Below are 54,773 nucleotides of genomic sequence, written 5' to 3' on the forward strand. Positions count from 1 at the left end.
GGCTAGGTACCGTTCCGCCGTCGACTCGGAGGGTGCGGACGCGGGTGTGTCCGTGGACATCTGTGGATCACCACCTTCGCAGGCGTGGGGGATTTCCGCGCACGTTAGGAGCGCGGAACCCACCGCGAAAGACCCGGACGGGTCCCGGTCACCCGGTGCGCCCAACGGCACCCCCGCTGCGCCCAGTGACCCAGATCACTCCGCTAACCGGTCCACCCGCGCGCGCCGATCTTCGTCGATCTTGGGCTTGTGGTGCCAGGAAATGCCAAGTCCAAGATCGACGCGATCGCCGCGTGGGAGTGGTGCGGCCTAGTCGGTCAGGTTGTGGTAGCGGCCTCGGTAGTGCAGCAGGGGAGGGGTGTCCTCGGTCAGGTCGACCGTCTCGATGGTGGCCTCCACCAGCAGGCCCCAGCCGTACTCCCGAGCGGCGTCGAGTCGGCAGCCGGCCCACCCGCCCGCGTCCGCCGGCACCGGCCCGTAGGGCGTCTCGGACCAGGTGTCGATGGCGAACAGGCCGCCGGGCGACGGGAACAGGCCGGCGAAGCGGTCCGCGAGCTGCCGGTGGCGCGGGCCCAGCGGGGCGACCGCGAACCGCCCGGCGTCCTCGACCGCCGCCCACAGCTCCGACTCCGGGTCGACCAGGCCGAGCAGCCGGTCCGGCTCCCCCTCCGCGACAAGCGTCGAGGAGACCGTCAGCCCGGCCGGCCCGGGCGCGGTCCAGAGCGTCACCGGGGCGGCCAGCCGGCCGCGCAACCGGCGTACCGGCGAGCGCTGCCCGGCCGGCACCGCGAACGGATCGGTCTGATGGATCTCAGCACCCGGCTCATGATTCACGTGAAACATTGTGCCGCCCCGGGCCCGCGCCCAGTCGAGAAAGCGCCCGTGCAGGTCAGTGGCGCCGCTGAGCTGCTCGTTCGCCTCGGCCAGCAGCCCGCCTAGATGAAACAGCAACGCCGTCCGGTCGCCCCGGAACTCGCGCAGCAGCCCGAGCCGGGCCGGTCCGCACGGCCAGGGCGCTCCGCACGTGCGGCACCGCCACGCCGGCCGCATCGGCAGGTGTGCCCGTCCAGATCCGATCTTGGACGATTCCAGCCCCACCTCCGGCGCTTTCCTTCCATGATCTCCATGACGTCGTCGCACTCGCTCCTCCTTGCGAGAGGGTCGCCCCGCCGGGATGGCCGGGGCGACCCGTCGCAGGACCGGTCGCCGGGTCATCGCCTCCACCGGCCGGGCCGCGTACCTCCACCCTGGACGCGGCCGGACCGGCGGGGGAGGATGCCAGGGGCTACTACGGAGTGCGTTCGCGTACTTACCGAAGAGGTGAGGATGGACATCGAGGTGTGGATCCGGGCGCTGAAGGCCGCCCGCGCCGGGGCCGAGGTGTCGCAGGAGGCGTTGGCGGCCACGATCCGGTGGAGCCCGTCGACGATCGCCGCCATCGAGACGGGCCGTCGCCGGCCCACCATGGAGTTCGCCGTCGCCGCCGACCAGGCGCTGCGCACCGGCGGCCTCCTGGCGAACCTGCTGTCGGCGGGCGAGGCGAACAGTGGGCCAGGTTGGTTCGAACCCTGGCCCGGCCATGAGGAGCGGGCGGTCCGGCTGTGCTATTTCGAGCTGTGTCTGATCCCCGGTCCGTTGCAGACCGAGGAATATGCGCGGGCGGTCGTTTCTGCCGGTGGCGTGTACCGGAGTGATCGGGTGGAGGAGTTGGTGAGTCGTCGACTGGAGCGGCAGCGACTGCTGCACCGGGAAGATCCGCCCGACTGTGTCTTCCTCATCGACGAGAGCGCGCTGCGGAGACCCGTCGGAGGGCCGGCAGCCATGGATCGACAGCTCGGCCGGCTACTTGAAGTGGTCGAATTGCCGCACGTCCGCCTCCATGTTCTGCCGGTCGAGGTCGGCGCGCACGTGTCGATGGGAGGTGGCTTCGTGCTTGCTGAAATGCCCGATGGTGATCGCCTGCTCTGTCTCGACAACGCCGCTCGTGGCCAGATCGCGGACTATCCGGAATGGATAGCCCTGGTACAGCGCAAGTGGGAGCATCTGCTCGGTGAGGCACTCAGCGAGCGAGCCTCCGTCGAACTGGTCAACAAGCTGAAGGTAACGCCATGAAGGATGCCGCGCCCCGCTGGCGCAAGTCGACGTGGTCCGCGAACGAGGGCAACTGCGTCGAGGTGGCGGGCAACCTGTCCGGGGTGGTGCTGGTACGGGACAGCAAGGACCCCTCCGGCCCGATCCTCACCTTCGCGCCGGCCGCTTGGCGCTCGCTCGTCGCGTCGCTGCACCGGGTGCCGCTCGACTGACGGGCCTACGCTGCGGAGCATGGCTCTCGTACCTCCGCAGAAGCTCGCCCAGGAGCGCATCGTCAGCGCGGACGCCGTCCTCGGCGGTCAGGTGGACCTGCGTGCCTACCCCTATCGGCACCTGATGATCATCGCTCGGCACAAGTGGGGCAGCAGTGGTTTCCCGCCGCTCATGGAGGCCGTCGAGCACCTCTCGAACTACGGCTGGGAGCTGGTGAACGTGCTCAGCGTGGGCGAGGGCCATCACGTCTACGCCGCGATGCGCCGCACCGCGTGACGCCCGCTTCCGCCGGCGTGTCGCCGCCGGAAGAGAGCCCACTTCTCAGTGGCATGACCCACAGTCATAGTCATGACTCCCAGTCATAGCGCAGAGAAGTAGCATCTCGCCGAGCGCCGAGCTAGGTGGAGAGAGTACGGCGGGCGGCGGCCAGCACCTCCGGGTCGGCGCAGCCGGCCGCGTACCCCGCGATCCGGCGGCGGATGTCCCGCCCGAGCAGCCACGTGCCGACCCGTTCCGCCACCGGGCGTAGGAACGCCGGGCGGCACCGGAAGTTGTAGCGCCAGGTGGCCACCGTGGTGCCCGGCTCCGGGCCGGGCGCGAAGCGCCACCCGCCGCCGAACCGCTCGAAGAACCACGGCCCGCGGACCATCTTCATGCCCACGTTCGTCGGCGGCGACCAGGAGACGTACTCGCTGACCATGGTCAGGCCGTGCCGGGAGCGGGTGAAGGTGCGCACGCCCCGCCCGGGCCGGGTCGCGCCGTCGGTGAAGTGCTGCTCCCGGACGAACGGGTCCCACCTGTAGCGCACCGGGGCGACGGTCTGGGAGACGGCGAACGCCACCTCCGGCGGAACCCCGACGGTGACGACCGCCTCGACGACCGGCATCAGCGCCTCGGGGTGACCGTGGCCAGCAGCTCCGGCTGCCGGCGGTCCAGCGCGTCCCCGGCCAGATACGCGCCGAGCAGCGCCGCGCCCGCCCCGTAGGCCAGGCCGACGGGCGGCGCCAGCCAGAGCCAGACGTCGCCGAGCAGGGCCGCGGCCACCACGAACGGCACCGCCGCCACCGCCGAGGCGATCATGGAGAGCAGCGTGAGCAGGCTCTTCGCGATCCCCGCGCCGGTGTTCATGGCGAACGGGTTGCTGGTCTCCGGCAACGAGTAGGCACCCAGCACCGAGATGAACCCGTTGATCGCCAGCCCGCAACCGTACGCGGCGAACAGCCCACCGACCATCACCCCGAGCCACTCGGGCCGCCCGAGCACGGTCGCCAGCACGACCGCGACCACCAGCAGGATCGGCACCACGTAGAGCGAGAACGCCGCCATCCGCGCGCGCAGCTCCACCCGCCCGGGCACGGCGGCGACCACGTTGGCGGCGTACGCGCTGCCGTCGAAGCCGAACTGGTTGGCCAGCGTCACCGAGGCGAGCACCCCGACGAAGACCATGGAGATGCTGACCAGCACCGGGGACGAGTTGGCGCTGGTCTCGCCGAACGCCGCCCCGCCCTCGGTGCTGAACGAGACCCCGCCGAGGTTCACCATCACCGGCACGAACACGCCAACCACCGCGACCGTGATCAGGTTGGCCCGGCGCCGGGCGTCCCGCCACCAGTAGCGGCACTCCCGGGCCACCAGCGCGCCGAACCGGTCCCGCCGGACCCAGCCGACCGCGCGGGGAAAGAGCTGCGCGACAGCCCCGCCGACCGCGCCGCGCGGGGCCTTCGCCGGCCCGGCGCTCACCGCGCCGACCATCGCCGACTCCAGCGACCGCGACCACCACAGCAGGAGTACGCCGAGCGTGGCGACGGCGATCAGCAGCTTCAGCACCGCCGCGCCGGTCCGGCCCTGCGCCACGTCGATCCCGGCGGTCCACGGCGCGCCGAACGGCGTCCAGCCGACCACCCGGGCCACCCCGGTCAGCCGGTCCCAGTCGGCGTTGCGCACCGCGGCGAGCACGAGCAACTGCAACGGCCCGAGCAGGGCGGCCAGCACCGCGAGCAGCACGGCGGCCAGGTCGCGTACCCGGCGGGACCGCAACATGGTGGCGAACGCGCTGGTCACCGCGCGGGCCCCGGCCACGCAGACCAGCACCCCGGCGACCACCCCGAGCGCGCCGACCAGCGCGGCCGGCCATCCGCCCAGCGCGGCGGACGTGACCACCAGCCCGGTCACGGTGAGCGCCGTGGCCACCGCCGGGACGCTCACCAGGGCGGCGGCGAGCAGGCCGGTGACCAGGGTACGGCGGGCAAGCGGCAGCAGCGCGAACCGGGCCGGGTCCAGCGTCTCGTCCACGCCGAAGAAGACCAGCGGCAGCAGCAGCCAGCCGAGCGTCAGCACACCACCGCCGAGCGCGGCGGTCATCAGCGCGTACCGGGGCTCGCCGGCCATGCCGGGCGCGGCCAGCGCCAGGAATCCGCCCGCGGCGAACCAGAGCCCGAACAGCACGCCCACCACGAACAGCGCGATCCGCCATCCCTGGCCGCGGAAGTTGTTGCCGAGCACCCGCAGCTTCAGCCGGACGAAGTGGCGGGGCGAGACGGCCCGCGTCGGCCGCTCGGCGGCGGTCACCGGGACAGCCACGACAGCTCCTCGCCGGTCGCGGTCCGGCCGCCGACGACCTCGACGAACACGTCCTCCAGCGACCGGTCGCCGCGCACCTCGGCCAGCGTGCCCACCCGCTTGATCGTGCCGTCGGCCAAGATCGCCACGTGCGAGCAGAGCCGCTCGACCACCTCCATCACGTGGCTGGAGAAGACCACCGTGCCGCCGCCGGTCACGTAGCGGTGCAGGATGTCCCGGATCAGCGCCGCCGAGACCGGGTCGACCGCCTCGAACGGCTCGTCGAGCACCAACAGGCGCGGTCCGTGCAGCAGCGCGCAGGCCAGACCGATCTTCTTCTTCATGCCGGCCGAGTAGTCGACCACCAGGGTGCGGCCCGCGTCGCTGAGCGCCAGCACGTCGAGCAGCTCCGCCGCCCGCTGGTCGACCACCGCCGGGTCCATGCCGCGCAACAGACCGTGGTACGCCAGCAGCTCCGCCCCGCTCAGCCGGTCGAAGAGGCGTACCCCGTCCGGCATCACGCCGAGCAGGCGCTTCGCGCGTACCGGATCGGCCCAGACGTCGTACCCGAGGACCCGGGCCTCACCGGCGTCGGGCCGCAACAGGCCGACGGCCATGGAGAGGGTCGTGGTCTTGCCGGCCCCGTTCGGGCCGAGCAGGCCGTAGAACGAGCCGGTCGGCACGGCCAGGTCGACGCCCGCCACCGCGACCTTGGTGTCGAAGCGCTTGGCCAGGCCACGCAGGGACAGGGCCGGGTGCTGATCGGTCATGCTCCGACGGTAGCCCGCCCCGGCCAGCGCCCGCTCCGGCCGGAGGACGATCTTCCCGTCATACCTGAGAGGTATGCCGACCGTCTGCAACCGGGAGCTCCGCTGGGCCCGACGGCTTCACGATGCGTGCCGACGGCGACTGGTCGCTCGAATTCATCAGCCAGTTCTGCGTCAACGAGTCACCGTCGCTCGACGTCAGGCAGGTGGCCAGCCGTTCCGTGGCGTTCGACTCGCCCTCCGACTGGCTGGTCGAACGGGTCACCCGGCACTCCGGCACCTCTGCGGCCACCGTCATGCAGCGGGTCCGCCAGTTGGTCACCGGATGTGAGCCGATGGCGTCCGGCGACTCCCTGTCGATCGTGGCTGAGTCGCTCGGCGGTGACGACGCCGTCCTGGTGGGCAGCGAGATCGGCGGAACGCCGAGCCGGTGGATCTTCGTCCGGCAGGGCGATCTCGTGGCGCAGATGCGACTCGACCACCAGACCACACCGGCCGAGGCCCGTGGGACCGTCAGTTCGGTGGCGAGCCGGCTCTGCGCCGGCACCGACGCCTGCTGAGGTTCGGGGTTGTTAACAGGGGCCCCTTCCTCTACCGGATGCGTTAAGAAGGGGCCCCTCCTTACAGGCGGAGCGACTCGGGGGTGTGCAGGCGGAGCATGGTGGTGCCGACGTCGCGGGGCAGGCGACGGCGGCTGGCCATGGAGACCAGCACCATCACGGTGAACGCCAGCGGCACCGTCCACGCGGCCGGCTGGGTGGTGAGCGTCGCCGGCCAGCCGGTCAGCGGCGGCCCGAGCACCGTGAGCAGCACCGCGCCGATCGCCGCGCTGCCGCCGACCAGCACCCCGGCGGCGGCGCCCAGGTCGGTCAGACCGCGCCACCAGATGCCGAGCACCAGCAGCGGGCAGAAGCTGGACGCGGCGACCGCGAACGCCAGCCCGACCACCTGGGAGACGTCCAGCCCGGAGACGTTCAGCGCGAGCATCGCCGGCACCGCGCCGGCGATCACCGTGGCGAGCCGGAAGCCGCGTACCGAGCCGCGGCCCAGCACGTCCGTCGAGATCACCCCGGCCACGCTGGTGAGCAGGCCGGACGAGGTGGACAGGAACGCCGCGAACGCCCCGGCGGCGACCAGCGCGGCGAGCAGCCGGCCGGTCGTGCCGTCGCCCAGGGCCGCGCCGGGCAGCAGCACCACCACCGCGTCGGTCTGACCGGTGACCAGCAGTTGCGGGGTGTAGATCCGGCCCAGCACACCGTAGATCGTGGGCAGCAGGTAGAAGACGCCGACCAGGGCCAGCACGACAAGTGTGGTGCGCCGGGCGGCGGCGCCGTCCGGGTTGGTGTAGAAGCGCACCAGCACGTGCGGCAACCCCATGGTGCCCAGGAACGTGGCCAGGATCAGCGAGTATGTCGCGAACAGGCTGCGGTCGTCGTCGCCGGCGGTGTCCGGCAGCAGCCAGTCGGTGGCGCCGATCGCCGCGCCGGACACCTCCGGCACCGGGTCCCCGGCGGCGAAGTCGAGGCGGTCGCCGGGGCGTACCTCCCGGATGTCGCCGTCGGGCAGGGTGAGCGTCGCCCGGTGCTCGACCACGACGGTGGTGGCGGTCCGGAACGCCGGCCCGTCGGGCGGCGTCACCGCCGGGCGGGCGTCGGCCTGCCACTGCAACGCCAGGAAGATCGCGGGTACGGCGAGCGCGGTGAGCTTGAGCCAGTATTGGAACGCCTGCACGAACGTGATCGCCCGCATCCCGCCCAGCGCCACGTTGGCGGTCACCACGACGGCCACCAGCAGCGCCCCGACCGGGTAGGGCGAGCCGGTCAGCGTGGCCAGGGTCAGCCCGGCGCCCTGCAACTGCGGCACCAGGTAGAGCCAGCCGATGAAGATCACGAAGGCGGTGGCGAGCGTGCGCAGCCGGCGCGAGCCGAGCCGGACCTCGCAGAAGTCGGGCAGGGTGAACGCGCCGGAGCGGCGCAGCGGGGCGGCCACGAACAGCAGCAGCGCCAGGTAGCCGGCGGCGAAGCCGACCGGGTACCAGAGCACGTCCACGCCGTACTTGAGGATCAGCCCCGCCACGCCGAGGAAACTCGCCGCCGACAGGTATTCCCCGCCGATCGCGGCGGCGTTCCAGGTCGGGCTGACCGCGCGGGACGCGACCAGGAAGTCGGAGGTGGTGCGGGCCAGCCGCAGCCCGTAGAAGCCGATGCCGACGGTGACCAGGGTGACCGCGACGATGGCCGGGACCACGTAGCCGTTGCTCATCAGCGTTCCGGCCGCTGGACCAGGTCGACGAAGTCCTGCTCGTTGCGTTCCGCGAGCCGCACGTACGCCCAGCCGACGACGATCAGGAACGGGAAGGCCGCCACCCCGAGCAGCAGCCACGGCAGGTTGACCCCGAACACGGTGACCCGACCGACGGTGGGCGCGATGGCGAACAGCCACGGCAGGCCGCCCAGCCCGATCAGCACGAGCAGGCTCAGCCGCAGGGCGAGCGAGAGTTGGGCGCGCACCAGGCCCTGCACCAGGGTCTCGCCGACGCGGGTCTGCTGGGTCAACTCGGAGCGGGTGCGGTCGGCCCGGTTGCCGGTGCGGGAGACCTCGGCCAGCACGATCCGGGTCCGCTGCCGGGGCGGGCCGGGGACCGGTGCGGGCCGCCCCGCGGGCTGCTGTTCCTCGGCTGCGGTCATCCCCGGCAGTCTCGCCTGCTCGACGCGAATGTCAAGGGCGAACCGGGAGGGCTGTGCACAACTTGTGGATAACCTGCTGTGCCTGTGGACAACCCGGTGGATGAGCGCGGACGCGCGGCCGGGCCGTCAGTCGAGGCCGACCCGCACCGGGTGCGCGGTGGCCGAGCCGAGCCAGGTGTGCGGGTTGCCGAACCAGCACCACCCGAGCTTCGGCGCGCCCTGGCTGATCCAGAGCGCCGGCACGCGCTTGTCGCCGCAGCGGGAGCCGACCAGCGAGAAGCACCTGTTGCTGGCCAGCGCCGGCGGGTGCAGCGTGACGAAGGCCAGACCCTCGTCGATGGTGAGCGGCAGCCGGTCCCGCGCGGTCATGTCCTCCAGCGCGGCCGACGGTGGCACGTTGCGGTACTCCTCGCCGCGGTCCACGTCGAACAGCAGGTACGCCGGCCCGGCGGGCACCTCCAGTTCCTTGATCGGATGGAAGGTGGGCAGGTCGGCGGCGGGGAAGTTGCGGTCGAGGACGCCGGGTTTGCGCTTGCCGGCGAGCGTGGTGAGCGCGATCCGCTCACCGACGGGCACCAGCTCCCGCGTGGTCACCAGCAGGAACGGCACCCGGGCGTCGGTGGGCCCGGGCCGACCGACGGCCCCGGTGACCGCCGCTTCGCGCAGTGGGGCGACCCGGGCGCGGAACTCCGCCTCGGGCAGGCCGGCGAGGGCGGGGTAGCCGAGTGTCACCAGGCGGTCGAGCTGTCGGTCGAATTCGGCGGCGGCCTCGAACTGGTCGTCGGGCATGTGGTCCTCCACCCTGTCGTACGGCTTCCCGTACATTGTACGTCAGGGTTGGCGACTCCAGTCCTGCTTGGCGGCGCGCACCAGCTTGTCCTTCAACTCCCGGGTGTGCCGGCGACTCACCGGCAGCTCCGTCCCGTCGATCACCACCACGTAACCGGAGTTGACCAGCCGCAGCTCCGCGATCAGCCGCAACTGCACCAGATAGGAGCGGTGCACCCGGACGAAACCGGCGTCCGCCCACCGCTCGGCGAGCGTGGCCAGCGACACCCGCACCAGGTGCGACCCCTCCGCGGTGTGCAGCCGGGCGTAGTCACCCTGCGCCTCCACCCACCGCACCGCCGAGCGGGGCAGCATCCGGGTGGTGCCGGCCAACTCGATCGGGATGGTGGGATCCTCCTCCGCTCGGGCCAGCGCGGCCGGATGCGAGGGCACCACCCGGGACCCCATCACCCGGCGCAGCGACTCCGCCAGCCGCTCGGCGCGGACCGGCTTGCGCACGTAGTCCGTGGCGCCCAGGTCGAACGCGTCCACCGCGCCGTCGTCGTACGCGGTGACGAAGACGATCGCCGGTGGCCGGGCGAACCGGCGCAGCACCCGAGCCAACTCCATGCCGTCCAACCCGGGCATCCGGATGTCGAGGAACACCACGTCCACGTCGTCGTCGCGGAGCACCCGCAGCGCCTCGGTGGCGTCGCCGGCCGTGTGCAGCCGGGCCACCCGGGGATCGGCGCGCAGGTGGAAGGCCAGCTCGTCGAGGGCCGGCGGCTCGTCGTCCACCGCCAACACCCGCAGGAAACCGGCGCCGGTGACGGTCATGAGGAAACCCGGACGCCGGGGTGGAACTTCGGCACCCGCATGCTCACCTTCGTACCCGAGCCCAGGCCGGTCTCGACGACCAGGCCGAACCGGTCCCCGAACGCCGACCGCAACCGCTCGTCGACGTTGGAGAGACCGACGTGCTGGCCCGGGTCGTCGGTCGGATCGCTGCCGCCGCCGGACACCTCCGCGATGCCCGCCGTCAGCGTGGTCGGATCCATCCCCACTCCGTCGTCCTCCACCGTGATGTGACACTCCGCGCCCGCGTCCCGGGCCTCGATGCTCACCATGCCGGTGCCCGGCTTGCGCGACAACCCGTGCCGGACCGCGTTCTCGACCAACGGCTGGAGGCAGAGGAACGGCAGCGTCACCGGCAGCACCTCCGGGGCGATCTGGAGGCGCACCTGAAGTCGCTCACCGAACCGGGCCCGCTCGATGGTCAGGTAACGGTCGATCGACCGCAGTTCCTCGGCCAACGTGGTGAACTCGCCGTGCGCCCGGAACGAGTAGCGGGTGAACTCGGCGAACTCCAGGATCAGCTCACGGGCCCGCTCCGGGTCGGTGCGCACGAACGAACCGATCGCGGTGAGCGCGTTGTAGATGAAGTGCGGGCTGATCTGCGCGCGAAGCGCGCGCACCTCGGCCCGGGCCAGCCGCTCCCGCGACGAGTCCAGCTCGGCCAGGGCGAGCTGGTCGCCCGCCCAGTGCGCGGTCTCCAGCGTCGCCTGCACCAGGCCCGGCGCCGGCCGCTCGTCGGCCACCGCCACCAGCGCGCCGACCACCCGGCCCTCGGCGCTCAACGGCGCCACCACCGCGCCGCGCACCGGGCAGTCGACCAGGTCGCAGTGCAGCTCCGACTCGTGCAGCACGGTCGAGCGCCCGCTGTCGACCACCCGCCGGGCCGCCGCGACCAACTGGTCGCCGTGGTGCGCGCCGCCGCCGTCGACGGCCAGCAGCACGTCCCGGTCCGTCAGGGCCAGCCCGGCCGCGCCCACCAGGGCCCGCAGATGGCGTACGGCCTTCGCCGCGTCCGCCGCGCTCAGCCCGGCCCGCAGCGGCTCGGCGGCCAGCCCGGCGGTGTGCAGCACCTCGTAGGTGGCCCGCTGGGTCGCGGTGGCGATGCCGCGGCGGGCCCGCAACCGCAGCACCGCCCAGAGCGCCGCGGCCAGCGCGGTGACGAGCGAGACGACGGCGAGGACGGCGGAGAGGTTGCCCACCCCGGGAACGCTAGTACGCGCCCTTGCGTGCCAGCACCACCCCGACGGTCCGCCACAGGATGCTCAGGTCGTACGCCAGCGACCAGTTGTCCACGTAGTAGAGGTCGAGCCGGACCGCCTCGTCCCACGACAGGTCGGAACGGCCGGAGACCTGCCACAGCCCGGTCATGCCCGGACGCACCAGCAGCCGGCGCCGGACGTCGCCCAGGAAGTCGCCGTCGTCGGCGGGCAGCGGGCGCGGGCCGACGAGCGACATCTCGCCCCAGAGCACGTTGATCAACTGGGGTAGCTCGTCCAGCGACGACGCCCGCAGGAAGCGGCCCACCGGGAAGACCCGGGGGTCCTGCTTCATCTTGAACAGCATGCCGTCGGTCTCGTTCCGGTCGACCAGACCGGCCAGCCGCTCCTCGGCGTCGACGTACATGGTGCGGAACTTCCAGACCCGGAAGGTGCGCCCCTCGTGCCCGACCCGGGGCTGGCGGAAGAACACCGGACCGGGGTCGGAGATGCGGATGGCGAGCGCGACGGCCAGGAAGAGCGGGGCGAGCAGCAGCAGCCCCAACCCGGACGCGACCCGGTCCAGCAGGCTCTTGAGCAGCAGCGCCGGGCCGGAGAGCGTCGGCTCCTCGACGTGCAGCAGCGGCAGGCCCTCGATCGGGCGGATGTGCACCCGCGGGCCGGCGATGTCGGTGAGCTGCGGCGCGACCACCAGGTCGACGCCGGAGCCCTCCAACTGCCAGGCCAGCCGCCGCAGCTCGCCCGGTTCGGCGCTGGCCGAGCCGCAGACCGCGATGGTGTCCCCGCCGACCTCACGCACCAGGGCCAGCACGTCCCGGCCCGCGTACACCGGGACCGGGGTCTCCAGGCCGCGGGCGGCGGCATAGCCGTCGGTGAGGTGGATGGCCACCGGCACCAGCCCGACGCCCGGGTGGCGGGTGACCGTGGTGAAGACCTCCAGGCACTCCGGCAGCGTGCCGACGAGCACCATCCGGTGCCCGGCCTGACCGGCGCGGCGGCGCAGCGTGTGCAGGCCGGCCCGGGCGATCATCCGGCCGAGCAGGATCAGCAGCAGGGCGCCGAGCAGCGCGAACCCGACGGTCCACCGGGACAGCGACGTCACCGTGGCGAAGGCCAGGAACGAGACGGTGGCGGCGACCGCCACACCGGAGCGGATCACCCGCTTGTACTCGTCCGGCCCGAGGCCCAGGTAGCGCCGGTCGTACGTGCGGTTGCCCCACAGGATGAGCACCCAGCCGAGCGGCAGCAGCAGGAACGCCACCGTGTAGAACCACGCCTGCGGCGAGTTCTTGAAGCCGGAGTCCGCCTGCTCGAAGATCTGCACGGCCAGGAAGCTGGCCAGGGCCGCCGCGCCGAAGTCGAGCAGCAGCAGCAGCGCGATGTAGGGGCGGTGCCAACGGGAGACCCGACGCCGGGCGCGCGCCCACCCCGACCGGGGTACGCCGTTGTGCGACGGCGGAGTCGGCGGCTGGATCTCAAAGCTGTCGACGTGCCGCACGCTCTTGCTCCGGCCTGTGTCGGTTACCGGGCGCTGGAGGCTTGCCGTCACCTCAACCCATGTCCTCCCGCATGACCCGTTCCCTCACTCGCCGTGAGGACCCGGGTCGCTCACCGTTCCAGTCTCCCACGCGCTCGGGTGAGATCTGGCCGGCTCCCAGTCAGTTGTGAAGCCGGGGACCGAGCCACTATACCGATGGATGACCGCTCGGGTAGAGCCGCCGAGTGGGACCTTCCGCCATCCCCGGTCGATTCCGCTCAGTAACCGCCCGGTGCGATTACTCACCGTACGAGGCGGGACAACCTTCGGTCAGCCAACGGCTTGCCGCCGGTCTGACAGGTCGGGCAGTACTGGAGGCTCGAATCGGCGAACGACACCTCCCGCACCGTGTCGCCGCACACCGGACAGGGCAGGCCCTTCCGGGCGTGCACCTTGAGGCCCGAGCGCTTCTCACCCTTCAGCTCCGCGGCCCGCTGCCCCATCGACCGCCGCACCGCGTCGCCGAGCACCGTGCGGGTCGCCGCGTGCAGGCCGGCGAGCTGCTCGTCGGTGAGCCGGTCGGTGATCGCGAACGGGGACAGCCGCGCCGCGTGCAGGATCTCGTCCGAGTACGCGTTGCCCACGCCGGCCAGCACCGACTGGTCGGTCAGCACGCCCTTGACCTGGCCCCGGCGGCTGCGTAGCCGCTCGGCGAACGTGGGCAGGTCGGCCGCCAGCGCGTCCGGGCCCAGCTTCGCCACGCCCGGCACCTGGGCCGGGTCGGTGACCAGATAGGCGGCCAGCTTCTTCTGCGTGCCGGCCTCGGTCAGGTCGAACCCGGAGCCGTCGTCGAGGCGCACCCGCACCGCGATCGGGCCCTTGCCCGGCCGCAACGGGGTCACGGACGGGAACGCCTCCCGGTAGTGCAGCCAGCCCGCCCGGGCCAGGTGGACCACCAGGTGCAGGTCGTCGCCGAACCGGACGTCGAGGAACTTTCCGTGTCGGCCCGCGCCGGTGACCGTGCGGCCGGCCACCGCGCTCGGCGGCGGGTCGTACGTCTTCAGCGCGTTGATCGAGGCCACCTCGAACCGCTCGACCCGCCGGCCGACCGCCCGCTCGCGCAGGTAACCGGCGAGCGCTTCCACCTCCGGTAGTTCAGGCACGGGACAACGGTAGCCTTTCCACCCGTGAGAATCGTGGTGGCGCACAACCGGTACCGGGAAGCTCAGCCGTCCGGTGAGAACACCATCGTCGACGCGGAGATCGCCCAGCTCACCGCCGCCGGTGTGCAGGTGCTGCCGTTCCTGCGCAGCTCCGACGAGATCCCCGCGATGTCCAAGCCGGCCAAGGCGCTGCTGCCGATCTCGCCGATCTGGGCCCCGAAGGCCCAGCACGACCTCGACCGCCTGCTCACCGAGCACCGGCCGGACGCGCTGCACCTGCACAACCCGTACCCCCTGCTCTCGCCCTGGGTGGTGCGGACCGCGCACCGGCGCGGTGTGCCGGTGGTGCAGACGGTGCACAACTACCGGCAGGTGTGCTCCTCCGGCCTCTACTTCCGCGACGGCGTGATCTGCCAGGACTGCCGCGGTCGCAAGCTGGGCGTGCCGGCGATCGTGCACCGGTGCTACCGCGACTCGCGGGCGCAGAGCGCGCTGATGGCCACCACGCTCGCCGTGCACCGGCCCACCTGGCGGTCGGTGGACCGCTACATCGCGCTGACCACGGCGGTCGCCGACCACCTGCGCGACTACGGCATCCCGGACGACCGGATCGTGGTCAAGCCGAACGCGGTGCCCGACCCGGGCATGCCGGTGCCGCCGGGCAACGGCTTCCTGTTCATGGGCCGGCTCAGCCCGGAGAAAGGGCTGGAGCTGCTGCTCTCGGCGTGGCGGCGGCACCCGGTGGGCGCGCTCGGCCCGCTGCGGATCGCCGGCGACGGCGAGCTGCGACCGCTGGCCGAGGCCGCCGCCGCCGAGCGGCCCGACGTGCGCTACCTGGGCCAGCTCGACCGCCCGGGGGTACGCGCCGCGCTGGCCGACAGCGCCGTGGTGCTGGCCACGTCGACCTGGCACGACGTGCTGCCCACCGTGATCATCGAGGCGCTGGCCGCCGGCCGGCCGGTGCTCGGCACCGCCCTGGGCGGCATCCCGTATCTGGTCGGCGCGGACTCCCCGCGCGAGCCCGCCGGCACCGGCCCGGCCGAGGTGGCGACCGCCGCGCCCGGTGCGGGGCGGGTCCCGCTGCCGACGGGGGTGCGGCGCGGCGAGGCCGGCTGGGTGGTGGCGCCGGAGGTCGACGCGCTGGCCGCCGCGCTGCCGCTGGCCTCGGCGGAGGCGCACGCGCTGTCCGGGACGGCCCGCAGCCGCTACGAGCGCACCTTCCACCCCGACGTCATCACCAAGCGCTTGATCGACATCTACGCCTCCCTCACCTGACCCGGCACCGGCCTCTGCTCGACGGGCTGTCCCCGATCGGTGGGTCAGCGCTCCTCAGACGCCCATGACGTTCCACTCACGCTCCAACCGGCCCAAGAGTGGAACACCATGGGTGCCTCTGCGCGCTTTTGACACCCATTTCGAGCCACTCGTGTCGCATTCGGCCCGCGAGTGGAACGCGGTGGGTGTTGGCCGTCCGGGTCGCGCTGGCGTCGACGTATCAGCTCCAGCATCGGCAGCGTCACCTGCTGCCGCCATTCGTCGACGGCCACCTCGTCGAGTAGCCACTGTTCAAGGCCGCTGCCTCTCGAACCGACTGTGGCGCGAAGCGCCCCGGCCTCCTCGTGGAAGCCGGGACAGGCTCGATCAGAGGCCGAGGATCTGCCGGATGCGCTCTTCGACGTGGCGCAGCTCGGCGGGTGCCAGCCGGCCGAGTCGTCGGCGCAGGCGACGTTTGTCGACGGTGTGCAGGCCGGTGCAGTTGATGTACGACTGGTCATACTTGGTCAAGCCGGCTTCGCGTCCGACCGGTACGTGGGTGACCGGCGGCCCGGCGGTGCCGGTCACCAGCGCAACCGTGACCGACGACAGGGGCGGGGCGATGCGGTTGACGGGCAGCACGAGCGCGGGATGTGGCCCGATCGGCTGGGGCATCGCACACACCCACACCTCACCGCGCATGGCGGTGTCGACATTTTCCACTGAGCGTCGTCCGCCGCACGGAGTTCGTCCTCGGTAACGGGAACCCAACCGCCTCTGCAGAAAGCGTTGACCGGGGCCCCCGCCTCACAGCGCGGCGCGGGCGGAGAACGCGATGCTGGCGAGCAGGAAGCCGCCGTTGACGACCGTGAACGCCACCATCAGCCAGAACGCCAGCGCGGGCGCGAACACCAGCACCAGACCGGCCACGAAGATCACCGCGCCGTAGTCGCGGACCAGCTTCACCAGGCGCACCGGCAGCGACGTCGAGGTGACCATGCTGGCCGCGTTCGGGCCGGCCTGCATCACCGACGTCACCAGGTTGACCATCCAGGTGCCGGCGAAGACCGCCACCAGCCAGACCGGCGTGGCCGGGCGCTGCGCCACCGCCACCGCGCCGATCGCGGTCACCAACGCGATCTGGGCGGCCACGTCGCAGAGCACGTCGATCCGGGCGCCGGCCGCGCTGCCCTGGCCGGTCACCCGGGCGAGCTGCCCGTCGGCGCAGTCCAGCGCGTACGCGACCTGCCAGCCGACCAGCGCGACCAAACCGACCACCCAGGCCGGCACGGTGCCGGCGGCCACGTCGTCGGCGAGCGCGACAACGGTCACCGAGGCGGCCAGCCCCAGCACCAGGTTGGCCAGCGTCAACGCGGTCGGGCGCAACCCCAGCCGCTGGGCGACGAGCGCGAACGCCGCCCCGATCCACTGGCTGATCGACTCGCTGAACAGTCCGCCGCCCCGGTTGACCCGGTGGAAGTCGGCAACTGTGGGACGGGGCTCAGCCACAATGGTCGCGGAGTGCACCGGCGTAGTCTGCCAGCCGCTCCCGGGTCTCGGAAGCGGACATCGCCAGGTGTTCGAGGATGGTGTAGCGGTCCGGCCGGGTGGCCGGCGCGAACTGCACCGCCTCGACGAACTGGTGGTCGGTCAGCTCCACCTCCGCCGGCAGCCGGGGCAGCCCGTGCCGGGCCAGGCAGGCGGACATCTCGACGAACCGGCGCTCGTCGCCGCGCAGGAACGTGCAGAACAACGCGCCCAGCCCGGCCAACTCGCCGTGCGAGGCGGTGCCGGGGAAGAGCGCGTCGACCGCGTGCATGATCTCGTGGCAGCCGCCGCTTGACGGGCGGCTGGTGCCGCAGACCGCCATTGCCAGGCCGCTGGAGATCAACGCCTCGGCCAGCACCGTGACGAACGCGTCGTCGGCCATGTCGCCCGGATGGTTGAGCACCGCCTCCGCGCCGGCCCGGGCCAGCGACGCGGCCAGCCCGTCGACCGGCTCGCCGCGCACCCGCCGGGCCAGCTCCCAGTCCGCCAGCGCGCTGACGTTGCTGACCACGTCCCCGACGCCGGCGCGATTGTGCCGCTCCGGGCCGGCCTCCACGAAGTCCAGGTCGACGACCACCGCGATCGGGATGTGCACCCCGTAGGAGCCCTTCAGGCCCTCGGTGATCAGGCTCGCCACCGGCGACGCGATGCCGTCGTTGGCGAGCGCGGTCGCCACCGAGACCATCGGCAGCCCGCGCCGGGTCGCCGCGTACTTGGCCACGTCGATCGTCTTGCCGCCGCCGATGCCGACCACCGCGTCGTACGACCGGGCGCGCAGCTTGCCGCCCAGCTCGTCGGCCGCGTCCAGGGTGCCCCCGGCCACCGTGAACACGTCCGCCGAGCGCAGCGACGGCCGGATCAGCTCGGCGATCTTCTCACCCTGCCCCGGCCCGACCACCACCGCCACGTCGCCGCCGGCCGAGATCCGGCCGTCGGAGAGGATCGACGCCAGGTCCGCCACCGCGCCCCGCCGCACGTCGATGTGCAACGGGGTGAGGACGCTGCGGGCTAGTAGCGGCACGCGATCTCCCGCGCCCGGGCCAGGTCCTCGTGGTTGTCGACCTCGACCCAGGAGACGTCGCCGATCGGCGCCGCCCGCACCTCGCCGCCACGGTCGGCGAACTCCTGGTAGCCGTCCTCGTAGTAGAGGTTCGGGTCGCGCCGCCAGGTCGCCTCCAGCGCGTCGGCGAGCGCGTCGGCCACCTGCGGCTCGATCAGCGTCGCGCCGATGTACTCGCCGTACGCCTCGCCCGGGTCCATCAGCTTGGTGATCCGGGTGAGCTGGCCGGCGGCGTCGAAGGTGGTCTTCATCTCCTCCTCGGCCAGCGGCTTGAGCGTGTCGACGGCCAGCAGGATGCCCGGGCCGCGCTCGGCCAGCAGCGTCTTCTCCACGCTCACCGGGTGCACGGTGTCACCGTTGACCAGCAGCACGCCCCGGGAGAAGTGCTCCCGGGCCAGCCAGAGCGAGTAGGCGTTGTTCCACTCCTCCGCCTTGTCGTTGTCGACGAGCGTGATCGTGACGCCGTACTTCTCCGCCAGCTCGGCCTGCCGCTGCCGGACCGCGTCGGCGGCGTAGCCGACCACGATCACCACCTCGGTCAGCCCTACCTCGGCGAGGTTGCGCAGCGCGATGTTGAGGATGGTGATCTCCCCGTCGACCGGCACCAGGGCCTTGGGCAGGGTGTCCGTGTACGGCCGCAGCCGGCGCCCCGCACCCGCGGCGAGCACCATCCCGATCATGCCGACACGCTCCTCTTCTCGACCGGTTCCACCGGGCGAGGATATCGTCGGCGGCCCGGCGGCCGTGGTGCAGCCCGTGATCGCCCTACAGCCCGATCGACCGCAGCGCGGCGAAGCCGTCCACCACGATCCGCCGGATCAACCCGTCGTTCACGTCCCGGTGCTCGTCCAGCAGGGCGAGGTCCCGCTCGGCCAGCCAGCGGAACTCGGTGTGCTCGGCCGGCGCCAGCTTCGGCCGGCTCAGGTCGCCGTCCACCCGGACCAGGAAGTCGGTCTCCACCCGCGCCAGCCCGTCGTCGCCGGTGTAGCGGTATTCGCCGACCAGGCCGAGCACGTGCGACACGGTCCAGCCGGTCTCCTCGGTGACCTCGCGGCGCAGCGTGTCGTCGATCTCCTCACCCGGCTCGACGTGGCCGCCGGCGATGTCCCAGCAGTTGGGGAAGAGACGCCGCTCGGCGGAGCGGCGCTGGACGAAGATGCGGCCGTCGTCGTCGACGATCAGCGCGCCGGCACAGCGGAGGGGCTCGGTGGGCACCCTCCGACAGTAGTCAGCCGCGCCGTTTCCGGCGATGCCCGTTCTTGTCCCGGTACGCATGGATGGCCCACCATGTCCGTACCCAGTCGCCGTCCCACAGGAGTGATGTGTGATGCAGGTACGGGAAGCGATGTCCAGTGAGATTCTCGTGGTCGGCCCGGAGCACACGCTCCGCCAGGCGGCCCGGATGATGTCGGCCCGCGGTGTCGGGTCGGCGGTCGTGATCGACCCGGACTCCGAAGGGGTCGGGATCATGACCGAACGCGACGTGCTGAAGGCTATCGGCGCCGGGCTCGACCCGGACGTCGAACGCACCGGCGCACACCTGACCTGGGACGTCGTCTACGCCGGCCCGGACTGGACGGTGGAGGAGGCGGCCGCGGCGATGGCCCGGGGCGGATTCCGCCACCTGGTCGTGCTCGACGGCCGGGAGGTGGCCGGGGTGATCTCGGTACGGGACCTGATGCGGGTCTGGGCCCGGGAACACGCCCCGACCCGGACGTGAGAAGGGCGATGGCCCGGCCGATACCGGCCGGGCCATCGTCGTGCGGTGTGTCTCGGTCGCGCCGCCCCGGTCAGGGGCCGACGAAGACCGCGGTGCCGCGCCAGTCCACGTCGTCGACGCCGGGGCCGCTGCGCAGCGTGGCGGAGCCGGTCGGCGCGCCGTCGGACCAGTCCATCGAGGACAGGTCGCCGGTGCTCCGGGAAACGACGTAGAGCTTGTCGCCGTCGAGGAGCAGACCGCCCGCGTCGGCGAAACCGGTGGTGCCGGCGACCGTGGCGCGCTCCGCGCCGACGGTGCCGGTGTCCGGCGCGAACCCACGCCAGAACAGCGCGCTCTGGCCGGCCAGCGTGTAGTAGAGCCGCCCGCTCTTGTAGACCATCGCGGTCACGTTGGGCAGCTCGGCGGAGAAGTTGACGGTCATGCCCGCGTACGTCGACCCCTCCGGCGCGGAGCCGGTGACGACCTTGTCCCACTTCGGGTCGTGGTACGGGTCCACCTTCTTGGCGGTGCCGAACTCGGTGCCGTCGAACGAGCGCTTGTAGAGGTCGCCGCCGACGCCGTAGAACAGGTCACCGCCGACCCAGAAGGCGCCCTTGACCTCCGACCAGCGGGTGTCGTCCGGGTTGGGCACCGACATCGCGTTGCCGACGCCGGTCGCGCCGTCGTACGACCGCTTGGTGACGCTGTCGACGGTGGTGGCCGGCGGCACCGGCGGCAGCTTGACGATCTCGATGGCCTGGATCAGCGGATTCTCCACGACCCGGCCGAAGTCGATGTCGACGTTGCCGTCGCTGGTCACCGCGAACGCCCGCATGGTGCCCTTGTTGGTGGCGCCGGTCGCGGCCACCGGGTCGAAGTTGCTCAGCTTCTGCACACCGTCGACGCTGACGTTGAACTTGCGCTTGCCGGCGGTGGCGGTGCCGGGGTAACGGTTGGCCAGGTAGAGCCGCACCTGGACCGGCGTGCCCGCCGGGACCGGGAAGTCCCACTGCATGTCCGGGTCGGGCGACTGGTCCCACCGCTCGCTGCGGAACAGCATCGCCGGGGTGCCGGCCGGGACGGTGGCGTCGGCCGCCGCCTCCGTCGGGTAGGTATTGACCGTGTTGCCGGCATTGTGGTAGGAGATCGGCGCGGTGAGAGTGTCGGCCGCCCAGGCCGGGCCGCTCGGCGCCGCCAGTTCCTCGCCGCCGGCGTTGACCCGGTAGAGCACGTCCGACGCGTCCGGCGTCGGCGCGGTCTTGACGATCTCGATGCCCTGGATCAGCGGGTTCTCCAGGACCCGGCCGAAGTCGACGTCGACCACGCCGTCGCTGACCACGGAGAAGGACTGCATGGTGCCGCGGTCGGTGCCGCCGGCGGCGACCACCGGGTCGAAGTCGTTCATCTTGAGCACGCCGTCGATGCTCACGTCGAGCTTCCGCTTGCCTGCCGTCGCGGTGCCGGCGTACCGGTTGGCCAGGTAGAGCCGGACGTTCACCCGGGTGCCGGCCGCGATGGGGATGTCCCACTGCATGTCGGGCGCGGTCGCCTGGTCCCACCGCTCGGTGTTGAACAGGGTGGCCGGGGTGCTGGTCGGCACCGTGGCGTCGAACGTCGCGTTGGTCGGGTACGACTTCGCGCTGTTGCCGCCGTTGTGGTGCGGGCTGGGCGTCGCGTCGGTGTCGGCCGCCCAGTCCGGACCGCCGTCGGTCGCCGGGATGGCCGGGCCGCCCGCGTTGACCCGGTAGAGCACCTCGGTCTGCGCCGCGCGGCCGGCCTGGTAGACGTCGCCGGGCAGGCCCTTGGTGCTGGTCGAGTGCGGCGTGCTGCCCCCGTCCAGCGGGAAGAAGGCGAGCCGCTTACGCTGGTAGTCGAAGTCGCCGATGTATTCCTGGTCGCTGCCCAGCCAGAGCCCCTGCGGGGTCACCAGCATCTCGGTGACGCCGTAACCGCGCGGGTGGCGGCCCGGGTTCCAGGCCAGCGGCAGGCCACTGGCCGGGTCGAGGGCCGCGATGCTGGCCCGCGGCACCGCGCCCGGGCCGGCCTTGTCCCGCGCCAGCGGGTTGTTGGACCAGCGGAAGTGGCCGCCGACGTAGATGGCCTTCTCGCTGATGCCGACCGAGAGGAAGGTGTCGCCGCCGCTGAAGTTGGTCCAGGTCGGCTTCTGGCCGGCACCGGTCGCGTCGGTCTCCCAGCGGGACGCCGAGTCGCAGAGCGTGCCCGGGTAGGACGCGCCGGTGGTGACCACCACGAAGTACTTGCCGTCCGGGGAGAACTGGGCGTCGCGCACCCACGAGTCGAAGGCGCTGTACTTGCAGGCGCCGGAGTAGCCGTCGGTGTTCCAGTCGGCGACGGTGGCCGAACTGGCACCCAGGTTGATCCGCACGATCTGGTCGTGGACGGCGCCGTCGGCCTTCTTGAAGTTGCCGATGACCACCAGGTGCTTGCCGTCGGGAGAGACGGTGAACTTCTCGACCCCGATACCGGCCGACGCGCCGCCGTTGGTCGAGGTCCAGTTGTGGTGCTCGGTGAGCGCCACGGTCAGGTAGTCGTCCACCGCGCCGGTGGTCGGGTTCAGCGAGGCGAGCCCGTTGCGGTCGGTGGTCGCGGTGACCGTGCTGAAGATGCCGCCCACCAGCAGGTGGTCGCCGACAAGCGCGATGTCGCTGACCGTGCCGTTGAACGCCGGGCCCTTGAACCCGTCGACCGGGGTGCCGTCGGCGACGTTCAGCAGGGCCAGCTTGCGGAAGTTCTTGTCGCCGACCTTGTTGAACGTGCCGGCGACGTAGACCGTGCCCGGAGTCGGGCCGGCGATCACGGCGGTGACGTCACCGTCGAGCACCGGCGCGAACGCATTGTCGATCTTGCCGGTCGCCTTGTCGAAGGCGAGCACGCCCCGGCGGTCGACCGGAGTGGGCGAGGAACCGCGGTTCTGCGCGTTGGTGAACGAACCGCCGACGATCACCTTGCTGCCGGCGTCGTGGATGGCCACGACGTTGCCGTCGTTGATGTTCGGCGTCTTGTCCGAAGGCACCTCGCCGACCAGCGTGCTGTGGTCGGGCGCGACAGTGGCCGCCGGTGCGGCGAATGCCGGCACCGGGGTGAACAGGGCGGCGATGCCGAGCACGGCGGCGCCGAAGGCGGACACCGAGCGGTGTCTCAGGAACGAGGAAGGCACAGGCTGCTCCGGGGGGAACGTCGGAGGCGCTGCGGTCGTGGCCGGTGGCGACACGAGGTGAGGCCGCACGCGGCCGACCGCAGACGTGAGGAAGACACTTTCTCGCATCCGACGGTCGCGCGTCCACCCGGGAACGACCTTTTCACCGAGGAAGCGGCCCGGGCCGCACGAAAAGACGAGGGAAGATCACCGATTGCGTGCGGACGGTGGCGCAGAGGAAGAGGTGAGGTCCGGCATCGGCGGGTGGAAGTACGGATCGGTGGCCATCTCGCGGAAGACCGCCTGGCTCTCCGGGTCGTTGCCGAACGTGCTGTCGTACAACGGCTTCTCGGTCTGCCGGGCGGCGAAGTAGATCGCGGCCTTGATCTGCGGGTGCTTCTTGAGGTAGGGACCGACCTCGCGCATCCACTCGGCCCGCTGGCCCGGACGGCCGTCCTGGGTCAGCCCGAACTCGCCGATCACCACCGGCCGCGGGTGCTTCTTGGCGAACGCCATGAAGCGGTCCATCCGGTCGGTGAAGCTGTTCCACTCCGGGCTGGGATAGACGTCCGCGCAGAGCCAATCGACCTGGTCGTCACCCGGGTAGTAGTCGGCGGCCCGCCGCTCGGGCTCGGCGAACCCGTCCGCGTGCGGGCACCACACCCAGGCCGCGTTCGTGACGCCGACCTCGGTGAAGATGCCGCGCACGTGTTTCCAGGCGGCGACGTAGTCCGCCGGGGAATGCATGCTGGCGGCGAGGTTCGGCCGGTCCATCTCCCACCGGTAGCGCAGCAGCACCGGCACGCCGAACTCCTTGACGTCCTGCGCGCGCTGCCGGATCAGCGTGTCGTAGACACCGCTGACCGTCGACCGGGTGTCCGTGCCCTGCCAGGAGATCATCTGGAGTTTGCCCTGGGCCTGGAACGCCCGCTCGGTGCCGCCCGGGAACGGCTCGTTCCACTCGTGGAACATGTGCGCGATGGCGAGCTGGCCGCCGGCCGCCTCGTTGAAGTCGTTCCACGCCGTCGCTCGGCCGGAGGCGTTGTGGAAATCCGGCTTCACCCAGGCACCGACCCAGGCGCCCCGCTCCGGCAGCTCCGGCCCGCGCCCGGTGGTCCGGACCGCCCCCTTGCGAGGCGTCACCGTCGGCGGAGGCGGCACCGCCGACGCCGTCTCGTCGGGCCCGCCGGCCGGTCCGCTGTCGCACGCCGCCACCCCCGGTGCCAGGCAGGCCAGAGCGAGAACAGCCGCCATCGTCCGTCGTAACCGTCGTCCCACCGCTACCTTCTCCCCAGGATGGTCGCCGGCTCACGGTCGTCGGCCCGACGGCCCCGCGTCAGCGGAACGGCCCGCCGGGCCGGGCGGGCGACCCCTGGAACTCTACCCGTGGAGGCTCGCTCACGGGTGGTAGCCGAGTTCGTTCAGCAGCGGCCCGGCCTGGGCCAGCACGTCGCCCAGGTCCTTTTCGGTCAGTCGCTGCCGCCACCGCCCCACCGAGTCGGGCCGGGCCTTCGCGAACCGGTCGTGCAGCGCCTGCCGTCCGGCCGGGTCGCGGACCTCCAGGAAGTCCGCCACGACCTCGGCCGCCTCGGCCGGGCGGCTGACCACGTCCTCGTAACGCAGGTGCCGGACCCGGTCCGCGGGCAGCTCGGCGAGCTGGGCCAGCGCGCTGCCGGTGAAGCGCCGCCACATCCAGGCCGACCGACCCAGGTCGGAGGCGCGGGTGAACTCCTCGCGCCGGTCCGGCTCCACCCAGAACCGGGGAGCGGCACCCCACGGCGTGCCGCCCCGGCCGCTGCGGCCGGTGCCGGTCGAGGCGGCGTTGAGCCAGGGCTGCTCGGCGTGTGACACGGCCACGTCCCGGCCGTCCCGGTAGACGTGCAGGAAGACCGCGTCGGGGAACACCTCGGTCAGGAACGGCACGATGAAGCAGTTCTCCGGGTCCTTCTCGGCGAACCGCAGCCCGCCGTGACCGGAGGCGGCGAGCAGCGCACCGTAGTAGCCGCGGAAGTAGCGGGCCGCGCGCTGCGGGGTCCAGCTTCCCTCGTAGACGCAGCGGGCGACGGCCTTGGTCAACCGGGGCTCGAAATGGTACGACACGTCCGGCAACGCCCCCACGCAGCTGCCCAGGAACGTGGTGCCGGACCGGGGCGCGCCGAGGATGAAAATCGGTCGCTCCACCTTCAGGGTGAGCTTCCGGTTGCCGGCCTCCACCGGCCGTTCCAGTTCCCGGCGTTCCTTGCGGTCCGCCAGCAGTCCGACCGCGGCCAGCTTCGCGGCCTTGACCGCGGACAGGCCGGAGTGCGGGGTGAGGGGGGAGTCGCTGGTCATCACAGGTCCCATCGGTACACAGGAGCGGGTCAGGACTGGGCGGCCGGGTCCGCCCCGGCCCGGTTGCGGCCACCGCGCAGCGACCGCAGCGCGTCGAGGTGCAGGGTGCGCCGCCAGCGCCAGGCCCCGGCGAGGTACGCCGCCGCGCCGCCGACCGTCACCAGCGCGAGCACCGGCAGCGCCGCGTCGAGCAGGGTGGCCACCCCGAGCGGCAGGCCGAGCGCGACGATCGCCAGCGCCATCGCGGCCCGGGTGCCGGCGCCGAACGGGTGCAGGCGCATCGACCACCAGAGTTGGGTCAGCGGCACCAGGTTGGTGACCAGGATGGCGAGGGTCCAGGCCAGGGCCGCGCCGAGGATGCCGTAGCGCGGGATGAGCAGCAGGTTGGCGACCACGTTGACCACCGTGCCGACCATCGCGTTGTAGAACGTCCAGGCGGTGCGCCCGGCCATGTTGAGCACCATGTCCACCATGCCGCACCCGGTGGCCACCAACATGATCAGCGCGAGCAGGACCACGACCCGGCGCCCGTCGCCGTAGCCGGAGCCGAACAGCGACAACATCGGGGCGGCGAACGCCGCGAAGATGAGGTAGGCCGGCCAGGAGAGCAGCACCAACCAGCCGGTCGCCGCCTGATAGAGCCGCCGGGCCTCGGCCCGGTCGTCACGGGCGAAGGCGGCGGCCAGCCGGTGCTGCACCGAGCTGGAGAGCGCGACGCTGGAGAGCTGCCCCAGCGCCAGGAACCGGGTCGCCGCCGTGTAGATCGCCGCGTCCGCCGGCCCGCGCAACGCGGCGAGCAGCACGATGTCCAGCCGCTGCACCACGATCGCGGCGACGCTGCTGACCGCGCGCGGCCCGGTGAACCGCCAGAACGGCGCCACCAGCTCGCCGGCCGGCACCGGCCGGGTCACCTGCCGGCCCGCCCGGCCGACCAGCCGGCCCAGCCAGAGCAGCGCGACCACCGCGGCCAGCAGATAGGGCACCACCCAGGCCAGCGGCAGCGCGACGGCGGCGGAGAGCCCCAACCAGGCGGCCACCGCCACGGCCAGGAACTGCACCAGGGTGCGACCGAGCCGCTCCACGGTCAGCAGCGGACGCATCTGGCCGAAGCCGCGGCAGGCGGCGAGCGCGTAGTCGTTCAACGCCGCCAGCGGCACGAACGCCAACAGGACGCGCAACGCGGTCACCGCGTCCGGCCCGGCCTCCGGCATGGTCGCCCGGGCCAGCGCCGGGGCGGCCAACCAACCGGCCACGCCGAGCAGGACACCGACCGCCAGCACCGGCAGCAGACCGACCAGGATCGTGCCACGGATCTGGTCCCGCCGGTCGAGCGTGCGCTGCCGGCTGACGAAGTAGACGGTGCCCACGTCGGTGCCGAGCCGGGCCGCCGACGCGGCGATCATGAACGCGCTGGTGGCGGCGAAGAACATGCCGGCCTCCCGGACCGACCAACCCCGCGCGATGACGATGTTGAGACCGAAGCCGGCCACCGCGGCCAGGCCCACCCCGACCAGGTTCGCGAAGCCCTGCCGGGCCGCGCCACCCAGCCCCGCGCCGGGGCCGGCGGCCGGCGCGGCCGGCAGGGCGGTGGCCCCGGCGTCCGCCCGGGTCACCGCCGCCACGACGGCACGCGTCCCCACCACGTGGCCAGCCGCTCGTCGTACGGGGCGAAGTGGTCCTCCAGCCGGGCCCGCAGCTCGGCCGACATCGGCGAACGGGACCGCGAGTTGTGCTTGCCGAAGGCGATGTCCGCCCAGCGGGGCAGCTCCAGGAAGTCGCAGACCGCGTCGAACGACGGCCGCGGGTCGGCGAAGAAGTCATCGCTGTCGATGACGTGCAGCCGGTCCCGCCCGACCAGCGACTCCAGCCGCTCCACCTGCTCGATGTAGCGTCCGCGCGCCAGGTAGGCGTTGTGCTGGAGGTGCTCGCTGGCGTACGACGGGTCGGCGGTCATCCGCTCCCGCTCGCCGGCGGTCCGCTGCTCCTCAAGCGCCAGCGCCCGCTCGAAGTCCGCCTCGGTCTCGTAGCCGCGGGCCAGCTCGTGCGAGTGCGCCGAGTAGGCCCGCTCCACCGGGTCACGCAACAGCACCAGCAGCTTCACCGACGGCAGGTCCTCGGCGATCCGCTGGCCGGCCAGCGGGTGGAACATGTAGTAGGGGCTCGACTCGCCGGTGATCCCGCGCACGCCGAGCTGCGCCTTCACCGCCTCCGCCTTGCCGTTTGTGGGGAAGTGTCCGAGATACCAGCTCATCCCCCGGTGGTAGTCCACGTCGAAGTAGTGCACGCCCTTGTGGTAGGCCGGCGGCAGCACCCCGGGGTGCTGCGAGAGCGTCTTGAACAGCGAGGTGGTGCCGCAGCGCTGCGCCCCCACGATCAGGAATCCCGGCACCATCCGGGAACCGGCGGTCAACCGACCGACCGTCCGGCTCACCGACTTCACCGCGCGGAGCGCCTGCTCCCTGGCCACCGTCACGTCCCCACTCCTCACTCTCACCCGGCCCGACGGGCCAGGTGCTCCTCGACGGCGGGCAGCAGCCAGGTGTCGACGTGCCCCAGTCGCGCACCCGCCTCCGCCTGCCGGTCCCGCAGATAACGGGCCGCCAGTTCCACCAGGTAGAGCACTGCCACCAGGTCGGCGCCCCCGCCGACGGAGTCGAACGGCGCGAGCGTCCGGTCCGCGCCGGCGATCAACGCCCGGGCGGCCTCGACCGGCTCCACCCCGTCGTGGCTCATCGCGCCCTGCACCGCGAGGTGCAGCGCGTCGTAGCCGGCCGGCACGTCCGATTCGAACCGCTCCCAGTCCCAGACCAGCACCCGGCCGTCGGCCAGCACCGCGCTGTTGCCGCCGTTCCAGTCCCCGTGCCAGGCCCCGAACGCCACCACCGGGTCGGCGTCCGCGACCGACTTCAGCACCGCGCGCAGCCGTCCGGCCTCCGGCCGGTCGCCCAGCTCGTCCACCGCGCGGGTGAGCCGGGCCGCGTGCCTGCTGCCCGCCCACGACCCCCGCCGTACGCCGAGACAGCCGGCGACCGTCACCATGGCGGCCCGCTCGGCCTTGGCCGCGACGGCCGGGGCGGCCCGGGGCAGCCGCACCGGAAGCGCCTCCTGCACCAGCAACGCGTGCCCGTGCCAGTCGCCGTGGTGGCGTACCCCGGCCAGGACGACCGGGCCGAGCGGCACGCCGGCGAGGCGGCGCAGCGCGGCGGCCTCGGCGTCGACCAGGGCGCGGGTCAGCGGGTCGACGCCGAGCTTCGCGTAGCCCAGGGCCCGGCCGTCCGGCGCGAGCAGTTGCAGCACCGGCTTGCGGTTGGCCCGCGCCGGCCCGATGTGCAGGCTGACCAGCGCCGGTTCGCCCAGCACCTCGGTCAGGTGGGCGTCCAGCCCACCGCCGTCGACCACCAGCCGGTCGCGGAACACCAGCGGCCCCAGCCCGAACCGGAACGCGGTGGCCAACCCCTGCCGGACCAGCTTGGCCTTGCGGCCGACCGCCTCGGTGGAGTGCCGGACGGCGCCGGCCGCGGCCCGGCCGGGGCCGGTGGGCACCAGCAGCCGGGGTCGGGCGGCCGACGGCACCACGACCCAGCCGGCGCCACCCCGGCGCAGGGCGGGCGCGGCCGGCTCGGGCCAGATCAGGCCGGCCAGCTCAGCGAGGTAGGCGGAGCGGCCGTCGCCGTCCGGGGGCACGCGGAACACCATCAGCGGTCACCGGCTGCTTCCAGTCGGGCCCGTAGCCCGGCGATCGTGCCCACCGGTGGCGCCGGCGCGAGCGCCCGGCGCACCCGGTCGTTGCGGGCCAGCAGGGCGATCGAGATCAGGGCGTAGGCGAGGGTGGCTTCCAGCGCTCCGTAGGTGAACTGGAAGAAGAGCATCAGGATGATGACGAGCGAGCCGGCGATCCCGATCGCGCTGTGGTCGCGTCGGTAGCGCCAGAGGCAGTAGAGGAAGAAGCCGTTGTAGGCCAACGCGCCGACCCACCCCTGGCCGACGAGCAACGCCCAGAGCTGGCCGTTGCTGCCCAGTTCCCGGTTGCCGCACTGCTTGCAGTCGTCGGACTTGCCGATGGCGATCGACCGGTTGCTGCCGATCAGCGCCCGGTTGCCGCCGTAGCCGAGGATCGGCGAGTGGTTCGCCGCGGTGACCGCGCCCTCGGACAGGGTGGTGCGAATGTCGTCGCTGTGCCCGTTCTGCAGCCGTTCGTCGAAGGTGCGGCCGAGCGGGGTGGCGACGATCAGCACGCCGATCAAGCCCACCGCCAGGGCGAGGCCGCCGAGCACCACCATCCGGCCGCGCAGCGCGAGCCGGATCGCCACGTAGACCGCGGCGATGCCGAGGCCGATCCAGAGCCCACGGTTGAGCGAGTAGATGATCGGGAAGATCGCGGCCAGGGCGATGACCACGCCGGCCGTGCGGCGCAACGGCTTGCCCAGCACCACCCAGCCGACGACCAGCCAGACCAGCAGGATCGCGGTGTTCTCGCCCCATGAGTTGGTGTAGGTGAACGGCGCGGACGGTCGGGGTGAGCTGGCCTCTCCCTCGATCACCTGTTGGACCTGGGCGAACTTGACATCCATCAGCGAGGCGACGAAGGGATGGCCGGCGATGGAGGGCGGCAGGACGAACCGCAGCGGCGCGACGAACCCCAGGGTCGGAAAGAGCGAGCCGAGCCAACCGCCGAGGACCACCACCACGCCCATGAACCCGAAGAGCCGGATCACCCGCCGGCGGGACAGCTCCCGCTCGCCGAGGTTGTAGACGTAGAGCATGGTCACGGTCATGGCGACGAAGTTGGCCAGCCGGATGCCCCAGCCGAGGTAGCGGCCACCGCCACCGCCGGGCGGCAGCGTGTTCGGCGCGACGAGACCGAGGGTCGACACGGACAGGAACAGCCAGAGCAGCAGGAGCAGCCAGATCCCGAAGCCGGGCGGAACCCGGATCGGGCCCCGCCGGGCCAGCTGCACCAGCATCGGCACCGCGAAGATGATGAAGACGAAGCTGGACACGCCGAGCGCCCACCACACCGGGTAGAGCAGGAAGAGCGAGATCAGCGGCCACGCCACCGGCAGCCGCCACGACCAGCCCGCCGGCCGTACCGTCACCGGCCGCAGGCGCTTTCCCTCGGGCGGCATCACCGCGTCGAGGGGAACCGACCCGCGCGCCGAGCGGGGCGGGGTGACGGTGCTCATTTCACGGTGACCTTGGCGGTGGTCGGGACGTAGATCACCCAGGCGTTGCCGGGCTTCGGGTGCAGCAGGTCGCCGCTAAGGTCGGCGATCGTGCAGACCATCCCCAGGCCGGGCTTGCGCCAGCGGCCCTTCGCGCTGGTCGGGCCGGACACCGCGACCACCGCGCCCTCACCGAAGACGTTCGCCGACGGCAGCGAGCGGAACGACGGCTTCCGCACCTCCAGCGTGCGGTATTCCATGGTCAGCACGAGCACCGAGGCCGCGGTCACGGTCCCGGTGCCGACCTTGCCGGCCCAGTGCGCCTTCTGCTGGTCGTACCGCCAGACCATCGGCGGCCCGCCGGAGACCGCGATGGTCAGCTCGGTGGCGGTGACGAGGTCGCGGGCGGTGAGCGCGTCGCCGTCGACGGCGTGGTCCAGGGCCGGGGTGGGCGGCTGACCGCCCTTCGGCGCGGCCTTGAGCAGGGCCGCCGTGGAGGTGTAACCGTCGCTGAAGACCTTGCCCCCGTCGTCCGGGGTGACGCCGTCGAGGTCGGAGTTCTCGAACTGGCTGAGGAAGCCGGTCGGTCCGCCGTTGTAGCCGACGAACGGGCGCAGCACCGAGACCGAGCGGATGTCGACCGGCCGGATCTCGGTGACCGGGCCGATCCGTGCGGCGTCCCGCGAGTGGAAGACCGCGGTGAGGTGCAGCGTGTCCGACTCGGCGAACTCGGCGTAGACCAGATCGGCGGCGTCCAGGCCGGCCGGGGTGGTGCGGGGGCTCACCCGCAGCGGCACCGCCACCGCCTGGCGGGCCGCCGCCGCCGCGGTGCCGGCCGGCGCCCCGGTCAGCGGGGCCGTCGGCAGGGTCGGGCTCGGGCTGGGCGAGGCCGACGACGGGGTGACGTCACCCGGGTCCACGACGTCGACGCTGCCCGGTTTGGGCTGCGGCTCGCTGCACCCCGCGCCGGTGCCGAGGACGACGGCTGGAGCGAGGGCGGCGCGGAGCATCTGCCGGCGGTTCACCCCAGATCCTCACCCGAGTCGATGGCATAGCTGCGGCCCTCGCCGCCCTCGCCCCGGGAGCGGTAGGTGCCCCCGGCGCCGTTCACCGGCATCGGCTTGCCGGGAGTGGCGCCCTTGGCCGGAGCGGCGCCCTTGGCGGGGGGCGTCGGCGGCGCCTGCTTCGGCGCACCGGTGCGGGCGGACTGCATGCGGGGCAGCACCATGGTGGACTCGGCGGACGGGCCGGGGCTCGGCCGGGGCTTGGGCCGGCTGGCCTGGTCGGCCGGCGCGGTCGAGCCGGTCTGGCCGGTCGAGCCGGCCGGAGAGGTCGAGCCGGCCGAGGTCGCCGGGCGGGTGGCGCCCCCGGTCGGCGCGGGCAGGCGTGGAGCGAGCACGGCACCGAGCACCGGTGCGTTTACCTGCTCGAACTGCTCAAGAGCGGCGGTGATCTCACCGCTGCGGGTCTTTCCGGCCTCGGCCACCACGATCACGGCGTCGACGTACCGGCCCAGGGCCTGGGCCTCCACCGCCTGGGTCGGTTGCCCCGTCTCGACCAGCACGTGGTCGAAGCGCGCGGAGAGTTCGTGCAGGATCTCCAGCAACCCGGCGACCGGTAGCTCGACCTCCGCGTCGAGGTCGCCCGGCACGAGCACCCGGAGTTGACCGAGCCCCGGCACCGGGGCCAGCGCCTTGAGCGCCGGCACGTCGCGCCGGAGCACCGAGGCGAGACTGTGCCGCCCCTCGGCCACCCCGGTGATGCCGCTCAACGCCGAGTCCGGCTTGGTGGTGATCAGCGCGACCTGCGCGCCGGTGCGGGCGTACGCGGCGGCCAGGTTGGCGGCCACGAACCCGGCGGCGGCGCCGGGTGAGCCGTCGCAGAGCAGGAGTTGGCGACCGCGTCCGGCCTGGGCCGGCTCGGGGACGGCGGAGAGCAGCACGTTGCGCAGCCGACCCAACTCGCGGGAGATCCGGTGGGTGGCGGGCAGCACGGCGAGCGACGACGGGCGCGTCGTCAGCTCCAGCAGCAGCGGCAGGCCGACCCGGTCGGAGACGTCGCGCCCCCGCCGGATCCGGGTGTCGAGCCGGTCCAGCACCAGGGCCAGCACGATGCCGAGCAGCAGGCCGGCGCCCATGCCGCTGGCCAGGTTGAGGGTGCGGTTCGGGGAGCTGGGCCGCTCGGGTAGCCGAGCGTCGGAGATGATCTCGCCGGGGTCGGAGTCGGCGGAGATCAGCGGGCTGAGCCGGTTGTTCAGACCGTTGAGCTGGTTGGTCAGCACGGACCGGTCGGCCTCGGCCCGCTCCCGCTCCGGCGAGTTGGACGGCGCCGCGGCGATCCGCCCGGCCACCTCGTTGAGCTGCTTCCGGATGCCCTCGATCTCCTGGGTCAGCGCCTTGCTCTCGTTCTCCAGCGCCTTCTGCGCGGTGGCCTTGCGCAGGTCGAGGTAGGCCTGCGCGAACGCGTGCGAGCCCGCCTGGGCCTGCGCCGGGCTGCCCGCCTCGTAGGCCACCTGGAGGATCTGGCTGTTCGGCGGGACCATCACCGTGACCGACTTGACCATCTCGTCGGCGGCGGTGTCGACCTTCATCAGGCCCTTGGCCCGCTCGGCGACCACGAGCGAGCGGACCACCTGCGCCTCGGTGTCGAGGTTGACCTTGGTGTTCGGGTTGCTCTCCGCCCCGGTGCCGAGCGGGCGCACCAGCAGCGAAGTGGTCGAGGTGTAGCGCGACTCCTGGAGCTGGCTCACCGCCAGGCCGCCGGCCAGCCCGAGGACCGTGGCGAGCAGCAGGATCCACCAGCGGCGGCGCAACCAGCCCAGGTAGGCCATCAGGGCAAGACCGTCGGCGTCGTTCTCGGCCAAATGGGGTGAGGGCATCAGAGTCTGTCGCTCCCTTTCGACCGAGCCGGGCAGTCCCACGGCACAGCTGGAACTGACCGTGACTTCGAGTGTCCCCGATCCGAACGTTGAGGGAAAGTCTGCTCACGTTCCGGTAAGCCTGCCCGGGTGGGGCAGCCCGCGTAGAGATGGCCGATCGTTGCTGGCCATTCGGCGGGTTCCCGGCAGCGGGCCCGACCTGACCCCCGAGGAGCCGACGTCGCCGGCGGCTCTCGTGCGGAGCGGTGACGGAATCCTGACACATCCCTGCGCGACGTGGTGGGGCCGGCCCGCCGCCCCGGCCCGACCGGCGCTGACCTGCCGGCTCGCACGGCCGACCGGATCCCTGCGACGGGAATCCCAGGGTGACCCGACCGGCCGGTCGGCTTCCGTCCAACGGCCCCTTCAATTGCCCAGGGGCACGCCAGTAGGTTGTCAGGGCGCGTCCGAGGGCCATTCACGTAATTCCGGACGCGGTCACACGCGTACGGGAGGGAACGTTGTGGTGATCGGGTCAACCGACGGCGCGGGGCAGGTCCTGCTGGTCGGCTCCAGCGGCGGGCATCTGGCCCAGTTGCTGGCGCTGGAACCCTGGTACCGGGATCGACGCCGGGCCTGGGTCACCTTCGACACACCGGACGCCCGCTCCCTGCTCGACGGCGAGGACGTGGTCTGGGCCCACCACCCCACCACCCGCAACGTCAAGAACCTGGTCCGCAACGCGTTCCTCGCGTTGCGGGTGATCCGCCGGCGCCGGGTGGACGCGGTGGTCACCACCGGCGCCGGGGTCGCGCTGCCGTTCGTGGTGGCGGCCCGGCTGCGCCGGATCCCGACGGTCTACATCGAGGTCTACGACCGGATCGACAGCGCGACGCTTACCGCGCGGCTCTGCCGGCCCTTCCTCTCCGCGATGCTCGTGCAGTGGGAGGAGCAGCGCCGGATGTACCCGGAGGCGACAGTCGTGGGAAACCTCCTCTGATGGCGCACATTCCGCAGCAGCGGGGCCGCCGGTCCGCGCCGTTCGTGCTGGTCGTGGTCGGCACCGACGTGCACCGGTTCGACCGCCTCGTCGGCTGGCTGGAGCGCTGGCACGCCGCCCGGCCCGAGGTGCGGCTGGTCCTCCAGTACGGCCACAGCCGCCCGCCGGCCCTGCCCGAGGCCACCGCGTTCCTCGGGCACGAGGAGCTGCAACGGGCGATGGCCGAGGCGACCCTCGTGGTCAGCCACGGCGGCCCGGCGACCATCACCGAGGCCCGGCGCACCGGCCACCTGCCGATCGTGGTGCCTCGCGACCCGACCCACGACGAGCACGTCGACAACCACCAGCAGTTGTTCTCCCGGCGGCTGGGAGCGGCCGGCATGGTCCGGCTCTGCGAGAGCGAACCCGAGCTGCTCGCCGCCCTCGACGAGGGGCTGGCCGAGCCGTCCCGTTTCGTCCTGGCGGCCGACCCGGGACGGCCGGATCCGCGCGCCGAGGCGGTCGCCCGGGTCGGCGCCGTGATCGACGACCTGGTGGCCCGCCGGGTCCGCCAGCGGGCCGCCGGGCGGCGCGGATGAGCGGGCCGGAGCCGGCGCAGCCGCGTGTCCTCTTCGTCGGCGGTCTCGGCCGCAGCGGTTCCACGCTGTTGGAGCTGCTGTTGGCGCAGAGTGTCGACGTGTGCGCGGTGGGTGAGGTGGTGCACCTCTGGGAGCGGGCGCTCGGCGCCGACGAGCGGTGCGGCTGCGGCGAGCGGTTCACCGCCTGCCCGTTCTGGCAGCAGGTCGGCGAGCAGGCGTTCGGCGGCTGGTCCGCGGTCGACCGCGACGACGTGCTGGCGCTCAAGGACCGGGTCGACCGGACCCGGCACATCCCCCGGCTGGCGAAGAACTCGCTCACCGCGGAGCAACTCGCCGACGTCCGCCGCTACGCCGACCTCTACACCCGGATCTACACCGCGGCGCTCGCGGTGACCGGTGCCCGGCTGGTGGTCGACTCCAGCAAGCACGCCTCGCTCGCCTTCGCGCTGAGCTGGGCCGACGACCTCGACCTGCGGGTGCTGCACCTGATCCGGGACAGTCGGGCGGTCGCATACTCCTGGGGCAAGCAGGTGCGCCGGCCCGAGGTGGTGGACGGCGAGGACTTCATGCCGACGTTCTCGCCGTTCGAGGTGAGCAAGCTGTGGACCGCGCAGAACGCCGCGTTCCACCTGCTCGCCGCGCGGGCGAAGGTGCTCCGGCTCCGCTACGAGGACTTCACCGCCGACCCGGCGGGCACCGTACGCCGGCTGCGGGACTTCGCCGGGCTGCCGGACGATCCGGCGGCGCTGCGCATCCTGGCCGGCGGCACCGCGGACCCGTCGGCCGAGCCGGCCGCGCCGTTCCGGGCGCACAGCGTCGCGGGCAACCCGCTGCGGTTCAGCGGCGGTCCGCTGACGGTGCGCCGGGACGAGACGTGGCGGGACCGTCTGCCGCGCCGCAGTCGGGCCGTGGTCAGCCTGGCCACGCTGCCGCTCCGAGTCCGCTACGGCTACCTGGGCCAGCGGGGATCCGACGAGTCCGTGGAGAGAGCATGAGTGGGCCGAGCATCTCGGTGGTCGTACCGACGCGGGACCGTCCGGAGCTGCTGCGCGCGGCGCTCGACGCGATCCTCAGCCAGGCGCATCCCGGCCTGGTCGAGGCGATCGTGGTCTACGACCAGTCCGAGCCGGACCGGTCGTTGGAGTCGGACCGCGGCGACCGGCGGGTCCGGGTGATCACCAACACCCGCACCGCCGGGCTGGCCGGCGCCCGCAACACCGGCATCGAGGCGGCCACCGGCGAATGGGTGGCGTTCTGCGACGACGACGACGAGTGGCTGCCCGGCAAACTGGCCGCCCAGTTCGGCGCGCTCGACGCGCACCCGGACGGCGCGCTGGTGAGCTGCGGCATCCGGGTCAGCTACGACGACCGTACGGTGGACCGCTCGCTGGACCGGGCCCGGATCTCGCTGGAGGCGCTGCTCCGCGACCGGCTCACCGAGCTGCACCCGTCGACGTTCCTGATCCGGCGGGCCGCGCTGCTCGACGCGATCGGTCTGGTCGACGAGCAGATCCCGGGCAGCTACGCGGAGGACTACGAGTTCCTGCTCCGGGCCGCCCGATACGCCCCGCTGGTCAACGTGGAGAGCCCGTACGTGCTGGTCCGCTGGCACAAGCGGTCCTACTTCGCGCAGCGCTGGGAGACGATCTCGACCGCGTTGCAGTGGCTGCTGCGCCGTTACCCCGAGTTCGCCACCGTGCCGCACGGCGAGGCACGGGTGGCCGGCCAGATCGCCTTCGCGCAGGCGGCGATGGGCAACCGGCGGGACGCGGTCCGCTGGGCCCGGCGCACGCTGGCCCGTAACCCGAAGGAGCCGCGCGCCTACCTGGCGCTGGCCGTGGCGAGCCGGGCCGTGCAGGCCGACCGGGTGCTGCGCACCCTGCACAAGCGCGGCCGGGGCATCTGAACGACACCGGGAACGGGCGGGTGACCGAAGTCACCCGCCCGTTCCCGCGTCAGTGGTCCGCCGGCCCGTCTCAGGCTACGCAGAACGCCTTCCACGCCTGGATGCTCGGCTGGTCGAGCAGCCGGAAGTCACCCTGGCTGACCGTCTGGTTGTAGTAGGCCACGAACTCCGGCCGCTGTCCGTTGAGATAGTCGGTCATGGACCGGATCCAGGCGGCCCTCCCGGTGCCCGAGTCGCCGGGCACCAGGTCGCTGCCGGTCTCCGCGACGCCCCACGGCTTGCCCAGCGCCCGGGACTTGCTGATCATCGCGCCGTAGATCTCCTGCGGCGGGGCGTACCGCTTCCACTTCTTGCCCCAGTTGTAGCAGTCCCACCCGAGCGCCTCGATCACGTCACCGCCGGGGTAGAACGCGTTGAAGTCGCGCTTGGACTTCGGATCGAGCGTCCAGCACATGAGGATCAGCGTGTTGACCAGCTTGGGATTGTTGGCCCGCGCCGCCAGACCGGCGATCCGCTTCCATGCCGCCCGGTAGGCGACAGGGGTGAACGCGCCGCGCTCGACGTCGTCCTCGGGCTCGTGGAAGTAGGACCAGTAGACGTTGTGGTCGCGGGGGATCGACGCGAACCAGGAGGTCAGGCGGGCGTCGTGCTTGCCCGAGATGATCTCCTGGGGCGCGGCCTTGAAGGACACCACGACTGTGCGGTCCACCACGTCGGCCCGGCTGCCCCGCCAGGCCGGCGGCAGCCCGGGGAAGAAGATCCGGGCCATCTGCAGCTTGCCGAACGTCCGGTCGGAACGGCTCAGCGCCTGGCCGAAGCTCTCGCCGTTCTGCACGCCGATCGACGCGCCGGGCAGCGTCAGTCGGGTGCCGGCGAAGCCCTTGGTGCCCGCGCCGGCGGATGCCGGCGGCTTCGTGGCGGGCTTCCCGCCGAGCCCCACCGCTGCGCTCGGGGCGGCACTCGGGGCGCCGCCGCGTGCGCCCAGGTCGGCGGACGGCGCCGGCCCGGCCGTGGCCGGCACCTCGCCGGCCTGCGGGTTGGTGGCGTCGGGCCGCAGCGCGGCCACCGCGACCCCGCCGCCGGCCACGGCCAGCACCACGGCCGCCGCGATCATCACGCGCCAGCGCCGCCGGGCCCCGCCGGGCGGCGGGCCGGGCGCGACCGGCGGGGGCGGTGGTTGGCCGGGACCACCGGCGCTCGGCCCGGTCGGCGCGTCGCCGGGCGGTGGCCCGGTCAGCGTGGCGGTCGCGGTCGCTGTCCCTTCCCACCCGGCGGTCGCTGTCCCTTCCCACCCGGTGGGCGTCTGGTGGGTGCCGGCCGGGCCTGGGCTGGACCAACCGTGGTCGGGGCCGGCCCAGGGCTGGGCCGCCCGGTCGCGGCCGGCTGCCTCCTGTTCGGGCCAGGGCAGGTCGCCCGGCACCTCGGTCCGCGCCGGTGGCGTGGCCCCGGTCCGGGCCTCGGGCCAGGGCAGCGCGAAGCTGTCCGACCGGTGCGAAATGTCCTGTCCCGGCCACAGGCCGGTCGGCTGCCCGAAGGCGGTGTGCGGGTCTCGGTCGGCCGGCATGGCCCTCCCTGGCTGTCGGCGGCCCGTGTCGTGGGCTCAGGTCGGACGCGCATTCCCGCCCGACAATATCCCTCGTTCACCGTGGCCGTGTGTACCGTCACTCTCAGCCGAACGCCTCACCCTGCTCACCGGTGACGGTTGAAGCGGGCATCTCGACCCCGGTACGCGAGATCGCGTCGAGCAGCCGGTCCGCCAGTTCGGGCCGGCAGACCAGCAGATCGGGCAGGCGCGGGTCGGCACGGTTGTAGCGCAGCGGCGACCCGTCGATCCGGGACGCGTGCATGCCCGCGCCCAGCGCGACGGCCACCGGCGCGGCGCTGTCCCACTCGTACTGGCCGCCCGCGTGGACGTACGCGTCGACCTCGCCGGTCACCACCGCGCAGACCTTGACCCCGGCCGAGCCCATCGGCACGGCCCGGGCGCCGAGCAGGTCGACCAGCTCACCGACGAACGCCGGCGGGCGGCTGCGGCTCACCGCGATCCGGATCGGCCCGTCGGTCGCCTTCGGCGTCGGGCAGGTGGTGCCGAGGACGATCGGGTCGCCGTCCACTGTGGTGCGCGCCGGCATGCCGACCGCGCCGGCGACCAGTGCGCCGTCCGGCGCGGCGGAGCGCTGCCAGAGCGCCACGTGCACCGCCCAGTCGTCCCGTCCGGCCTCGGAGAACTCGCGGGTGCCGTCCAGCGGGTCGATGATCCAGACCCGGTCCGCCTCGTGCCGGGGCGCGCGTTCGCCGTCCGCCCAGGCCCGGCGCGCATCGGCCTCTTCCTCGGAGAGCACCGCGTCGGCCGGACGCCACCGGGCCAGCGCCGCGGTCATCAGCTCGTGCGACGCGCGGTCACCGGCGTCCTTGAGCGCCTTCGGGTCGGCGAAGCCCTGCCGGTCCCGCAGCGCGGTGAGCGCGACCCCGGCCTCGGTGGCCAGCCACTGCGCGAACCGCTGGTCGTCGAGTCGTCCCGTCTCGTCCTCGGTCACGAGCCCCATCCCTGTCTCCCGGGTCTGCCGACCCGTCATCCTTCGGCGGTCACCCCGTCGGCACCACCGTCCGGTCGGATCGTAGACAGCCGCGGGTCGGGCTCGGTTCTCCGTCGACCCTGGTGGACGCCGCCGACCGCCCGCATGTTGAACTTCGCGTGTATGCCGGTCGGACCCGCCGGGGCAGGCCCTAGGCTCTGCGCATGACCGCCGAGCAGCTGATCTCCTTCGCCCGTGGGGCTCCCTCGCTGGACATCGTCGATGTCGAGGGGCTCAAGGCCGCCGCCGTCCGCGCCTTCGACGCCGACCCCGCCGGGGTCACGGCGTACGGCACCTCCGTCGGCTACCCGCCGTTGCGGAAGTGGATCGCCGAGAAGCACGGCGTCGAGGCCGACCAGGTGCTGGTCACGAACGGCTCGCTGCAGGCCGACGCGTTCCTCTTCGACCAGCTGGTCCGCCGCGGCGACGCGGTGGTCGTCGAGCGCCCGACCTACGACCGCACGCTGCTCAACCTTCAGCAGATGGGCGGCGAGGTGCACGGCGTGACGATCCAGCCGGACGGTCTGGACACCGCCGAACTGCGCAAGCTGCTGGAGTCCGGGGTCCGGCCGCGGTTGGCCCACGTGATCCCGAACTACCAGAACCCGGCCGGCGTCACCCTCTCCCTGGAGAAGCGTCGTGAGCTGCTGGATCTGGCCGCCGAGTACGAGTTCACGATCTTCGAGGACGACCCGTACGCGGACATCCGCTTCCGGGGTGAGCCGCTGCCGTCGATGCTGTCGATGGACGGCCGGGGTGTGGTGGTGCACGCCTCCAGCTTCACCAAGACGGTCTGCCCGGGTGTCCGGGTCGGTTACCTGGTGGGCCCGGCGGAGTTGATCGCGACGATCGCCAAGCGGGCGACGAACCTCTACATCTCGCCGGGCATGGTGGCCCAGGCGATCGTGCACGAGTTCTGCGTCTCGGGCGCGATCGAGCGCTCGATCCACACCGTCCGCACCGCGCTGGGCGAGCGGGCCGGGGTGCTGGCCGAGTCGCTGCGTCGGCACATCCCCGAGGCTCGGTTCGTGGAGCCGGACGGCGGCTACTTCCTCTGGGTGGAGCTGCCGGCGGACGTGGAGGTCGACCGGCTGGCACCGGCCGCGGCCGAGCGCGGCGTCGCGGTGGTGAAGGGCAGCGACTTCATCGTCGACGGCGGCCGGCACGCGTTGCGATTGGCGTACTCCGCGGTGACGGCGGACCGGATCGACGAGGGCGTCCGCCGGCTCGCCGAGGCGATGGCGGCCGTTCGCGGCTAATTTTCTGTCGGGTTTCCGACAGAAAGCGCTCGCAAGCCGGGTCGGCTCTCCCGCCGGGCCGGCCGCCGGCCCACAATGCTGCGAGCGTCGCTCACCTTCCGGCCGGCGAGCCGTCCCGGCCGGGTCGGCGGCGCGTCCAGCATCACTCCCGCCCCCAAGGGTGCCGGGTGGGCCGTGTCGCCCCTCACCCCCCTGACGCGGCCGGCCCGCCCGGCGCCATCCGCGACCGCCGGCCCGCCGATCCCTCTCCCCGGCGGCGTAGCCTGCAAGCCGCAGCTTCGCGGAGAGGGGGCGAGGAGATGACGGACCGGGTGGCACGCGGGCGAACCGCCGGCCAGCACGGCGACCGGGCGGTCCGGCCGCGGGCCTGGGCGGCGCCGGTACGCGCCATGTCCCGCATCCTCAACGCCGACGGCTCCCCGCGGACGCCGCAGCCGGCCCGCTCCGGGCGCAGCGGCATCGTCGACTGCGGCCTCTACGTCGACGGCGAGCGCCGGCCCGGCCGCTTCGAGTACGCGGACGCCCTGGCCGCCGCCCGGCGGGAGCGCGACGGCTTCGTCTGGCTCGGCGTGCACGAGCCCGACCTGACCGAGATGACCGAGATCGCCGCCACGTTCGGCCTGCACGAGCTGGCCGTGGAGGACGCGGTCAAGGCCGAGCAGCGGCCGAAGCTGGAGCATTTCGGGGAGATCGTGTTCCTGGTGCTGCGTACCGCCCGCTACTGCGAGCACGCCGAGCTGACCGAGAACTCCGAGGTGGTGGAGACCGGCCAGGTGATGCTCTTCATCGGGCCGCATTTCCTGATCAGCGTGCGGCACGGGGACGCCTGCCGGCTGTCGCCGGTGCGCGCCGACCTGGAGGCGAAGCGGGACCTGCTGCGGCAGGGGCCGTGGGCCGTCGCGTACGCGATCACCGACCGGGTGGTCGACCTCTACCTGGAGGTCTCCGACCGGTTGGAGGACGACCTCGACGTGCTGGAGGCGGACGTCTTCGACCGCCAGAGCAGCGGCCGGATCCAGCGGATCTACCAGATGAAGCGGGAGTTGGTCGAGTTCAAGCGCGCGGTGGTGCCGTTGCAGCGACCGCTGATCACCCTCACCTCGCAGGCCAACCGCGCGGTGCCGCAGGAGGTGCGCCGCTACTTCCGGGACGTGCAGGACCACCTCAGCCGCACGGTCGAGCAGGTCAACTCCTACGACGACCTGCTCAACTCGATCCTGCAGGCCCGGCTGGCCCAGGTCACGGTCGATCAGAACAACGACATGCGCAAGATCGCCGCCTGGGCCGCGATCGGCGCGGTGTGGACGGCGATCGCCGGCATCTACGGCATGAACTTCGACAACATGCCGGAGCTGAGATGGACGTACGGCTATCCGGCCATCTGGGCCGTGAACCTCGCCCTGTCGTTCGTCCTCTACCGCTGGTTCCGCCGCAACGGCTGGCTCTGACGGGGCGCGACCCGTGCGGGCACGGAAGCGCCGGCCACGCGGGACGTGCCCGCGCGCCGGCGCTGCTCCGACGAGCCGGTGGCTCAGCGGCGACCGCTGGCCTTGGCGGCGCTCCTGCCGTTCGGCGCGGCCTTGGTGATGTCGTCGGCCGGGCGGCCGGAGACGTCCCGGGCACCCTCGGCGACCGAGGGGACCTGGCTGTTCGGGTGGATCACCGGGTCGGCGCCGGGCGCGGTGGTCGACGAGCTGCTGCCGTCTGCCACGGCCGAGCTGCCGGCGCCGCTCGGGCCGGCCTGGGTCACCTTCGCGGTCGCGTCCGGGGTCTCGACCACGATGGTGTCCACGTCGTCGCGCATCGGCTCCAACGTGTCCTGACCGGTCGGGGCGATCGCGCCGGTCGGGTCGTACTCGGCCCACTCCTGCTGCTCGCGGCGGCGGCGCATGGCCATCGCACCGGCCAGGCCGGCGACGGTGCCGGCCACCAGCAGGCCGGCGGTCATGCCCCGCGACCTGCGCTGCTTCTTCTTTCCGGGCTTCATGTTCTTCGCCTTCTTCGTCATCGCGGACTTCTTCGCCGCCGCGGCCTTACGGCCGGTCACCGCCTTGCCCGCGGCCTCGGCCCGGGCGTTGCGCACGGCCAGCAGCACCGGCGCGAGCGCGGCGGCGCTCGACGCGACACCGCTGGACGCCCGGTCCCGGACCAGAACGGCGGTGGGCGCGACCGCGACCCGGGCTGCCTCGACCCGCGGGCCGACCGCGGCGCCGGCGCCCTTCGCCGCGTGCGAGGCGGCCTGCCTCAGGTGACCGATGCCCTGGTTCAGCTCGACCTTGGCGAGCTGGCCCTGGGTCTTTCGCCGCCCGATTCCAAACACGGTCCCACCTCCTGGGAGTTGTTCCTTCGTCATCCTCCACCTTCGGATGCCTCCGCATGGCCAGATCGGGCACATGGGAGGATCCGCAAGGAACTGACCAACGAGTGAGGAGTACCCGTGGCCGAGGCTGTCTACGCCACCTTGCACACCAACGCCGGCCCGATCCGGCTGGAGCTCTTCGAAAACCACGCGCCGAAGACCGTCCGGAACTTCGTGGAGCTGGCCGAGGGCACCCGGGAGTACATCGACCCGCGTACCGGTCAGCCGGGCAGCGGGCCGTACTACGACGGCACCATCTCGCACCGCGTGATCAGCGGTTTCATGGTCCAGATGGGTGACCCGACCGGCACCGGTCGCGGTGGCCCGGGCTACAAGTTCGGCGACGAGTTCCACCCCGAGCTGCGCTTCGACCGGCCGTACCTGCTGGCCATGGCGAACGCCGGGCCGGGCACCAACGGCTCGCAGTTCTTCATCACCGTGTCGCCGACGCCACACCTGAACAACCGGCACACCATCTTCGGCCAGGTAGCCGACGAGCAGTCGGTGAAGGTGGTCGACTCGATCGCGAACACCCCCACCGGGCCGAGCGACCGGCCGCTGCAGGACGTGGTGATCGAGCGGGTCGAGATCGAGCGGCAGCAGTCCTGACCCACTCGCGGGTACCTTTGCTCGCATGACTGAGCGCTCCGGGCAGGCAGGCGACGCGACCGAGGGGCCGGTGCCGACCACTCCGGTCTGCTACCGGCACCCCGATCGGGAGACCTACCTCCGGTGCGCCCGCTGCGACCGGCCGATCTGCACCGAGTGCATGCGCGACGCCTCCGTCGGCCACCAGTGCCCCGAGTGCGTCGCCGAGGGGCGCCGCACCGTGCGGCCGGCGCGCACCGCCTTCGGCGGCGGTGCCGCCGGCCGCGAGGGCTATGTGACGAAGGTCCTGATCGGGCTGAACGTGTTGATGATGGTGTTCTCCGTCATCTCGGCCCGCAGCGGGAACGCGCTCGCCGGCGGCGGCCTCGGCGGCCTGATGGGCGGCTCGACGCCGCTGACCGACTGGGGCGGCGTGATCGGCCGGGCGATCCTGCCGGACGGAAGCCTCGGCGGGGTGGCCGACGGCCAGTGGTACCGACTGGTCACCGCGATGTTCCTGCACTTCGGTGTGCTGCACCTGCTGCTGAACATGTGGGCGCTCTGGGTGCTCGGCCGGACGCTGGAGGCGGTGCTCGGGCCGCTACGGTTCCTGGCGCTCTATCTGATCGCCGGGCTCGGCGGCAACGTCGCGGCCTACGTCTTCACCGCGCCGAACCGGTCCACCGCCGGCGCGTCGACCGCCATCTTCGGCCTGTTCGCCGCGATCTTCGTGATCATGCGCCGGCTGGGTCGGGACACCTCGGCGATCGTCCCGATCCTGGTGATCAACCTGATCTTCACGTTCACCGTGCCGGGCATCTCCGTGGCCGGGCACCTCGGCGGGCTGGTGGTCGGCGCCGTGACGGCGCTGGTCCTGGCGTACGCACCACGGATGCGGCGGACCGTGTTCCAGGTGGCCGGCGGTGCGATCGTGCTGGTGGCCCTGATCGGGCTGGTCCTGGTCCGCACGGCCGCGCTGACCGGCTGACCGTCAGCGGGCGGCGGCCCGGGCGGCGGTGAGCGTGGTGGCCACCTCGTCCAGCGGCGCGTCCAGGTCGCGGCGGCCGAACAGGTGCAGCGACTCCCCCGCGTCGATCTCCAGCGTCTCGGCGGTGACGCCGCGCCGGCTGCGCCGGTCCAGCCGGATCGCCTCGACCGTCGCCCACGGCAGCCGGCGGCGGCCGGCGTACCCGCGGATCACGGTGAGCCCCTCCGGATCGACGGCGAGGCGGACCGGCGCGACGAGGTCGCGCAGCGCCCAGGCGACCAGCGCGGCGGCGGCCAGCCCGGCGAGCGCGGGGCGGACCGGGTCGCCGTCGGCGAGGAGCAGGCCCAGCGCGCCCAGGGCGAGCGCGCCGAGCGCCTTGACGACCGGCAGCGCTCTCGGCACCCGCCACTGGGCGGCCGGTGACGGCTGTGGATCCATCCGCCCAGCATGCCAGCCAGCGGGGCCGCACGGTGGGGGAGGACGACCGGTCGGGTCAGCACGTAGGATCGGGGGAAGCGAGGTTACCGGGGAGTAGACATGAGTGACGCGGTCATCGTCGGTGCGGTACGGACCCCGGTCGGGCGGCGCAAGGGCAGCCTCGCCGGGGTGCACCCGGTGGATCTCTCGGCGCACGTGCTGCGTGCCCTGGCCGAGCGCACCGGCATCGATCCCGGTCAGGTCGACGACGTGGTGTGGGGGTGCGTGTCGCAGGTCGGCGAGCAGTCCTGGAACGTGGCCCGCAACGCGGTGCTGGCCGCCGGCTGGCCCGAGTCGGTCCCCGGCACCACGCTCGACCGGCAGTGCGGGTCCAGCCAGCAGGCGCTGCACTTCGCCGCCGCCACCGTCCTCGCCGGGCAGGCCGACCTGGTCGTGGCCGGCGGCGTCGAGTCGATGACCCGGGTGCCGATGGGCTCCAGCGTGGCCGGCGGGATGCCGTTCAGCGCGGCGATCCTGGAGCGCTACCGCGGCGTCGAGGGCGTCGCCGAGGATTCGCCGCTGCCGTTCAACCAGGGTGTCGGGGCGGAGCTGATCGCCGAGCGGTGGCGCTTCTCGCGCACCCAGCTCGACGAGTTCGCGCTGGCCAGCCACGAGAAGGCGGCCGCCGCGCAGGACGCCGGAGCGTTCGACCCCGAGCTGGCCCCGGTGGCGCTCGCCGACGGCGGCAAGTTCGCCGCCGACGAGGGCATCCGCCGGGACACGTCGCTGGCCAAGCTCGGCGAGCTGGCCACCCCGTTCCGGGCCGACGGTGTGGTCACCGCCGGGTCCGCCTCGCAGATCTCCGACGGCGCCGCCGCGCTGGCGGTGACCACCGCCGAGTGGGCCAGCCGGCACGGCCTGCGCCCGCTGGCCCGGGTGCACACCGCAGTGGTCGCCGCAGACGACCCGGTCGCCATGCTCACGGCTCCCATTCCGGCCACCGCGAAGGCGCTGCGCCGTGCGGGGCTGGGCATCGAGGAGATCGGGGTCTACGAGGTGAACGAGGCGTTCGCCCCGGTGCCGCTGGCCTGGCTGGCCGAGACGGAGGCGGACCCGGAGCGGCTCAACCCGCGCGGCGGCGCGATCGCGCTCGGTCACCCGCTCGGCGGCTCCGGCGCGCGGATCATGACGACGATGCTCCAGCACATGCGGGACAACGGCATCCGCTACGGGCTGCAGACCATGTGCGAGGGCGGTGGCATGGCCAACGCGACGATCGTCGAGCTGCTCTGAGCGGAGCCGGACGTCGCACCACCGGTGCGATTTGCACGGATGGAAGTTCCAGAAGTCGGGCGTGACCCATATCACCCCAGGTCAGCCGCTCGTTGCACCGGGTATGGACGTGTTCTCGCGAACGTTCCTTCCGGCCGCCGCCGAGACCGGCCTGGCGACCCAGACCGCGACCCGGCACATGCCGGTGTTCCGCCGCTGCGTCGGCTCCGGCGACGCCACCATCCTGGTCACCCGGTGCAGCCGGCCGGACCACCCGGTCGGCGGCGACTACCTGATGCTCCTCACCCATCGCCGGCTGGTGGTGACCCGGCAGACCCGAGTGCTGCACCGGCTGCGCCTGCACCTCAACACCGAGCTGCGGGAACTCAGCAACGTCACCTGGAGCCCGGACCCGCGTTCGCACAGCCTGGAGTTGGCGGCCACCGCCATCGACGGGGCCCGCGAACGCTTCCTCATCCGCACCCACCACCCAAAGCAGGTGTGGCAGCTCGACGCGCTGCTCAACCACGCCTTCCGGACCCGGCTGCGGACGCCGACGGAACGGCTGGTCGCCACCATCGGTGACCCGCCGGCCGCCGGCCGTCCCGCCGCGTTCCGCCCGGCGCCGGCGCACTGACGTCCTCCTTACCGAACCCGAACATCGCCCGCACCGTCGCCGACGCCGCCGGTCGGTCATCATGGGCCGGTGACCGCCGACGCCGCGCAGCGTGGGCTCGTCCTCGTGGTCGAGGACGAGCCGGCCATCGCCGACCTGGTCCGGCTCTACCTGACCCGGGACGGCTTCGGCGTACACCTGGAACGGGACGGCACGGCGGGGCTGGCCGCCGCGCGGCGCCTGCGCCCGGTGGCCTGCGTGCTCGACATCGCGCTGCCCGGCCTCGCCGGCACCGAGATCTGCCGGCGGCTGCGCGCGGCGGACGACTGGACGCCCGTCATCTTCCTCACCGCGCGCGACGACGAGGTGGACCGGGTGGTCGGCCTGGAGTTGGGCGCGGACGACTACGTCACCAAGCCGTTCAGCCCGCGCGAACTGGTCGCCCGGGTGCGGGCGGTGCTGCGCCGCAGCGCCGGCACGCCGGCCGGGCAGCCACGGGTGCTCGGCTCGGTCACCCTCGACCCGGTCCGCCGGGCGGTGACCGTCGGCGAGGCGCCGGTGCAGCTCACCTCCACCGAGTTCGACCTGCTCGCCCACCTGATGGCCCGTCCCGGCCGGGTGTTCACCCGGGAGGAACTGCTGGCCGCCGTCTGGGGCTACGCGGCGCACGGCGGCACCCGCACCGTCGACGTGCACGTGGCGCAGGTCCGGGCCAAGCTCGGCCCGGCCGGAGTGATCCGCACCCACCGCGGGGTCGGGTACGCGGCCGATGCCTGAGCAGCCCACCATGGCGCTGCCGGTGATCGGCCCCGGCGCCCCGCCCACCCGCCGCCGGCCCGGCCACACCCTCACCGCCCGCGCGATGCTCGTCACCTGCGCGGTGGCGCTGGTTTCGGTGCTGGTCACCGCGCTGGTCGCGGTGCCGCTGGCGGTGCGCGGCGCGGAACGGCGGGACCAGGACGCGCTGGCCGCCCAGGCCCGGCTCGCCGCCGACGTGCTGCGGGTCCGCCCGGTGCGCCAACGCGACGGCGCCGGCGACCGGCTCATCCGGCAGCTCCGCCAGCAGCAGATCGACGTGTACGTGGTGCGCGACGGCCAGGTCGACCGGCGCGGGCTGCCCGCGCCGCTCGTCGCCCGGGTCGCCGCCGGCAAGAACGTCTCCGGCCGGCGGCTCGTCGACGGGCAGCGCCGGCTGGTCGAGGCGCGGTCGCTGCCCGGCGGCGACGGGGTGGTGCTCACCCGGGCGGTCACCGCCGGCCCGTGGCGGCAGGTGCTGCGCGGGCTGTGGCTGCCGCTGCTCGCCGGCCTCGCCGCCGGGGCCGCCGCCGGGCTGCTGCTCGCCCGCCGGCTGGCCCGACCGATCCGGACCGCGGCCACCGCCGCCGCCCGGCTCCGCGCCGGTGACCGGGCGGTCCGCGTGCCGGTCGAGCCACCCGACGAGGTCGCCGACCTGGCGTACGCGCTCAACGGGCTGGCCGCCGCGCTGGCCACCAGCGAGGGCCGGCAGCGCGAGTTCCTGCTCTCCGTCTCGCACGAGTTGCGGACCCCGCTGACCGCCATCCGTGGCTACGCGGAGGCGCTGGCCGACGGCGTGCTCGACGCGGACGCGGTCCCGGCGACCGGCCGGACCGTGCTCGCCGAGGCGGAGCACCTGGACCGGCTGGTCAGCGACCTGCTGGCGCTGGCCCGCCTGGAGGCGGCCGACTTCCCGCTGGAACCGGGGCCGGTGGACCTGACCCGGCTCGCCGCCGACGCCGAGCGCACCTGGTCGGACCGGTGCGCGGCGGTCGGGGTGCCGTTCCGGGTCGAGACGCCCGGCGTGCCGGTGCCGGCGTACACCGATCCGGGGCGGATCCGGCAGGTGGTGGACGGGTTGCTGGAGAACGCGCTGCGGGTCGTACCCCCGGGTGCGCCGGTGGTGCTCGCGGTTCGGGCGGCCGGTGCGGGCCCGGCGGCCGGCGGTGTCCTGGAGGTCCGCGACGGCGGACCCGGCTTCACCGACGACGACCTGGCGGTGGCGTTCGAGCGCGGCGCGCTGCACCAGCGGTACCGGGGGGTGCGCAAGGTGGGCAGCGGGCTGGGGCTGGCGCTCGCCGCCGGACTGGTCCGCCGGCTGGGCGGGGACATCGTCGCCGGACACGCCGCGGAGGGCGGTGCGGCGTTCGCCGTCCGGCTGCCCGGAGACCCTTACCTGGCTCGAACATCGGCCTGACGGTCCGCTCGCGCGGGTGGGGAACGCTGACGTCGACACCGACGAGAGGAATCCCTGTGACACGTCAGCGAATCGTCACCGGCGCCACTGCACTGCTCGCCGCCGCGGCGCTCGGCCTCGCCGGGTGCGGGGCGGCCCAGGTCGGCGCGGACCAGGCCCGGGAGAGCGCGGTCGAGGTGGCCGCCGCCATGGGCGTCGACGGGCAGGCCCTCGCCGCGCTCGGCGTCGACGCCACCGACCTCGACGTCGACCCGGTCGCCGCGCCCGCCCCGTCCGCCTCCGGCACGCCGGAGCAGCGGGCCGGCGAGCGCAAGGGCGACCGCGCGCAGGAGTGGCGCAAGCGGCACCGCGCCCGGGTGCTGCTGCGCAGGAACACGCTGCACGGCGAGGTGGTGGTGCAGACCAAGGAGGACGGGACGAAGACCGTCGCGGTCCAGCGCGGCCGGGTCACCGCGATCGACGAGAAGTCGATGACCGTCAAGTCCACCGACGGGTTCACCATGACCTGGACGTTCGACGAGAAGCTGCGGGTGGTGGAGCGCCGTGCCACGATCAAGGCGACCGACGTGAAGGTCGGCACCACGGTCGGCGTGGCGGGTGCGAAGGACGGCGACCAGGGGACCGCCCGGCTCGTCGTGGTGCCGCGCAAGCAGCAGTAAGGTTGACGGGCTGCCGTGACCTGCCGGATCTGCCAGGCTACGCTATGCCCCGACCTGCCGTCGCCTCCGTGGAGAACCCGTGAAGCTCTCGATCCTCATGCCGGTCTACAACGAGGAAGACCGTGTCGCGGACGCGTTGAAGCAGGCACTGGCGGTCGACTACCCGTGCGAGATCGAGCTGGTCGTCGTGGACGACGGCAGCCGGGACGGCACGGGGGAGGTGCTGGGCCGGGTCGACGACGCCCGCCTGCGGGTGATCACCCACCAGCGCAACGCCGGCAAGGGCGCGGCCATCAAGACCGCCGTCGACAACGCCGAGGGCGAATACATGGTCATCCTCGACGCCGACCTCGAATACGACCCGCAGGACATCCCGCGCCTGATGGAGCCGGTGCTCGACGGCCGGGCCACCGTGGTCTACGGCAATCGGACCTTCGGCAGCCACAGTTCCTACAGCTTCTGGTACGTGGTGGGCAACAAGGGCGTCACGCTGGCCGCCAACGTGCTCTACAACTCCTACATCGGTGACCTGGAGACCTGCTTCAAGCTGATGCCGCTGGAGCTCTACCGATCGCTTGAGGTGCGCTCGCGGGGCTTCGGCATGGAGGCCGAGGTCACCGGCAAGCTGCTGCGCCAGCGCATCCGCCCCTACGAGGTGCCGATCAGCTACCGGGCCCGGGGCCGCGAGGAGGGCAAGAAGATCACCTGGAAGGACGGCGTCGAGGCGATCTGGATCCTGGCCCGCGAGCGCACCCGCCGCCGCCCGGTCCGTTCCGCCGCGCGCTGACCCGCCCGACCCGAGGACCCCGCACCCGGCACCGGCCGGGTCGCGGGGTCCCGTCGTCCCCGGGGTCGGGCCGGTCCCGTCGACGCCGGTCAGGCCGGCGCGAGGAAGGCGTCGACCGAACGGCGCAGCCCGGCCGCGTCCAACCCGTGCCAGCGGTCGTGATCCTCGGGGCCGCCGTAGCGGCGCAGCTCCGCCCGCCCCACACCGAGGGCCAGCAGCCGGTGCGGCCGGTCGGACAGCGCCTCGGCCACCACCCGGGTCGAGGTGCCGGCCAGGTAGGGCTCGACCAGGATCACCTCGTCGCCGGCCAGGGCGCGCAGCCCGCCGGTGTCGAACGGCCGCGGCCGGTGGGTGAACGCCACCGTCACCGGCCGGTCGGCCACCGCGTCCAGCGCCGCGTCCAGCACCGGCCCGACCGCGACCAGCAGCGGCGCGCCCGGTCCGGCGTCACGGACCACCCGCAGGTCACCCGACTGCGGGTACGCCGCCGCGTTGCTTCGGGTGGACAACCGCAGATAGGCCGGGCCGGTGCCGCGGACGACGGCGCGCAGCAGCGGGCGTACCTCGTCGGGGTGGCCCGGCACGTGCACGGTCCGGCCGTCGAGCGTGTCGAGCAGGGCCACGTCGGCCGGTGCCAGGTGGGTGCGACCGGCCGCCGCCCGGTCGTACGAGCCGCCGATGCCGACCAGCACCGCCGCGACGCCCTGATGGTCGAGGTCCAGCTTGATCTGCTCGTACGCCCGCTCGATCAGGAACGGGGCGTAGCTGTGCACGATCGGCCGCTGCCCGGTCAACGCGAGCCCGCCGGCCACCCCGATCATGAGCTGCTCCCGGATCCCGACGTTCACCACCCGTTCCGGGTACCGGGCGGCGGCCGGGGCGAACTCGGCGGCGGAGATGTCCGCCAGCACGATCGTGCTCCGGGGGTCGGCCAGCACCTCTTCGGCGCCGGTCAGAACGCGTCCCGCATGGTCATGGCGTCACTCCCCGTCGGTGACGGCCGCGACGACGACGTGCGGCCGGTGGTGGTCGTGCCCGGTGAGGGCGCGGTGCAGGGCGTCGTGGTCGCGGCCGTCGACGGTCGCGGCGGTCCATCCGTTGACGGTGAACCGGCTCGCCGCGCCGCCCGGCCAGCCGTGCGTGGCGGAGTGGTTGTCCACCACGATCGCGGTCAGGTTGCCGAGCCGCGTCGTGCCCGCGTACGCGATCGCCTCGTGGTTGGAGCCCTCGTCGAGTTCGGCGTCGCCGAGCAGCACGTACACCCGGGGGTCGGTGCGCCCCTGGGCCCGCAGGCCGAGCGCGGTGCCCACACCCAGTCCCAGGCCGTGGCCGAGCGACCCGGAGCCGATCTCGACGCCCGGCACCAGCAGCCGGTCCGGGTGGTCGCCGAGCCGGCTCGCCGGGCCGCCCTGGTCGTCCAGCCAGTCGACCGGGATGAAGCCCCGGGCGGCGAGCAGCGCGTAGTAGCCGGCCACGGCGTGTCCCTTGGAGAGCAGGAACCGGTCCCGGTCGGGGTGGTCCACGGTCGCCGGGGTCACCCGCAGCACCCGGTCGTAGAGGACCTGGAGCACGTCGAGCGTCGAGTAAACGTTCGCGCCGAACTCGCGGCCGGCGCGCACCCGGTCGAGCAGTTCGCCGAGCGGTGGCGGGGGTCGTCGTCATGTCGATAGCCTCGAACCTCAACCGAACTTCACCTCAAGGTCCTGTGATGCACGAGGCAACCCTGACCATCGGCCAGCTCGCCGACCGCAGCGGCGTCGCCCCCTCCGCGCTGCGCTACTACGAGCGGCTCGGCCTGATCCACGCCGCCCGCACCGGCGGCAACCAACGCCGCTACGCCCGCACCGAGCTGCGCCGGGTCGCCTTCATCCGGATCTCCCAGCAGATCGGCGTGTCGCTCGACGAGATTCGGGAGGCGCTGGACTCGCTGCCCGCCGGGCGTACGCCCACCCCGGAGGACTGGGCCGCGCTCTCCCTCGCCTGGCGGGACCGGCTGGACGAGCGGATCCGGCTGCTCGGCAAGCTCCGCGACGACCTGGACGGCTGCATCGGCTGCGGCTGCCTGTCGTTGCAGCGGTGCACGCTCTACAACCCCGGCGACTCGCTGGCCGGCGAGGGACCCGGCGCGCGCCTGATGCTCCCGCGGGACTGAGGCGTCAGCGCACCAGCAGCACCTTGCCCAGGTGGTCACTGGACTCCACCAGCCGGTGTGCGTCGGCGGCGTCCGCCATCGCCACCCGGGCGTGCACGACCGGCCGGACGCGGCCGGCCTCCACCAGCGGCCACACGTGCTCGCGTACGCCCCGGGTGATCGCCGCCTTCTCGTCGACCGGGCGGGAGCGCAGCGCGGTCGCGTGCACCGAGGCCCGCTTTGCCAGCAGCGCCCCGAGATCGAGCTCGCCCTTGCGGCCACCCTGCATGCCGATCACCACGAGCCGCCCGCCGGTGGCCAGCGCTGACACGTTCCGGGGCAGGTAGGACGCGCCCATGATGTCGAGGATCACGTCCGCGCCGCGCCCGTCGGTCACCCGGCGCATCTCCTCGACGAAGTCCTGCTCCCGGTAGTCGATCGTGTGCGCGGCGCCCAGCTCGCGCAGCCGCGCGTGCTTGGCCGACCGCGCGGTGACCACCACCGTCGCGCCCAGCGCCACCCCGAGCTGGATCGCGAACGTGCCGATGCCGCTGCCGCCGCCGTGCACCAGCAGCGTGTCCCCGTCGGCCAGCCCGGCCAGGTCCACCACGTTCGACCAGACCGTGCAGGCCACCTCCGGCAACGCGGCGGCGTCGACCAGGTCCACCCCGGCCGGCACCGGCAGCAACTGCGCGGCCGGGACGGCGACCTGCTCGGCGTAGCCGCCGCCGGCCAGCAACGCGCAGACCTCCTGGCCCACCAACCAGCCGGTCACGTCCGCGCCGAGCGCGCGGACCGTCCCCGAGCACTCCAGCCCCGGGTACGCGGGCGCGCCCGGCGGCGGCGGGTAGTGGCCCTGCCGTTGCAGCAGGTCGGCCCGGTTGACCGCGCTGGCCCGCACCTCGACGACCACCTCACCGGGGCCGGGCTCGGGGTCGGGGACCTTCGTCCAGACGAGTGCCTCGGGTCCGCCGGGTTCGTCGATCGTGATCGCGCGCATGGCTCAGTCTTACCCGATCCCGGGTTCGTGGCAGACTATGCGCGGTCGGGTTCCCCCACGGGGAACGCGCCGGGAGGGTTCGCCTAGTGGCCGATGGCGCTGGTCTTGAAAACCGGTAAGGCAGCGATGTCTTCGTGGGTTCGAATCCCACACCCTCCGCCGAATTCGTCCGCTGCGGGGTATGAAGGGGAGCGCAGAACATTCGCGCACCCGGAAGGACCCGTTTCGATGACCCTGGAACGACCGATCGCCCCGGACCCGTACGAGCTGTTGCCGACCGTGCCGTCGTTCGACCTCACCAGCGACGACGTGCACAACGGCGAGCCGATGGACGCCAGGTACGCGCACGGCAGCGCCGGCGGCGAGAACGTGTCGCCGCACCTGTCCTGGTCGGGATTTCCGGCGGAGACGAAGAGCTTCGTGGTGACCTGTTTCGACCCGGACGCGCCGACCGGCAGCGGGTTCTGGCACTGGGTGCTGGTGGGCGTGCCCGCCTCGGTGACCGAGCTGCCCACCGCGGCGCGGGAGGCCGACCTCGGCGGCGCGTTCAGCATCCGTAACGACTACGGCGACACCGGCTACGGTGGCGCCGCGCCGCCGCCGGGTGACCGCCCGCACCGGTACGTCTTCGCGGTGCACGCGGTCGACGTGGAGCGCCTCGACGTGGGCAGGGAGGCGAGCCCGGCGTTCGTCGGCTTCAACCTCGCGTTCCACACCCTGGCTCGGGCGGTGATCCGCCCCACCTACCAGCTCAAGGACTGAGGTGTAAGGAGGGGCCCCTTCTTAACGCGTGGTGTTGAGAAGGGGCCCTGTCTATACCGCAGGCGTTAACAAGGGGCCCGGCCTTACACCCGGGCCACGGCGAAGACGGACTGGCCGAAGGGGGGACGGATGCGCTGCTCGGCGGCCTTGGTGACGGGCAGCACCAGGGTGTCGTAGACCTTCACCATCGGGCCCTCCTTCGGCATCAGCCGGAAGACCTTGGTGGCCATGAAGTAGCCGATCAGGCCGAGCGCGTTCGCGTAGTGGATCTTCTCGACGGTGAGCCCGGCCTCCGTCATCGCCGTGGCCAGCATCTTCTTGGTGTATCGCCGCACGTGGCCGGTGGCGATGTCCGCCGGGCCCATCGCGAACTGGAACGCCGGCACGATGATGATCACCGCGCCGCCGGGCCGGACCAGGTCGCGCATGCTGCGCAGCGCGCCGACGTGGTCGTCGATGTGCTCCAGCACGTTGTAGGACACGGCGGCGCTGTAGTCGCCCCGCTCGGTGTGCGGCAGCAGCATCTGCCGGACCTCGACGCCGGGGTGCTCGGCCAGCCGCTCCTTGAGCTTGACCAGCCGGTCGGGGTCGGCCTCGGTGGCGGTGATCCGGGGGAGCTGCTCGGCCCACTCGACGGCGTAGTCGCCGAGACCACTGCCGATCTCGATGGGGTTGTCACCGAGGTGAGGCAGGGCCAGCTCGACGAACCACCGTCGATGGTTGACGGCGGTGGCCAGGCCTTCGAGCACCTCCGCCTGGACGCGCTGATCCCCGGTGATTTCTGCCATGCGTCGATTC

The 54,773-nt window shown here is 72.9% G+C and carries 56 protein-coding genes and 1 tRNA gene (1 of these 57 cut by a window edge); 23 read left to right on the top strand and 34 right to left on the bottom strand.

The window, feature by feature from the left end:
- Positions 1–60 carry the 5' end (the start) of a DUF485 domain-containing protein gene (locus tag AB0H28_RS19470; protein WP_358041697.1) on the bottom strand. It extends 309 nt beyond the left edge of the window, so 60 of the gene's 369 nt are visible here — the first part of the coding sequence; its start codon is at positions 58–60; its stop codon lies beyond the left edge, outside the window.
- A gap of 249 nt (positions 61–309) precedes the next feature.
- Positions 310–1,050, bottom strand: a complete 741-nt coding sequence (locus tag AB0H28_RS19475) for a flavin reductase family protein (protein ID WP_358041893.1) — start codon at positions 1,048–1,050, stop codon at positions 310–312.
- Positions 1,051–1,326: 276 nt separating this feature from the next.
- Between AB0H28_RS19475 and AB0H28_RS19480 the strand changes: the two genes are divergently transcribed.
- Genes AB0H28_RS19480 through AB0H28_RS19490 form a run of 3 tightly spaced genes read left to right on the top strand, consistent with a single transcriptional unit; the run spans position 1,327 to position 2,580 of the window.
- Positions 1,327–2,112, top strand: a complete 786-nt coding sequence (locus tag AB0H28_RS19480; RefSeq protein WP_358041699.1) for a helix-turn-helix transcriptional regulator — start codon at positions 1,327–1,329, stop codon at positions 2,110–2,112.
- On the top strand, positions 2,109–2,303 hold the full coding sequence (locus AB0H28_RS19485) for a DUF397 domain-containing protein (protein ID WP_358041702.1): 195 nt from the start codon (positions 2,109–2,111) through the stop codon (positions 2,301–2,303). Before AB0H28_RS19480 ends, AB0H28_RS19485 begins: the two co-directional genes overlap by 4 nt.
- 19 nt (positions 2,304–2,322) lie before the next feature.
- The gene (locus AB0H28_RS19490; protein WP_358041705.1) at positions 2,323–2,580 is read left to right on the top strand and encodes a hypothetical protein; all 258 of its coding nucleotides are present in this window, start codon (positions 2,323–2,325) and stop codon (positions 2,578–2,580) included.
- Between the two features lie 121 nt (positions 2,581–2,701).
- Here AB0H28_RS19490 and AB0H28_RS19495 read toward each other — a convergent pair whose 3' ends face one another.
- The 3 genes from AB0H28_RS19495 to AB0H28_RS19505 are packed head-to-tail and all read right to left on the bottom strand — an operon-like array spanning position 2,702 to position 5,633.
- Complete coding sequence (locus AB0H28_RS19495) at positions 2,702–3,190, bottom strand: SRPBCC family protein (protein ID WP_358041708.1); 489 nt, start codon at positions 3,188–3,190, stop codon at positions 2,702–2,704.
- The gene (locus AB0H28_RS19500; RefSeq protein ID WP_358041711.1) at positions 3,190–4,884 is read right to left on the bottom strand and encodes an ABC transporter permease; all 1,695 of its coding nucleotides are present in this window, start codon (positions 4,882–4,884) and stop codon (positions 3,190–3,192) included. The genes AB0H28_RS19495 and AB0H28_RS19500 overlap by 1 nt, the downstream gene beginning before the upstream one ends.
- Positions 4,869–5,633, bottom strand: coding sequence for an ABC transporter ATP-binding protein (locus AB0H28_RS19505; RefSeq protein WP_358041714.1), 765 nt, complete (start codon positions 5,631–5,633; stop codon positions 4,869–4,871). The genes AB0H28_RS19500 and AB0H28_RS19505 overlap by 16 nt, the downstream gene beginning before the upstream one ends.
- A 122-nt stretch (positions 5,634–5,755) precedes the next feature.
- Between AB0H28_RS19505 and AB0H28_RS19510 the strand changes: the two genes are divergently transcribed.
- The gene (locus tag AB0H28_RS19510) at positions 5,756–6,190 is read left to right on the top strand and encodes a hypothetical protein (RefSeq protein WP_358041716.1); all 435 of its coding nucleotides are present in this window, start codon (positions 5,756–5,758) and stop codon (positions 6,188–6,190) included.
- A gap of 61 nt (positions 6,191–6,251) precedes the next feature.
- Here AB0H28_RS19510 and AB0H28_RS19515 read toward each other — a convergent pair whose 3' ends face one another.
- The 7 genes from AB0H28_RS19515 to AB0H28_RS19545 all read right to left on the bottom strand — a co-directional run bounded on the left by AB0H28_RS19515 (position 6,252) and on the right by AB0H28_RS19545 (position 13,797).
- Positions 6,252–7,892: a cation acetate symporter gene (locus AB0H28_RS19515; protein ID WP_358041719.1), complete on the bottom strand. Its 1,641-nt coding sequence runs from the start codon at positions 7,890–7,892 to the stop codon at positions 6,252–6,254.
- Positions 7,892–8,317 (bottom strand): hypothetical protein, encoded by a 426-nt coding sequence (locus tag AB0H28_RS19520; protein WP_358041722.1) that lies wholly within the window; start codon positions 8,315–8,317, stop codon positions 7,892–7,894. The genes AB0H28_RS19515 and AB0H28_RS19520 overlap by 1 nt, the downstream gene beginning before the upstream one ends.
- Before the next feature lie 126 nt (positions 8,318–8,443).
- Positions 8,444–9,106, bottom strand: coding sequence for a DUF5701 family protein (locus AB0H28_RS19525; RefSeq protein WP_358041724.1), 663 nt, complete (start codon positions 9,104–9,106; stop codon positions 8,444–8,446).
- A gap of 42 nt (positions 9,107–9,148) precedes the next feature.
- On the bottom strand, positions 9,149–9,922 hold the full coding sequence (locus AB0H28_RS19530) for a LytTR family DNA-binding domain-containing protein (protein WP_358041727.1): 774 nt from the start codon (positions 9,920–9,922) through the stop codon (positions 9,149–9,151).
- The gene (locus AB0H28_RS19535; protein ID WP_358041730.1) at positions 9,919–11,139 is read right to left on the bottom strand and encodes a histidine kinase; all 1,221 of its coding nucleotides are present in this window, start codon (positions 11,137–11,139) and stop codon (positions 9,919–9,921) included. The genes AB0H28_RS19530 and AB0H28_RS19535 overlap by 4 nt, the downstream gene beginning before the upstream one ends.
- A gap of 10 nt (positions 11,140–11,149) precedes the next feature.
- Positions 11,150–12,655, bottom strand: a complete 1,506-nt coding sequence (locus AB0H28_RS19540; protein ID WP_358041732.1) for a sugar transferase — start codon at positions 12,653–12,655, stop codon at positions 11,150–11,152.
- Between the two features lie 281 nt (positions 12,656–12,936).
- Positions 12,937–13,797: a DNA-formamidopyrimidine glycosylase family protein gene (locus tag AB0H28_RS19545; protein ID WP_358041735.1), complete on the bottom strand. Its 861-nt coding sequence runs from the start codon at positions 13,795–13,797 to the stop codon at positions 12,937–12,939.
- A gap of 24 nt (positions 13,798–13,821) precedes the next feature.
- On the opposite strand from AB0H28_RS19545, the gene AB0H28_RS19550 reads away from it, so the two are divergent.
- On the top strand, positions 13,822–15,072 hold the full coding sequence (locus AB0H28_RS19550; RefSeq protein WP_358041738.1) for a glycosyltransferase family 4 protein: 1,251 nt from the start codon (positions 13,822–13,824) through the stop codon (positions 15,070–15,072).
- 366 nt (positions 15,073–15,438) lie between these two features.
- Here the strand turns inward: AB0H28_RS19550 and AB0H28_RS19555 are convergent, their stop codons facing one another.
- From AB0H28_RS19555 to AB0H28_RS19575, 5 genes are all read right to left on the bottom strand, one after another.
- The gene (locus AB0H28_RS19555; RefSeq protein WP_358041741.1) at positions 15,439–15,753 is read right to left on the bottom strand and encodes a type II toxin-antitoxin system PemK/MazF family toxin; all 315 of its coding nucleotides are present in this window, start codon (positions 15,751–15,753) and stop codon (positions 15,439–15,441) included.
- A gap of 105 nt (positions 15,754–15,858) precedes the next feature.
- Positions 15,859–16,578 carry a CDP-alcohol phosphatidyltransferase family protein gene (locus AB0H28_RS19560; protein WP_358041744.1) on the bottom strand — a complete coding sequence of 240 codons (720 nt, stop codon included), beginning with the start codon at positions 16,576–16,578 and terminating at the stop codon, positions 15,859–15,861.
- Positions 16,553–17,620: an iron-containing alcohol dehydrogenase family protein gene (locus AB0H28_RS19565; protein WP_358041747.1), complete on the bottom strand. Its 1,068-nt coding sequence runs from the start codon at positions 17,618–17,620 to the stop codon at positions 16,553–16,555. Before AB0H28_RS19565 ends, AB0H28_RS19560 begins: the two co-directional genes overlap by 26 nt.
- Positions 17,608–18,339, bottom strand: coding sequence for a phosphocholine cytidylyltransferase family protein (locus tag AB0H28_RS19570; RefSeq protein WP_358041750.1), 732 nt, complete (start codon positions 18,337–18,339; stop codon positions 17,608–17,610). The genes AB0H28_RS19565 and AB0H28_RS19570 overlap by 13 nt, the downstream gene beginning before the upstream one ends.
- 85 nt (positions 18,340–18,424) lie before the next feature.
- Positions 18,425–18,874, bottom strand: a complete 450-nt coding sequence (locus tag AB0H28_RS19575; protein ID WP_358041753.1) for an NUDIX domain-containing protein — start codon at positions 18,872–18,874, stop codon at positions 18,425–18,427.
- Between the two features lie 112 nt (positions 18,875–18,986).
- Here AB0H28_RS19575 and AB0H28_RS19580 point away from each other — a divergent pair, with 112 nt between their 5' ends.
- Positions 18,987–19,379, top strand: a complete 393-nt coding sequence (locus tag AB0H28_RS19580; protein ID WP_358041757.1) for a CBS domain-containing protein — start codon at positions 18,987–18,989, stop codon at positions 19,377–19,379.
- Between the two features lie 70 nt (positions 19,380–19,449).
- Here AB0H28_RS19580 and AB0H28_RS19585 read toward each other — a convergent pair whose 3' ends face one another.
- The 9 genes from AB0H28_RS19585 to AB0H28_RS19625 form a co-directional block, all read right to left on the bottom strand.
- On the bottom strand, positions 19,450–22,536 hold the full coding sequence (locus tag AB0H28_RS19585) for a malectin domain-containing carbohydrate-binding protein (protein WP_358041760.1): 3,087 nt from the start codon (positions 22,534–22,536) through the stop codon (positions 19,450–19,452).
- 186 nt (positions 22,537–22,722) lie between these two features.
- Positions 22,723–23,769 (bottom strand): glycosyl hydrolase, encoded by a 1,047-nt coding sequence (locus tag AB0H28_RS19590; RefSeq protein WP_358041763.1) that lies wholly within the window; start codon positions 23,767–23,769, stop codon positions 22,723–22,725.
- Between the two features lie 144 nt (positions 23,770–23,913).
- Positions 23,914–24,846, bottom strand: coding sequence for a sulfotransferase (locus tag AB0H28_RS19595; protein WP_358041766.1), 933 nt, complete (start codon positions 24,844–24,846; stop codon positions 23,914–23,916).
- 29 nt (positions 24,847–24,875) lie between these two features.
- Positions 24,876–26,489, bottom strand: coding sequence for a polysaccharide biosynthesis C-terminal domain-containing protein (locus AB0H28_RS19600; protein ID WP_358041769.1), 1,614 nt, complete (start codon positions 26,487–26,489; stop codon positions 24,876–24,878).
- Positions 26,456–27,319, bottom strand: a complete 864-nt coding sequence (locus AB0H28_RS19605; RefSeq protein ID WP_358041772.1) for a sulfotransferase domain-containing protein — start codon at positions 27,317–27,319, stop codon at positions 26,456–26,458. The genes AB0H28_RS19600 and AB0H28_RS19605 overlap by 34 nt, the downstream gene beginning before the upstream one ends.
- Positions 27,320–27,336: 17 nt before the next feature.
- The gene (locus tag AB0H28_RS19610; protein WP_358041775.1) at positions 27,337–28,542 is read right to left on the bottom strand and encodes a hypothetical protein; all 1,206 of its coding nucleotides are present in this window, start codon (positions 28,540–28,542) and stop codon (positions 27,337–27,339) included.
- Positions 28,542–30,029 carry an O-antigen ligase family protein gene (locus AB0H28_RS19615; RefSeq protein WP_358041777.1) on the bottom strand — a complete coding sequence of 496 codons (1,488 nt, stop codon included), beginning with the start codon at positions 30,027–30,029 and terminating at the stop codon, positions 28,542–28,544. Before AB0H28_RS19615 ends, AB0H28_RS19610 begins: the two co-directional genes overlap by 1 nt.
- On the bottom strand, positions 30,026–31,033 hold the full coding sequence (locus AB0H28_RS19620) for a DUF3048 domain-containing protein (RefSeq protein WP_358041780.1): 1,008 nt from the start codon (positions 31,031–31,033) through the stop codon (positions 30,026–30,028). The genes AB0H28_RS19615 and AB0H28_RS19620 overlap by 4 nt, the downstream gene beginning before the upstream one ends.
- Positions 31,030–32,886 (bottom strand): Wzz/FepE/Etk N-terminal domain-containing protein, encoded by a 1,857-nt coding sequence (locus AB0H28_RS19625; protein ID WP_358041783.1) that lies wholly within the window; start codon positions 32,884–32,886, stop codon positions 31,030–31,032. The genes AB0H28_RS19620 and AB0H28_RS19625 overlap by 4 nt, the downstream gene beginning before the upstream one ends.
- Before the next feature lie 502 nt (positions 32,887–33,388).
- Between AB0H28_RS19625 and AB0H28_RS19630 the strand changes: the two genes are divergently transcribed.
- The 4 genes from AB0H28_RS19630 to AB0H28_RS19645 are packed head-to-tail and all read left to right on the top strand — an operon-like array spanning position 33,389 to position 36,349.
- Positions 33,389–33,865: a UDP-N-acetylglucosamine--LPS N-acetylglucosamine transferase gene (locus AB0H28_RS19630; RefSeq protein WP_358041786.1), complete on the top strand. Its 477-nt coding sequence runs from the start codon at positions 33,389–33,391 to the stop codon at positions 33,863–33,865.
- Positions 33,865–34,443 carry a glycosyltransferase gene (locus AB0H28_RS19635; protein WP_358041789.1) on the top strand — a complete coding sequence of 193 codons (579 nt, stop codon included), beginning with the start codon at positions 33,865–33,867 and terminating at the stop codon, positions 34,441–34,443. Before AB0H28_RS19630 ends, AB0H28_RS19635 begins: the two co-directional genes overlap by 1 nt.
- Complete coding sequence (locus AB0H28_RS19640; protein WP_358041792.1) at positions 34,440–35,438, top strand: sulfotransferase; 999 nt, start codon at positions 34,440–34,442, stop codon at positions 35,436–35,438. Before AB0H28_RS19635 ends, AB0H28_RS19640 begins: the two co-directional genes overlap by 4 nt.
- On the top strand, positions 35,435–36,349 hold the full coding sequence (locus AB0H28_RS19645) for a glycosyltransferase family 2 protein (protein ID WP_358041795.1): 915 nt from the start codon (positions 35,435–35,437) through the stop codon (positions 36,347–36,349). Before AB0H28_RS19640 ends, AB0H28_RS19645 begins: the two co-directional genes overlap by 4 nt.
- Positions 36,350–36,419: 70 nt before the next feature.
- Here the strand turns inward: AB0H28_RS19645 and AB0H28_RS19650 are convergent, their stop codons facing one another.
- Positions 36,420–37,913: a hypothetical protein gene (locus AB0H28_RS19650; protein ID WP_358041798.1), complete on the bottom strand. Its 1,494-nt coding sequence runs from the start codon at positions 37,911–37,913 to the stop codon at positions 36,420–36,422.
- A 103-nt stretch (positions 37,914–38,016) separates the two neighbouring features.
- Complete coding sequence (locus AB0H28_RS19655) at positions 38,017–38,895, bottom strand: 3'(2'),5'-bisphosphate nucleotidase CysQ (RefSeq protein ID WP_358041801.1); 879 nt, start codon at positions 38,893–38,895, stop codon at positions 38,017–38,019.
- A gap of 194 nt (positions 38,896–39,089) precedes the next feature.
- Between AB0H28_RS19655 and AB0H28_RS19660 the strand changes: the two genes are divergently transcribed.
- Complete coding sequence (locus AB0H28_RS19660; protein WP_358041804.1) at positions 39,090–40,184, top strand: PLP-dependent aminotransferase family protein; 1,095 nt, start codon at positions 39,090–39,092, stop codon at positions 40,182–40,184.
- Between the two features lie 299 nt (positions 40,185–40,483).
- Positions 40,484–41,632 (top strand): magnesium/cobalt transporter CorA, encoded by a 1,149-nt coding sequence (corA, locus tag AB0H28_RS19665; protein ID WP_358041807.1) that lies wholly within the window; start codon positions 40,484–40,486, stop codon positions 41,630–41,632.
- Between the two features lie 83 nt (positions 41,633–41,715).
- Here the strand turns inward: corA and AB0H28_RS19670 are convergent, their stop codons facing one another.
- Positions 41,716–42,537, bottom strand: coding sequence for a hypothetical protein (locus tag AB0H28_RS19670; protein WP_358041810.1), 822 nt, complete (start codon positions 42,535–42,537; stop codon positions 41,716–41,718).
- An 84-nt stretch (positions 42,538–42,621) separates the two neighbouring features.
- On the opposite strand from AB0H28_RS19670, the gene AB0H28_RS19675 reads away from it, so the two are divergent.
- Entirely contained in the window at positions 42,622–43,152 is a 531-nt protein-coding gene (locus AB0H28_RS19675) for a peptidylprolyl isomerase (RefSeq protein WP_358041812.1), read from the top strand.
- Positions 43,153–43,177: 25 nt separating this feature from the next.
- Positions 43,178–44,119, top strand: coding sequence for a rhomboid family intramembrane serine protease (locus tag AB0H28_RS19680; RefSeq protein WP_358041815.1), 942 nt, complete (start codon positions 43,178–43,180; stop codon positions 44,117–44,119).
- A gap of 3 nt (positions 44,120–44,122) precedes the next feature.
- Here AB0H28_RS19680 and AB0H28_RS19685 read toward each other — a convergent pair whose 3' ends face one another.
- A complete protein-coding gene (locus AB0H28_RS19685) occupies positions 44,123–44,557 on the bottom strand; it encodes a PH domain-containing protein (RefSeq protein WP_358041818.1) in 435 nt (144 codons plus the stop codon).
- Positions 44,558–44,656: 99 nt separating this feature from the next.
- Here AB0H28_RS19685 and AB0H28_RS19690 point away from each other — a divergent pair, with 99 nt between their 5' ends.
- The 6 genes from AB0H28_RS19690 to AB0H28_RS19715 all read left to right on the top strand — a co-directional run bounded on the left by AB0H28_RS19690 (position 44,657) and on the right by AB0H28_RS19715 (position 50,082).
- The gene (locus AB0H28_RS19690) at positions 44,657–45,829 is read left to right on the top strand and encodes an acetyl-CoA C-acyltransferase (RefSeq protein ID WP_358041821.1); all 1,173 of its coding nucleotides are present in this window, start codon (positions 44,657–44,659) and stop codon (positions 45,827–45,829) included.
- A gap of 103 nt (positions 45,830–45,932) precedes the next feature.
- A complete protein-coding gene (locus tag AB0H28_RS19695) occupies positions 45,933–46,445 on the top strand; it encodes a hypothetical protein (RefSeq protein ID WP_358041824.1) in 513 nt (170 codons plus the stop codon).
- A gap of 69 nt (positions 46,446–46,514) precedes the next feature.
- Entirely contained in the window at positions 46,515–47,201 is a 687-nt protein-coding gene (locus AB0H28_RS19700) for a response regulator transcription factor (protein ID WP_358041827.1), read from the top strand.
- 10 nt (positions 47,202–47,211) lie between these two features.
- On the top strand, positions 47,212–48,636 hold the full coding sequence (locus tag AB0H28_RS19705; RefSeq protein ID WP_358041896.1) for a HAMP domain-containing sensor histidine kinase: 1,425 nt from the start codon (positions 47,212–47,214) through the stop codon (positions 48,634–48,636).
- Between the two features lie 56 nt (positions 48,637–48,692).
- On the top strand, positions 48,693–49,295 hold the full coding sequence (locus tag AB0H28_RS19710; RefSeq protein WP_358041830.1) for a hypothetical protein: 603 nt from the start codon (positions 48,693–48,695) through the stop codon (positions 49,293–49,295).
- A gap of 79 nt (positions 49,296–49,374) precedes the next feature.
- Positions 49,375–50,082: a glycosyltransferase family 2 protein gene (locus AB0H28_RS19715; RefSeq protein WP_358041833.1), complete on the top strand. Its 708-nt coding sequence runs from the start codon at positions 49,375–49,377 to the stop codon at positions 50,080–50,082.
- Between the two features lie 89 nt (positions 50,083–50,171).
- Here the strand turns inward: AB0H28_RS19715 and AB0H28_RS19720 are convergent, their stop codons facing one another.
- Positions 50,172–51,020 (bottom strand): transketolase, encoded by an 849-nt coding sequence (locus tag AB0H28_RS19720; RefSeq protein WP_358041836.1) that lies wholly within the window; start codon positions 51,018–51,020, stop codon positions 50,172–50,174.
- A 42-nt stretch (positions 51,021–51,062) separates the two neighbouring features.
- Entirely contained in the window at positions 51,063–51,713 is a 651-nt protein-coding gene (locus tag AB0H28_RS19725) for a transketolase (RefSeq protein ID WP_358041899.1), read from the bottom strand.
- 77 nt (positions 51,714–51,790) lie between these two features.
- Here AB0H28_RS19725 and soxR point away from each other — a divergent pair, with 77 nt between their 5' ends.
- Complete coding sequence (gene soxR, locus AB0H28_RS19730; RefSeq protein WP_358041839.1) at positions 51,791–52,234, top strand: redox-sensitive transcriptional activator SoxR; 444 nt, start codon at positions 51,791–51,793, stop codon at positions 52,232–52,234.
- A gap of 4 nt (positions 52,235–52,238) precedes the next feature.
- On the opposite strand, the gene AB0H28_RS19735 is transcribed toward soxR, so the two are convergent.
- Complete coding sequence (locus AB0H28_RS19735; RefSeq protein WP_358041842.1) at positions 52,239–53,213, bottom strand: NAD(P)H-quinone oxidoreductase; 975 nt, start codon at positions 53,211–53,213, stop codon at positions 52,239–52,241.
- A gap of 72 nt (positions 53,214–53,285) precedes the next feature.
- Between AB0H28_RS19735 and AB0H28_RS19740 the strand changes: the two genes are divergently transcribed.
- Together AB0H28_RS19740 and AB0H28_RS19745 are read left to right on the top strand one after the other, a co-directional pair.
- Positions 53,286–53,372, top strand: a tRNA-Ser gene (locus AB0H28_RS19740).
- A 69-nt stretch (positions 53,373–53,441) separates the two neighbouring features.
- Positions 53,442–53,975, top strand: coding sequence for a YbhB/YbcL family Raf kinase inhibitor-like protein (locus tag AB0H28_RS19745; RefSeq protein WP_358041845.1), 534 nt, complete (start codon positions 53,442–53,444; stop codon positions 53,973–53,975).
- Positions 53,976–54,058: 83 nt separating this feature from the next.
- Here AB0H28_RS19745 and AB0H28_RS19750 read toward each other — a convergent pair whose 3' ends face one another.
- Positions 54,059–54,763: a class I SAM-dependent methyltransferase gene (locus AB0H28_RS19750; protein ID WP_358041848.1), complete on the bottom strand. Its 705-nt coding sequence runs from the start codon at positions 54,761–54,763 to the stop codon at positions 54,059–54,061.
- Between the last annotated feature and the right edge of the window lie 10 nt (positions 54,764–54,773).

The organism is Micromonospora sp. NPDC050980, assembly GCF_040653835.1.
In the GTDB taxonomy this organism is placed as follows: Bacteria; Actinomycetota; Actinomycetes; order Mycobacteriales; family Micromonosporaceae; genus Micromonospora.

What these genes read in the sequence shown, in the direction of transcription:
- AB0H28_RS19705 (WP_358041896.1), top strand. Translation starts at nt 47,212, where the DNA reads ATGGCGCTGCCGGTGATCGGCCCCGGCGCCCCGCCCACCCGCCGCCGG.
- AB0H28_RS19510 (WP_358041716.1), top strand. Translation starts at nt 5,756, where the DNA reads ATGCGTGCCGACGGCGACTGGTCGCTCGAATTCATCAGCCAGTTCTGC.
- AB0H28_RS19495 (WP_358041708.1), bottom strand. Translation starts at nt 3,190, where the DNA reads ATGCCGGTCGTCGAGGCGGTCGTCACCGTCGGGGTTCCGCCGGAGGTG.
- AB0H28_RS19530 (WP_358041727.1), bottom strand. Translation starts at nt 9,922, where the DNA reads ATGACCGTCACCGGCGCCGGTTTCCTGCGGGTGTTGGCGGTGGACGAC.
- AB0H28_RS19570 (WP_358041750.1), bottom strand. Translation starts at nt 18,339, where the DNA reads ATGATCGGGATGGTGCTCGCCGCGGGTGCGGGGCGCCGGCTGCGGCCG.
- AB0H28_RS19660 (WP_358041804.1), top strand. Translation starts at nt 39,090, where the DNA reads ATGACCGCCGAGCAGCTGATCTCCTTCGCCCGTGGGGCTCCCTCGCTG.
- AB0H28_RS19625 (WP_358041783.1), bottom strand. Translation starts at nt 32,886, where the DNA reads ATGCCCTCACCCCATTTGGCCGAGAACGACGCCGACGGTCTTGCCCTG.
- AB0H28_RS19480 (WP_358041699.1), top strand. Translation starts at nt 1,327, where the DNA reads ATGGACATCGAGGTGTGGATCCGGGCGCTGAAGGCCGCCCGCGCCGGG.
- AB0H28_RS19640 (WP_358041792.1), top strand. Translation starts at nt 34,440, where the DNA reads ATGAGCGGGCCGGAGCCGGCGCAGCCGCGTGTCCTCTTCGTCGGCGGT.
- AB0H28_RS19645 (WP_358041795.1), top strand. Translation starts at nt 35,435, where the DNA reads ATGAGTGGGCCGAGCATCTCGGTGGTCGTACCGACGCGGGACCGTCCG.
- AB0H28_RS19555 (WP_358041741.1), bottom strand. Translation starts at nt 15,753, where the DNA reads ATGCGCGGTGAGGTGTGGGTGTGTGCGATGCCCCAGCCGATCGGGCCA.
- AB0H28_RS19520 (WP_358041722.1), bottom strand. Translation starts at nt 8,317, where the DNA reads ATGACCGCAGCCGAGGAACAGCAGCCCGCGGGGCGGCCCGCACCGGTC.
- AB0H28_RS19680 (WP_358041815.1), top strand. Translation starts at nt 43,178, where the DNA reads ATGACTGAGCGCTCCGGGCAGGCAGGCGACGCGACCGAGGGGCCGGTG.
- AB0H28_RS19610 (WP_358041775.1), bottom strand. Translation starts at nt 28,542, where the DNA reads ATGGTGTTCCGCGTGCCCCCGGACGGCGACGGCCGCTCCGCCTACCTC.
- AB0H28_RS19635 (WP_358041789.1), top strand. Translation starts at nt 33,865, where the DNA reads ATGGCGCACATTCCGCAGCAGCGGGGCCGCCGGTCCGCGCCGTTCGTG.
- AB0H28_RS19475 (WP_358041893.1), bottom strand. Translation starts at nt 1,050, where the DNA reads ATGCGGCCGGCGTGGCGGTGCCGCACGTGCGGAGCGCCCTGGCCGTGC.
- soxR (WP_358041839.1), top strand. Translation starts at nt 51,791, where the DNA reads ATGCACGAGGCAACCCTGACCATCGGCCAGCTCGCCGACCGCAGCGGC.
- AB0H28_RS19485 (WP_358041702.1), top strand. Translation starts at nt 2,109, where the DNA reads ATGAAGGATGCCGCGCCCCGCTGGCGCAAGTCGACGTGGTCCGCGAAC.
- AB0H28_RS19695 (WP_358041824.1), top strand. Translation starts at nt 45,933, where the DNA reads ATGGACGTGTTCTCGCGAACGTTCCTTCCGGCCGCCGCCGAGACCGGC.
- AB0H28_RS19750 (WP_358041848.1), bottom strand. Translation starts at nt 54,763, where the DNA reads ATGGCAGAAATCACCGGGGATCAGCGCGTCCAGGCGGAGGTGCTCGAA.
- AB0H28_RS19670 (WP_358041810.1), bottom strand. Translation starts at nt 42,537, where the DNA reads ATGACGAAGGAACAACTCCCAGGAGGTGGGACCGTGTTTGGAATCGGG.
- AB0H28_RS19655 (WP_358041801.1), bottom strand. Translation starts at nt 38,895, where the DNA reads ATGGGGCTCGTGACCGAGGACGAGACGGGACGACTCGACGACCAGCGG.
- AB0H28_RS19595 (WP_358041766.1), bottom strand. Translation starts at nt 24,846, where the DNA reads ATGACCAGCGACTCCCCCCTCACCCCGCACTCCGGCCTGTCCGCGGTC.
- AB0H28_RS19590 (WP_358041763.1), bottom strand. Translation starts at nt 23,769, where the DNA reads ATGGCGGCTGTTCTCGCTCTGGCCTGCCTGGCACCGGGGGTGGCGGCG.
- AB0H28_RS19650 (WP_358041798.1), bottom strand. Translation starts at nt 37,913, where the DNA reads ATGCCGGCCGACCGAGACCCGCACACCGCCTTCGGGCAGCCGACCGGC.
- AB0H28_RS19690 (WP_358041821.1), top strand. Translation starts at nt 44,657, where the DNA reads ATGAGTGACGCGGTCATCGTCGGTGCGGTACGGACCCCGGTCGGGCGG.
- corA (WP_358041807.1), top strand. Translation starts at nt 40,484, where the DNA reads ATGACGGACCGGGTGGCACGCGGGCGAACCGCCGGCCAGCACGGCGAC.
- AB0H28_RS19505 (WP_358041714.1), bottom strand. Translation starts at nt 5,633, where the DNA reads ATGACCGATCAGCACCCGGCCCTGTCCCTGCGTGGCCTGGCCAAGCGC.
- AB0H28_RS19525 (WP_358041724.1), bottom strand. Translation starts at nt 9,106, where the DNA reads ATGCCCGACGACCAGTTCGAGGCCGCCGCCGAATTCGACCGACAGCTC.
- AB0H28_RS19615 (WP_358041777.1), bottom strand. Translation starts at nt 30,029, where the DNA reads ATGAGCACCGTCACCCCGCCCCGCTCGGCGCGCGGGTCGGTTCCCCTC.
- AB0H28_RS19745 (WP_358041845.1), top strand. Translation starts at nt 53,442, where the DNA reads ATGACCCTGGAACGACCGATCGCCCCGGACCCGTACGAGCTGTTGCCG.
- AB0H28_RS19490 (WP_358041705.1), top strand. Translation starts at nt 2,323, where the DNA reads ATGGCTCTCGTACCTCCGCAGAAGCTCGCCCAGGAGCGCATCGTCAGC.
- AB0H28_RS19685 (WP_358041818.1), bottom strand. Translation starts at nt 44,557, where the DNA reads ATGGATCCACAGCCGTCACCGGCCGCCCAGTGGCGGGTGCCGAGAGCG.
- AB0H28_RS19580 (WP_358041757.1), top strand. Translation starts at nt 18,987, where the DNA reads ATGCAGGTACGGGAAGCGATGTCCAGTGAGATTCTCGTGGTCGGCCCG.
- AB0H28_RS19735 (WP_358041842.1), bottom strand. Translation starts at nt 53,213, where the DNA reads ATGCGCGCGATCACGATCGACGAACCCGGCGGACCCGAGGCACTCGTC.
- AB0H28_RS19515 (WP_358041719.1), bottom strand. Translation starts at nt 7,892, where the DNA reads ATGAGCAACGGCTACGTGGTCCCGGCCATCGTCGCGGTCACCCTGGTC.